This is a genomic window from Nocardia sp. NPDC004168, assembly GCF_040610355.1.
Taxonomy (GTDB): domain Bacteria; phylum Actinomycetota; class Actinomycetes; order Mycobacteriales; family Mycobacteriaceae; genus Nocardia; species Nocardia sichangensis.
On record NZ_JBEXME010000033.1, the window covers coordinates 1 to 53,216 of the forward strand.

41 protein-coding genes and 14 pseudogenes are annotated in these 53,216 nt (G+C 63.0%); 22 read left to right on the forward strand and 33 right to left on the reverse strand.

Going from position 1 to position 53,216, the window contains the following annotated elements; translation table 11 throughout:
- Window positions 1-114 precede the first annotated feature (114 nt).
- Window positions 115-432 (forward strand): annotated as a pseudogene (locus ABZW96_RS32970) (Tn3 family transposase); the annotation flags it as partial.
- A gap of 74 nt (window positions 433-506) precedes the next feature.
- On the forward strand, window positions 507-2,708 hold the full coding sequence (locus tag ABZW96_RS32975) for a hypothetical protein (RefSeq protein WP_355080166.1): 2,202 nt from the start codon (window positions 507-509) through the stop codon (window positions 2,706-2,708).
- A 96-nt stretch (window positions 2,709-2,804) separates the two neighbouring features.
- Here the strand turns inward: ABZW96_RS32975 and ABZW96_RS32980 are convergent, their stop codons facing one another.
- Window positions 2,805-3,734, reverse strand: a complete 930-nt coding sequence (locus tag ABZW96_RS32980; RefSeq protein WP_355080168.1) for a site-specific integrase — start codon at window positions 3,732-3,734, stop codon at window positions 2,805-2,807.
- 133 nt (window positions 3,735-3,867) lie between these two features.
- Here ABZW96_RS32980 and ABZW96_RS32985 point away from each other — a divergent pair, with 133 nt between their 5' ends.
- The 3 genes and pseudogenes from ABZW96_RS32985 to ABZW96_RS32995 form a co-directional block, all read left to right on the forward strand.
- Window positions 3,868-4,434, forward strand: a complete 567-nt coding sequence (locus ABZW96_RS32985) for a DNA-binding domain-containing protein (protein ID WP_355080169.1) — start codon at window positions 3,868-3,870, stop codon at window positions 4,432-4,434.
- On the forward strand, window positions 4,404-5,534 hold the full coding sequence (locus ABZW96_RS32990) for a Mu transposase C-terminal domain-containing protein (RefSeq protein WP_355080171.1): 1,131 nt from the start codon (window positions 4,404-4,406) through the stop codon (window positions 5,532-5,534). Before ABZW96_RS32985 ends, ABZW96_RS32990 begins: the two co-directional genes overlap by 31 nt.
- Window positions 5,528-5,650, forward strand: a pseudogene (locus tag ABZW96_RS32995) (transposase); the annotation flags it as partial. The gene ABZW96_RS32990 and the pseudogene ABZW96_RS32995, both read left to right, overlap by 7 nt.
- On the opposite strand, the pseudogene ABZW96_RS33000 reads toward ABZW96_RS32995, so the two are convergent.
- A pseudogene (locus ABZW96_RS33000) lies at window positions 5,642-5,785 on the reverse strand (IS256 family transposase); the annotation flags it as partial. The pseudogenes ABZW96_RS32995 and ABZW96_RS33000 sit on opposite strands and share 9 nt — an antisense overlap.
- Before the next feature lie 1,171 nt (window positions 5,786-6,956).
- On the opposite strand from ABZW96_RS33000, the gene ABZW96_RS33005 reads away from it, so the two are divergent.
- Together ABZW96_RS33005 and ABZW96_RS33010 are read left to right on the forward strand one after the other, a co-directional pair.
- On the forward strand, window positions 6,957-7,700 hold the full coding sequence (locus ABZW96_RS33005; RefSeq protein ID WP_355080173.1) for a hypothetical protein: 744 nt from the start codon (window positions 6,957-6,959) through the stop codon (window positions 7,698-7,700).
- A gap of 464 nt (window positions 7,701-8,164) precedes the next feature.
- On the forward strand, window positions 8,165-8,299 hold the full coding sequence (locus tag ABZW96_RS33010; RefSeq protein WP_355080174.1) for a hypothetical protein: 135 nt from the start codon (window positions 8,165-8,167) through the stop codon (window positions 8,297-8,299).
- A gap of 295 nt (window positions 8,300-8,594) precedes the next feature.
- Here ABZW96_RS33010 and ABZW96_RS33015 read toward each other — a convergent pair whose 3' ends face one another.
- From ABZW96_RS33015 to ABZW96_RS33035, 5 genes are all read right to left on the reverse strand, one after another.
- Window positions 8,595-9,287 (reverse strand): MspA family porin, encoded by a 693-nt coding sequence (locus tag ABZW96_RS33015; RefSeq protein WP_355080176.1) that lies wholly within the window; start codon window positions 9,285-9,287, stop codon window positions 8,595-8,597.
- Window positions 9,288-9,530: 243 nt separating this feature from the next.
- Entirely contained in the window at window positions 9,531-11,186 is a 1,656-nt protein-coding gene (locus ABZW96_RS33020) for an NAD(P)/FAD-dependent oxidoreductase (protein ID WP_355080178.1), read from the reverse strand.
- Window positions 11,158-11,859, reverse strand: coding sequence for an SDR family NAD(P)-dependent oxidoreductase (locus tag ABZW96_RS33025; RefSeq protein WP_355080180.1), 702 nt, complete (start codon window positions 11,857-11,859; stop codon window positions 11,158-11,160). Before ABZW96_RS33025 ends, ABZW96_RS33020 begins: the two co-directional genes overlap by 29 nt.
- Window positions 11,856-13,256, reverse strand: coding sequence for an aminotransferase class I/II-fold pyridoxal phosphate-dependent enzyme (locus ABZW96_RS33030; RefSeq protein WP_355080182.1), 1,401 nt, complete (start codon window positions 13,254-13,256; stop codon window positions 11,856-11,858). Before ABZW96_RS33030 ends, ABZW96_RS33025 begins: the two co-directional genes overlap by 4 nt.
- A 1-nt stretch (window position 13,257) precedes the next feature.
- Window positions 13,258-14,037: a DUF6875 domain-containing protein gene (locus ABZW96_RS33035; RefSeq protein WP_355080184.1), complete on the reverse strand. Its 780-nt coding sequence runs from the start codon at window positions 14,035-14,037 to the stop codon at window positions 13,258-13,260.
- 692 nt (window positions 14,038-14,729) lie between these two features.
- Here ABZW96_RS33035 and ABZW96_RS33040 point away from each other — a divergent pair.
- A complete protein-coding gene (locus ABZW96_RS33040) occupies window positions 14,730-16,766 on the forward strand; it encodes a hypothetical protein (RefSeq protein WP_355080186.1) in 2,037 nt (678 codons plus the stop codon).
- A gap of 177 nt (window positions 16,767-16,943) precedes the next feature.
- On the opposite strand, the pseudogene ABZW96_RS33045 reads toward ABZW96_RS33040, so the two are convergent.
- Window positions 16,944-17,859: pseudogene (locus ABZW96_RS33045) on the reverse strand (IS982 family transposase).
- Window positions 17,860-18,004: 145 nt separating this feature from the next.
- On the opposite strand from ABZW96_RS33045, the gene ABZW96_RS33050 reads away from it, so the two are divergent.
- Together ABZW96_RS33050 and ABZW96_RS33055 are read left to right on the forward strand one after the other, a co-directional pair.
- A complete protein-coding gene (locus ABZW96_RS33050) occupies window positions 18,005-18,499 on the forward strand; it encodes a hypothetical protein (protein ID WP_355080188.1) in 495 nt (164 codons plus the stop codon).
- A gap of 109 nt (window positions 18,500-18,608) precedes the next feature.
- Window positions 18,609-18,803, forward strand: a complete 195-nt coding sequence (locus ABZW96_RS33055; RefSeq protein WP_355080189.1) for a hypothetical protein — start codon at window positions 18,609-18,611, stop codon at window positions 18,801-18,803.
- A gap of 869 nt (window positions 18,804-19,672) precedes the next feature.
- Here ABZW96_RS33055 and ABZW96_RS33060 read toward each other — a convergent pair.
- The 6 genes and pseudogenes from ABZW96_RS33060 to ABZW96_RS33085 form a co-directional block, all read right to left on the reverse strand.
- Complete coding sequence (locus tag ABZW96_RS33060) at window positions 19,673-20,866, reverse strand: glycosyltransferase (RefSeq protein ID WP_355080191.1); 1,194 nt, start codon at window positions 20,864-20,866, stop codon at window positions 19,673-19,675.
- A 252-nt stretch (window positions 20,867-21,118) separates the two neighbouring features.
- Window positions 21,119-21,655 (reverse strand): transposase family protein, encoded by a 537-nt coding sequence (locus tag ABZW96_RS33065; RefSeq protein ID WP_355080193.1) that lies wholly within the window; start codon window positions 21,653-21,655, stop codon window positions 21,119-21,121.
- 21 nt (window positions 21,656-21,676) lie between these two features.
- Complete coding sequence (locus ABZW96_RS33070; RefSeq protein ID WP_355080195.1) at window positions 21,677-21,973, reverse strand: hypothetical protein; 297 nt, start codon at window positions 21,971-21,973, stop codon at window positions 21,677-21,679.
- A 418-nt stretch (window positions 21,974-22,391) separates the two neighbouring features.
- A pseudogene (locus ABZW96_RS33075) lies at window positions 22,392-22,609 on the reverse strand (MbtH family protein).
- Between the two features lie 35 nt (window positions 22,610-22,644).
- Window positions 22,645-23,400 carry an AMP-binding protein gene (locus ABZW96_RS33080; protein WP_355080196.1) on the reverse strand — a complete coding sequence of 252 codons (756 nt, stop codon included), beginning with the start codon at window positions 23,398-23,400 and terminating at the stop codon, window positions 22,645-22,647.
- A complete protein-coding gene (locus ABZW96_RS33085; protein ID WP_355080198.1) occupies window positions 23,401-23,679 on the reverse strand; it encodes a hypothetical protein in 279 nt (92 codons plus the stop codon).
- A gap of 1,085 nt (window positions 23,680-24,764) precedes the next feature.
- Between ABZW96_RS33085 and ABZW96_RS33090 the strand changes: the two genes are divergently transcribed.
- Entirely contained in the window at window positions 24,765-27,110 is a 2,346-nt protein-coding gene (locus tag ABZW96_RS33090; RefSeq protein WP_355080199.1) for a hypothetical protein, read from the forward strand.
- A gap of 193 nt (window positions 27,111-27,303) precedes the next feature.
- Here the strand turns inward: ABZW96_RS33090 and ABZW96_RS33095 are convergent, their stop codons facing one another.
- The 4 genes and pseudogenes from ABZW96_RS33095 to ABZW96_RS33110 form a co-directional block, all read right to left on the reverse strand.
- Window positions 27,304-27,765 (reverse strand): PaaI family thioesterase, encoded by a 462-nt coding sequence (locus ABZW96_RS33095; RefSeq protein WP_355080201.1) that lies wholly within the window; start codon window positions 27,763-27,765, stop codon window positions 27,304-27,306.
- A gap of 290 nt (window positions 27,766-28,055) precedes the next feature.
- Entirely contained in the window at window positions 28,056-28,382 is a 327-nt protein-coding gene (locus tag ABZW96_RS33100) for a hypothetical protein (RefSeq protein WP_355080202.1), read from the reverse strand.
- A 154-nt stretch (window positions 28,383-28,536) separates the two neighbouring features.
- A pseudogene (locus ABZW96_RS33105) lies at window positions 28,537-28,754 on the reverse strand (hypothetical protein); the annotation flags it as partial.
- A 579-nt stretch (window positions 28,755-29,333) separates the two neighbouring features.
- A complete protein-coding gene (locus ABZW96_RS33110; protein ID WP_355080204.1) occupies window positions 29,334-30,161 on the reverse strand; it encodes a glycosyltransferase family 2 protein in 828 nt (275 codons plus the stop codon).
- 333 nt (window positions 30,162-30,494) lie between these two features.
- Between ABZW96_RS33110 and ABZW96_RS33115 the strand changes: the two are divergent.
- The 3 genes and pseudogenes from ABZW96_RS33115 to ABZW96_RS33125 form a co-directional block, all read left to right on the forward strand.
- A pseudogene (locus tag ABZW96_RS33115) lies at window positions 30,495-31,268 on the forward strand (IS5 family transposase); the annotation flags it as partial.
- Between the two features lie 1,437 nt (window positions 31,269-32,705).
- The gene (locus tag ABZW96_RS33120; RefSeq protein ID WP_355080205.1) at window positions 32,706-32,900 is read left to right on the forward strand and encodes a hypothetical protein; all 195 of its coding nucleotides are present in this window, start codon (window positions 32,706-32,708) and stop codon (window positions 32,898-32,900) included.
- A 45-nt stretch (window positions 32,901-32,945) separates the two neighbouring features.
- Complete coding sequence (locus tag ABZW96_RS33125; RefSeq protein WP_355080207.1) at window positions 32,946-33,188, forward strand: hypothetical protein; 243 nt, start codon at window positions 32,946-32,948, stop codon at window positions 33,186-33,188.
- 623 nt (window positions 33,189-33,811) lie between these two features.
- On the opposite strand, the gene ABZW96_RS33130 is transcribed toward ABZW96_RS33125, so the two are convergent.
- The gene (locus ABZW96_RS33130; protein ID WP_355080209.1) at window positions 33,812-34,435 is read right to left on the reverse strand and encodes a DUF4254 domain-containing protein; all 624 of its coding nucleotides are present in this window, start codon (window positions 34,433-34,435) and stop codon (window positions 33,812-33,814) included.
- Between the two features lie 326 nt (window positions 34,436-34,761).
- On the opposite strand from ABZW96_RS33130, the gene ABZW96_RS33135 reads away from it, so the two are divergent.
- Together ABZW96_RS33135 and ABZW96_RS33140 are read left to right on the forward strand one after the other, a co-directional pair.
- Window positions 34,762-35,655: a dihydrodipicolinate synthase family protein gene (locus ABZW96_RS33135; protein ID WP_355080211.1), complete on the forward strand. Its 894-nt coding sequence runs from the start codon at window positions 34,762-34,764 to the stop codon at window positions 35,653-35,655.
- A gap of 202 nt (window positions 35,656-35,857) precedes the next feature.
- Window positions 35,858-36,568, forward strand: coding sequence for a hypothetical protein (locus ABZW96_RS33140; protein ID WP_355080212.1), 711 nt, complete (start codon window positions 35,858-35,860; stop codon window positions 36,566-36,568).
- Window positions 36,569-36,672: 104 nt separating this feature from the next.
- Here the strand turns inward: ABZW96_RS33140 and ABZW96_RS33145 are convergent, their stop codons facing one another.
- Both ABZW96_RS33145 and moaC (ABZW96_RS33150) read right to left on the reverse strand, forming a co-directional pair.
- Window positions 36,673-37,071 carry a molybdenum cofactor biosynthesis protein MoaE gene (locus tag ABZW96_RS33145; RefSeq protein ID WP_355080214.1) on the reverse strand — a complete coding sequence of 133 codons (399 nt, stop codon included), beginning with the start codon at window positions 37,069-37,071 and terminating at the stop codon, window positions 36,673-36,675.
- 101 nt (window positions 37,072-37,172) lie between these two features.
- Window positions 37,173-37,610, reverse strand: a pseudogene (gene moaC, locus ABZW96_RS33150) (cyclic pyranopterin monophosphate synthase MoaC); the annotation flags it as partial.
- 187 nt (window positions 37,611-37,797) lie between these two features.
- On the opposite strand from moaC (ABZW96_RS33150), the gene moaA reads away from it, so the two are divergent.
- Together moaA and ABZW96_RS33160 are read left to right on the forward strand one after the other, a co-directional pair.
- A complete protein-coding gene (gene moaA, locus ABZW96_RS33155; protein WP_355080216.1) occupies window positions 37,798-38,856 on the forward strand; it encodes a GTP 3',8-cyclase MoaA in 1,059 nt (352 codons plus the stop codon).
- Window positions 38,849-39,091, forward strand: coding sequence for a MoaD/ThiS family protein (locus ABZW96_RS33160; RefSeq protein WP_355080217.1), 243 nt, complete (start codon window positions 38,849-38,851; stop codon window positions 39,089-39,091). Before moaA ends, ABZW96_RS33160 begins: the two co-directional genes overlap by 8 nt.
- 147 nt (window positions 39,092-39,238) lie before the next feature.
- Here ABZW96_RS33160 and ABZW96_RS33165 read toward each other — a convergent pair whose 3' ends face one another.
- Both ABZW96_RS33165 and ABZW96_RS33170 read right to left on the reverse strand, forming a co-directional pair.
- Window positions 39,239-39,811: a TetR/AcrR family transcriptional regulator gene (locus tag ABZW96_RS33165; protein WP_355080219.1), complete on the reverse strand. Its 573-nt coding sequence runs from the start codon at window positions 39,809-39,811 to the stop codon at window positions 39,239-39,241.
- 208 nt (window positions 39,812-40,019) lie between these two features.
- Window positions 40,020-40,385 (reverse strand): group 1 truncated hemoglobin, encoded by a 366-nt coding sequence (locus tag ABZW96_RS33170; protein WP_355080220.1) that lies wholly within the window; start codon window positions 40,383-40,385, stop codon window positions 40,020-40,022.
- Window positions 40,386-40,884: 499 nt separating this feature from the next.
- On the opposite strand from ABZW96_RS33170, the pseudogene moaC (ABZW96_RS33175) reads away from it, so the two are divergent.
- A pseudogene (moaC, locus tag ABZW96_RS33175) lies at window positions 40,885-41,352 on the forward strand (cyclic pyranopterin monophosphate synthase MoaC); the annotation flags it as partial.
- 496 nt (window positions 41,353-41,848) lie between these two features.
- On the opposite strand, the gene ABZW96_RS33180 reads toward moaC (ABZW96_RS33175), so the two are convergent.
- The 4 genes and pseudogenes from ABZW96_RS33180 to ABZW96_RS33195 all read right to left on the reverse strand — a co-directional run bounded on the left by ABZW96_RS33180 (window position 41,849) and on the right by ABZW96_RS33195 (window position 45,569).
- Entirely contained in the window at window positions 41,849-42,850 is a 1,002-nt protein-coding gene (locus ABZW96_RS33180; protein ID WP_355080235.1) for a dihydrodipicolinate synthase family protein, read from the reverse strand.
- A gap of 335 nt (window positions 42,851-43,185) precedes the next feature.
- Window positions 43,186-43,681: pseudogene (locus tag ABZW96_RS33185) on the reverse strand (Mu transposase C-terminal domain-containing protein); the annotation flags it as partial.
- A gap of 496 nt (window positions 43,682-44,177) precedes the next feature.
- Window positions 44,178-45,011 (reverse strand): hypothetical protein, encoded by an 834-nt coding sequence (locus ABZW96_RS33190; protein WP_355080222.1) that lies wholly within the window; start codon window positions 45,009-45,011, stop codon window positions 44,178-44,180.
- Between the two features lie 138 nt (window positions 45,012-45,149).
- Window positions 45,150-45,569, reverse strand: a complete 420-nt coding sequence (locus ABZW96_RS33195; protein ID WP_355080224.1) for a hypothetical protein — start codon at window positions 45,567-45,569, stop codon at window positions 45,150-45,152.
- A gap of 619 nt (window positions 45,570-46,188) precedes the next feature.
- On the opposite strand from ABZW96_RS33195, the pseudogene ABZW96_RS33200 reads away from it, so the two are divergent.
- Window positions 46,189-47,441: pseudogene (locus tag ABZW96_RS33200) on the forward strand (IS701 family transposase).
- Between the two features lie 362 nt (window positions 47,442-47,803).
- On the opposite strand, the pseudogene ABZW96_RS33205 reads toward ABZW96_RS33200, so the two are convergent.
- From ABZW96_RS33205 to ABZW96_RS33215, 3 genes and pseudogenes are all read right to left on the reverse strand, one after another.
- Window positions 47,804-47,869: pseudogene (locus ABZW96_RS33205) on the reverse strand (hypothetical protein); the annotation flags it as partial.
- A 40-nt stretch (window positions 47,870-47,909) separates the two neighbouring features.
- Window positions 47,910-48,005, reverse strand: a complete 96-nt coding sequence (locus tag ABZW96_RS33210; RefSeq protein ID WP_355080226.1) for a hypothetical protein — start codon at window positions 48,003-48,005, stop codon at window positions 47,910-47,912.
- Between the two features lie 174 nt (window positions 48,006-48,179).
- The gene (locus ABZW96_RS33215; RefSeq protein WP_355080227.1) at window positions 48,180-48,686 is read right to left on the reverse strand and encodes a DUF4254 domain-containing protein; all 507 of its coding nucleotides are present in this window, start codon (window positions 48,684-48,686) and stop codon (window positions 48,180-48,182) included.
- 525 nt (window positions 48,687-49,211) lie between these two features.
- Here ABZW96_RS33215 and ABZW96_RS33220 point away from each other — a divergent pair.
- Window positions 49,212-49,961 carry a GntR family transcriptional regulator gene (locus ABZW96_RS33220; protein WP_355080229.1) on the forward strand — a complete coding sequence of 250 codons (750 nt, stop codon included), beginning with the start codon at window positions 49,212-49,214 and terminating at the stop codon, window positions 49,959-49,961.
- A 712-nt stretch (window positions 49,962-50,673) separates the two neighbouring features.
- Window positions 50,674-50,757, forward strand: a pseudogene (locus ABZW96_RS33225) (ATP-binding protein); the annotation flags it as partial.
- 61 nt (window positions 50,758-50,818) lie between these two features.
- Here ABZW96_RS33225 and ABZW96_RS33230 read toward each other — a convergent pair.
- The 3 genes and pseudogenes from ABZW96_RS33230 to ABZW96_RS33240 all read right to left on the reverse strand — a co-directional run.
- Window positions 50,819-51,289 (reverse strand): hypothetical protein, encoded by a 471-nt coding sequence (locus tag ABZW96_RS33230; RefSeq protein WP_355080231.1) that lies wholly within the window; start codon window positions 51,287-51,289, stop codon window positions 50,819-50,821.
- 39 nt (window positions 51,290-51,328) lie between these two features.
- The gene (locus tag ABZW96_RS33235; protein WP_355080233.1) at window positions 51,329-51,934 is read right to left on the reverse strand and encodes a hypothetical protein; all 606 of its coding nucleotides are present in this window, start codon (window positions 51,932-51,934) and stop codon (window positions 51,329-51,331) included.
- Window positions 51,935-52,238: 304 nt separating this feature from the next.
- A pseudogene (locus tag ABZW96_RS33240) lies at window positions 52,239-52,943 on the reverse strand (leucine zipper domain-containing protein); the annotation flags it as partial.
- Window positions 52,944-53,216 lie beyond the last annotated feature (273 nt).

Below are 53,216 nucleotides of genomic sequence, written 5' to 3' on the forward strand. Positions count from 1 at the left end.
GGACGCGCAACCAATACCTTCGGCAGGACCCACCTCAACCACACCTGAACCACCAAGACCAGCAACAAGATACATGATCTTTGAGGAACGCAGCATTAGTCCAACCTCACCGAGGGCCGCCACGACCTGGGGCGGCGAATCTTCCATGGTCGCAAGGGTGAAATCTATCGCGCCTACCACGACGGCATGGAAGACCAGCTCAATTCTCTCGGTCTCGTGCTGAACTGCGTCGTGTTGTGGAATTCCCGCTACACCGACCGTGCGCTGGACGCGCTGCGCACCCAGGACTATCCCGTCCGCGACGAGGACGCCGCCCGGCTCTCACCGTTCATGCGCGAGCACATCGGCCTGGATGGGCACTACGCCTTCCATTTGCCGGACTTCGGTGGCGGTCACCGGCCACTGCGTGATCCGGAAGCCTCAGAAGAGTAAATCCCGCTGTGGCTCCCAATCGAGTGACCAACTTGGTCGACTTCCCAACCCTGGGCAGTGGCTAGTTTGTCGGCATGGTTACAGACGCGCTGTGGGTCGGCTTGGAATCGGTGCCGTGGGCAGAACTGAGTCATGCCTATGGATCGGCCCAGGATGTGCCGGAGCTACTGCGCCGACTCCAGTCCGGCGCCGAAGACGAGGCAGCGGCGGCGTTGCAGGAGCTGTTCGGCAACATTTGGCATCAAGGCACGGTCTACTCCGCGACTGCGCATGCGGTACCGTTCCTGGCTCGATTGGCTGGGGCCGGTATTCAGACCCGCGGCGTCTTGGATCTCTTGGCAGAGATCGCCGCCAGCAACGATGAACGAGGGGTCGCCGAACCCGGTGCCGCTCGACACGCAGTCGCACAACAGTCGCCGTTACTGCGCCCTTTCGTGGACGACGCCGATGACCATCTACGTAGTACCGCCCTTTCCATCATGATCGGAACGCAACGCACCGATCTATTTCTGCCCCTGTTGCTCGAGCGGTGGGAGGTTGAGAGCGAGCCGTGGCTGCGGACCCACATCCTCACTACCGCAGGGAAGCTCGACGACCCGCTGGCACGCGAGTTGGTGATCGCGGCGTTGGGACCGGCCGAAGCCCCGCAGACCCGCCTGCGCGCGGCAGCAACCTGCATCGTGGCCGGCATGCCATGGGAAGGTGAGGTTTACGCAGCCGGAACCGCTTGGCTCGCCGATGACTTGATGCACGACACCATCGGGGAGCTGGACCATCACATCACCGACCTGATAAACGCCCTGGTCCATCACTGTGACATCGCCACCGCCGCGGACCTGATCGCCCTCGAGCTCACCAACACGGGCCCTTCTGCGGTGTTGATTCGACGCGGGGGCATGTCCAACGCCGAGCGCCTTTGTGTCGAATTCCGCAGCGCCGCACCAGCACTCATCCCTGTGCTGACCATCGTGGCGACAGAAGGCGTGGTGGAGGAGTACGTCGGACGCCGTGCAGTGAATCTGCTGTGCGCATTTGGCCCCGACGCCGTCCCAAGTCTAGCCGACACACTCGCCACACTTGCTGGACACTTGGAACGCCCGCGCGTCGCCGACGCAGCAGTGGCGTGCCTGGTGCAGTGGCGGGATCCACGGGCGCCCATCTTGCTGGCCCAGGAATTGGCAACACGATCGGCAGCCTTGTCACAGATGGCCGAGGCATGCGCGTCGTTCGAGTTGTCAGCACCCTTGCTCGACGCGATCCGGAACCGACTCTCACAACTGGCCGAACCACCTTCACCCCCTACCAACCACTACTCCCGTACCAGTCGACACAACGAGCTCATCAACCTGTTCCGGATACTTCGCACGTGGGCATCATGCGCCCACGCCGCCGGACCTGAAGTACTCAACCTCCTCTACAGCGGATCGCTGAGCCGTATTCAAGCGGTGGCCGCGCTCACCGCGTTCGCCGCGATGGGCGGCGAGCCGCAGTGGACTGCTAATCGGCTCACGCAGGTTGCCACCGAGGGAACAGGCTTCACCACCCTTGATGCAGCGACTGCCTTGCACGAGCTGACCGGACGCACCGAGGTTCTGCTGGCAGCCATCGAGAATGGGATCCGCAAGCGCTCTGTCGACCGAATGACGGCAGAGGCCGGCCTGTCGCTGGCTCCCTCCGAACGGCTGGTGAGCGTGTTGGCGAATGTGGTGTCTCAACCACCGTCACTGGATGCTCCCGCATACGAATTCAGCGAGCATGTGCAGATCGGGCGGTTGTGGGTGCATCACGGCGGCGAACCGGCAGCGGTTCTCCCCGTCCTGGATCGGGTGTTGCACCGAACCATTCGGACCGACCTCTGGACAGTGATCGACGCCACAAACTTGGCCGCACGAATCGGTTCAGCGGCCGAGGAACTACTGCCTGCGCTGGTTTCGCTGCTCGATTCCCCCCGACTCCGCCCAGCCGCAGTACGTGCGCTACTGAGTATTGCCCCGGCCCAGTACAACACCGAGAGAGCCAGAGCAGAACTGGTCGACATGATCGTGGGAGACCTACCGAACACCGACTCCCTCTACCAGCAACAGCCCATCGAGCTGTTCGAAGAGCTCGGCCCCTCGGTCCTAACCCCTCATGTCGTGGATGCGCTGCGGAAACTCGCCGTACAAGACCGCAGGATGGTGAGGGCCAGTTCAGCCCCTGAATCCGTTCAGAACGACGAACGTTTCCGCCGGAGCATCCTTGCGATCATCTCTGACCAGACGCTCTCCACGTCCTGATTCCCTTCGCCTCTGCGGACCCACGCCGATTCTCGGAGGGCCGCTGAACTGTCTGCCGAGCTCAAGCGTCCGCGGTTTGGTCAAATGAGGCACCCCTCAGCGGCTTCGCCGGGCGGCGGGATCGGTCTTGGCCTGCCATGCCATCAGCGATTCCGCCGAAGGTATCGCGTATTTGGCCAGCGACCGGACCGAGGAATGCCCACTCATGCGCATCAGCATCGGCGTGGACGCGCCGTCCTCGGCAGCGTGAGTGAGCTTCGAATGCCGCAGCTGATGCAGCGTGAACGGCCCGCGCGTGAACTCGGCGGTGTGGTTCTCGAACACCTCGAGGGCCCGCCGATACGACAACCGCGCCCGCCCGGTCCCGGGATCGATATCCGCCTTGGCCACAATGGGTTTGGCCTTGCGATTGGTCAGGAACACCGGGCCGGTGCGGCGGCCGGCCAGCAGGCGCGGCAACAGCCGGGCAGTGCCGCTCTGCCAGGCCACGATATCGATAGCCCCACCCTTGCGGACCACAGTCGCGCACCGATTCGGCCTGTCCAGATCCGGAACGTCCAGCGGCAGTATGTCTTCGACGCGGGCGGCGGTTTCGTAGAGCAGGTGCCACAGCACGCGCTCCCGCAGCGGCGCATCACCGGTCAGGATCGCGGTGATCTCCTCACGGGTCAGAGCCTTGGAACGATCCTGCGGCACTGTCCGCGATACCAACCGCGACAACGGATCCCCGACCAGCCACCCCTGCGCGCGCCAGTACTCGCACGCCGAGCGCAGCGCGGCCAAGCGGACATTGAACGTCTGCGAGGACTTGTCACCCCACGTGAAGGTGAACCAGCCGCCCACCCGCTCAGGCTCCAACATGCCCGTATCCGAATCGAATCCGAAAGCACAAACCAGCGCGTCGAGTGCGGTCGCGTAGCCGCGGCGGGTGTTGGCGACCGGGATCGTGTCCAGGAAAGCGCGGACCGCGTCGGCAAGCCGCACCCCGCCACGCAGCACCCGAACCGCCCCGAGGTCCGGTGTCAATGTTCGAACTCCTCTGCACCATTGTCCTGGGGGTCGGCTCTGTTTGCAGTGGACTTCGAACATCGGCGTGTCGCGAACTCGTCTGCACTAGTGTGCTTTTCGTTCGACGTCGTGTGCACGAGAGAGCATCGGTATGTCCGCCGATACGGCCAAGGCCGTGGACCGCGGTGTGGTCACCGCAGATGAGTCGCACTGGCAGTCGGCGGTGCACCGAGCGGAGGTGATCGGCCGCCTCGCGTACAACGATCGGGTGAGCGTTGCTGCCGCCGACAAAGCCGGAGCAGAGCTGGGCTTGAAACGTCGGCAGGTGTATACGCTGGTGAAACGGTGGCGAGCCGGGGACAGCCTGGCCTCGGATCTGCTGCCGGGCACCTCGAGCGGTGGGCGCGGTGGTGAGCGACTGCCCGATGAGGTGGAGGCGATCGTGCGGAGGGTGTTGCGGACGAGGTATTTGACGCGGCAGCGTCGTTCGGTGGCGGTGATCTGCCGGGAGATCACCCACGAGTGCCGGGCCAAGGGCCTGCGCCCGCCGTCCCGGTCGGCGGTGGTGCGGCGGATCGGCCGGTTGGATCAGGCGAAGGCGGTCACGGCGCGGGAAGGGGCCGACGCGGCCCGCGCTCGGCGGGCGGCGGGTGGTTCCACGCCACCGGTGCAGGGCTGCTGGAGCGGGTGCAGATCGATCACACCCCGGCGGATGTGATCGTGGTCGACGAGCTGCACCGGCTGCCGATCGGCCGGCCGTATGTGACCGCGGCGATCGACGAGGCCACGAAATGCGTTCCGGAACTGGTGATCACCCTGGAGACACCGTCGGCGACGTCGGTGGGCCTGTGTTTGGCGCAGATGGCGATCGACAAGCGGGCCTGGCTGGAGCGCCTCGGCGTGGATGCGGTGTGGCCGATGAGCGGCAAACCGGCCCGGCTGTATGTCGACAACGCCGTCGAGTTCAAGAGCGAGGCCCTGCGCCGTGGCTGCGATCAGCACGGCATCGGTATCGGCTACCGGCCGCTGGGTGCCCCGCACTATGGCGGCATCGTCGAACGCCTGGTGGGCACCATGATGCGGCTGACCCATGAGCTGCCGGGCACCACGTTCTCCAACCCGCGTGAGCGCGGCGACTATGACAGTGACGCGAAAGCCGTGCTCACGCTGACCGAACTGCAGCGGTGGATGGCGCTGGCGGTGGCCTGCTACCACGGCGAGCCGCACGACGGCCTGGGCGGGCGCACGCCGGCGGGGGTGTGGGCGGAGCTGGCCGCCGAGCAGGGAACCCCGCCGACGGTGACCAACGAAACCGCGTTCCTGGTCGATTTCCTGCCGGTAGAGCGGCGGTCGCTGACCCGCAGCGGGTTTCGTCTCGACCACGTCCAATACTATTGCGACGCGCTGAAGCCGCTGATCGCGCGGCGGGAGTTGCTCGGCAAGTTCGTGTTGCGGCGCGACCCGCGCGATATCTCCCGCATCTGGGCACTGCATCCGGACACCGGTGAATACCTCGAAGTGCCGTACCGGACGTGGTCACGCCCGGCGATCAGCGTGTGGGAGCAAACCGCCGCGGTGGCCCGTTTGCGGGAGCAGGGCCGGACCGAGGTCGACGAGAACGCGCTGTTCACGATGGTCGAGCAGATGCGCCACATCACCGACACCGCGACCGCGGCCAGCCGCAAGGCCCGCCGCGACGGCCAGCGCCGCCGCAACAACACCGCAGCGCGGCGGGGCGCGGATCCGGTTGTGCCGCCGCCACCCGACGATTCGGCGGCTGGGCCGGTGGCCCCGTTCGAGGTGATCGAGCAGTGGTGAGCGGCGATCCGGATCTGTCGCATCTGCATCCGTCGGCGCGCCCGATCGCGATGCTGCCGGGCCTGGAGCGGTTGCGGTACGTGCGTGGGGACCGGTGGATCGGCTACACCCGCGCAGCACATCGCATCTGCTTCGGCGCTCATCAGTGAGTGAACGACCGTCGACAGCATCTCACGCAGCAGGTCGGGGCTGGTTGCGGCGAGTTGCTCGGCGAACGACTTGCCCGGGTCGATAGGCTCGATCCTGGTCATCGCGTGAACTTTCCCTTCGTTGAGCTTGGCGGTTCAAGAAGGATCACGCGGTGACCGCCCACTCTCCGGCTACGATACGCTCACACGGTCGCTACGGAGTCGCTGATACACCACTCTGCTGGACGCAACCGCCCGCGACACCCCGTGTGACGAAGCGGCACATCTGTCCCACCCCTTGGGTTGGGTACCTCTCACCGGCAGAAGGCGACCGGCTCCGACCCAGCGGAAGCAGCCTGGGCGAAGCAGCAACGTGTCGGCAGAACTTGTTGGCGGCGGCCGGGTCATCCGCAGCTGTTGGCGGGCCCTCCGACTTCGGCCGCAGATGCCAGCGCCACCATTGCCTCGATCGGTGCCCGTCGCGCTGCATCGCCGACCACGGTGAGCCCCACTGAGGTCGTCCACGCCGCGATCCGCCTCAACGATCCCGGAGGCCGCCCCCGCATTACACACCAGACACCTGCCAAGCCTGTGCTACCGGGGCCCGTGCGGGTGCGGAAGTCGGTGACGGGCCCACCGGTCGCAGCCGTAATGACACTCGTCACCCTTTGACGACGGCATTCGGCTAGACGCCTTACCCCCTCCGCAGCGCAGCAACAGGTCATCCGCCCGGCCAGGAGCGATCCAGGCATTGATGTCGCCAGGAGCCACCACAACCCCGGCACCGAGTGGCGGGGTGCCGAAGATCCGACCACTTCTGCAATGCCCCATTGGAGATGGGACTCGGCCACAGCCAACCCTATGTCGCCCCTCTCGCCGGTCGACGGTCTCCAACCTCGGCCGTTCCTTGACGCAGGATCTCGGAACCTGATCGAGGTGTTCTATCGGATGACGAGTACCGTTGACCGGAAACTGCACGAAATTTGTTGTCGCGTAGAGATACTCGTCACGCGCGCCAAATTTGCATCGGGGAAGATGGTCGTGATGGGGTTCGCTCCGTCGCTTCGGCACCGTGTCATTGGCGAGTCAAGCGTTGGGATCACCGACACAACGATGCATCAGCGCGAAAGAAGCGGAAATGACCTTCGAAAGTATTGCGCCACAATATAAAACAAGTCCATCGGCTAGGACTCGATACTTCATGGACGCCCCGGCGGCGTCGGACGAGCGCACCCGTAAGAGCGATCTCCGTGCTCCAAATTTCCACTCCTGGGAACATTAATAGTATTACCACATGGAAACCTCCGATCTCTGGAAATGGAACAAATCAGCACAGTTCGGCCGGAAATTCTTCCGAGAACGCAACCCGAAGGAAAGTGGACTGCGCGTGGCCCTCATCGGGAACTGGGGTTACGTCTGGGCAGCAGTTTGCAGCCTGATCACCTTCACCTTGCTGTTCCAGCCGTGGCTCACCGCCTCCGGCCCCAACGGCAAAGCCGAAACCAACGCTTTCGGTCGCATCAACGCGACTACCCGATACCTGACCGTCTGGTCGTCGCTGAAACCAATGCCTACAGCTCAGATCACCGGCTTCTGGGCGCTCCTGACTACCGCCGCCATCATCATCTGCGTGCTCACCGTAGTCATAAATCTGCGGGCCCGCAACGAACTACTCGCACGCGTGGCAGCGATATCCTCAGTCGCAGTGGCGATCTTCACGGTCTGCACTCTGCTCTATATCAACAGCAAAGCGCCCGAACTCAAGGAAATGACCTCGCGTCGGTGGGATCTGGGCGGGCAACTCGGATCGGTGATGTCCTGGTTGCTCGGCAACGACAAACTTCCGGTACCCGGCATCAGCGAGACCCGTTACTCAACTTCCCAGCTCACCCTCACTGCGATACTTGCCTGCTTCACCTCTATCGGCTCAGCCTTGGCCGCCAGCATCCAGCAAATTCTCAAGGGCACAACCGAACCTTTCCGCCCTCCCCCATCCGACACCGACACCGACACCGACACCGACACCGATGGAACGTAGAGCTGGCCGGACCGTCGGAACAACGACTCTGACTCGCTTCCGGTGGCTGAGCGTGGTCGCCTGATGGCACGGTGCTTGGGTTGGTGAGGCGGAGGTTGCTGTCGGGCTGATGTTCTCGGGTTCGTCGGCGCTGGTGATCGACGAGTCGCCGAGCGGGCTGACAGCGAGTATCAGCCCGAAACTCCGCCGTAACGAGAACGACCCTCTGCTTCAAATCCTGACGATCCGACATAGGTAAGTGACCTCGGTAGATATCTGCCGGTCATTCCGCACTCCACCTTCATTGCGTGCGTGTGAGAGTCGCGCTTGACGACCACAGTTCTCCCCGCGATGGGAGGGTGCCATCCGAAGCCGGTGAGCGCTCCCTTGTCACTGGGCGTTACAGGCACCGCACGAAGGATCACCGTGTCGAAAGCCGCTGTCTCGCGTGATGCGATTCCGATCGTCGGTGCAGGCCCGGCGGTTTGACTCTCGCTCTCGAGTTGCTGCGCTGGGGTGTGCCGTGTCGTGTGATCGATAAAAGGTCTGATCCGGCCGCGACATCGAGATCGTTCACGGTCCTCGCTCGCACTGGTCGGCCGCCGTCGGTCTGGCGATAGGCGCGTCGTCGCCCATCGGTAGGTGCAGTTCCGGAACGACGCGAAGCGATCTCGCGTCGCCGGGCTGCCTCCATTCACCGTTCGGTCGTCGTCGTCGCGGTCCCCGATCTCGTCGGTGCCATCCTGACCTGAACCCATGAGGTCGGTCCACCGACTGTGTGAGTCTTGCCGCCCACGTTGTGAGCGGGAAGGCTCGATGCGATGACCACGAGGAAGAGGCACACCCCTGAGCAGGTCGTGCGCAAGTTGACCGAGGCCGATCGGCTGCTCGGTGAAGACAAGGCCGTCGCGGACGTCACAGCCAAATCGGATCACCGTAGACGGCGACCGAACTGTCCATTGTTGCTGTGGATATTGACGCAATCGCGAACGAGCGCAAACTAACGGCGCCGAGGCAAGCATCTATCTTGACTTCCACCTGGTCCATGGTTATCGAAGCATGCGCCCCCGCAAGAGCTTTTGTGCCGAAGGTGATACTGGTGATGGTTCCGGGCTTGACAGTGGTCGAAATACTCGGCAAGATCAGCGCGCTGCCTCCCACTGTAAAATCGGGCAAGGCACCCACGCTCACGCCGGCGTCAGGGCCGATCGCAGCGGATATTCCGAGAGAAAGCCCGCTGGAAACATCTGCCTGGCAGCCGATCTGGTAACCCAGCTGCAGCGTCCCCGAGTCCACTGCCTCCGCGCCCGCGCCGGTGATATCGGCCGCCGCGGACAACGATACGAACCCTTCGCGCGTGAAAGGCGTTGCAGCCAAATTCGGCACGCGTTGGACATCTTCCGCGGTCTTGCTGACCCGTAACTCCCAGCCGGCCTCGGTGCGTGCGATGCGCGACTTGTCCGCGACCGGATCAGCAGTCGCCGTCGCGACGTTAAGACTTGACGCCGCGGCGGCAGCGATGCCGAGAATCATCAACCCCGAGACCTTTGAAAAAGTCACGATCACCTGTTGCAGCGAAACGCCGCACGCGCCCTCTCGTGTCCGCACAGCCACTCCATCCTTTCCGAGTTGTCAAACAATCGACTGGGCGCAAACATCGGGTAGTCGTCGACGGGTGTCGAGACCGATCAGGGCCCCGAAACCTCCGCACCGGCAGGCAGCACGGCCGACAACATGCCGTTTCGTTCGCTGAGAATTATCAAGACTTTTTCAAAGCCTGCAGTTCGCTCGGTATGGGGGAAATACCTACAATCACCGAGTGGTACGTCCGACCTAACCATTGCCATCCCTCTATTCGGGGGCGCGACCCCACCAAGGTTGGATACCGAGATCGTCCGCGATGGCGCCTGCCGCGTTGTAACCGCACGCACCGCCGATGGACCCCCCGGGGTGAGTCGAAGCACCGCAGAGGTACAGATTGTCGAACGCCGTCCGGTAAGGGGGGTACTCGTGGAAAGGCCGGAACACGCCCAGCTGGTCCTGGGTCATCTCACCGTGGTTCCAATCGCCGTGACGCATGCTGGGCATGACTCGCTCGATGTCGATCGGGCTCGATATATATTCGCCGACAATCATTTCAGGCTCGAGCCCGCTGTCCAAGTATGGCCGCCAACGGTCCAGAACGAGCTGCGCGTAGTCGGCCTTGATCTGGTCCCATGCAGCCGATCCGCCGTCACGTAGGTCGTACGGTGCGATCTGTTCGCAGAAGCAAGCTTCGCCTCCACCGGGCACGAGACTGGAATCGAAGGCCGAGGGGTGGACAGTGAACAGGCCGGGAGATCGCGGTGGTAGACCTAACCGACAGTCGGATGCGTTGTCGTCGAGCACGTCGAGCGACTCGCAGAGCGACACGGCGAAGCAGTTCTGCAATCCGGGTTCCCTGTCGGCGGCCTTCCACCGAACCGGCTCTCGCAGGGCGAGGTACAGACAGAACATCGACATTCGGTCGTAACGCCAGCGTTTCACTGCGGGGCGGAATTCGATAGGCAGGTCTGCCTCGCCGACCAGATCCAGGAATGTGTGCTTCGGGTCGAGGTTGGAGACCGCGATTCCGTCGACAGGAATCCGCGTCGAGTCGTCGAGCACGACCGCAGTGATCCGATGGTCGCGGACCTCGATCTGCCGAACCGGGGAATCGACTCGGATCTTTCCACCATGTTCTACGACGAAACGCGCCATTGCTCGCGCGAGATTGTTGGAGCCGCCCTCGCAGATTGCCCATCCGTACGGTTTCAGCGAGCCGGCGAGCATGAGTGGATAGTTGGCGCCGAGACCGAAGACGTCGCCGGTACCTGCCAGTTGGGCTACCCAGAAACCCAGCCAGGTCTGCACCTCGGGCGACTCGAACAAATCTCGAGCCAGGTGGTTGGGTGTCGTGAGGAACTGGCGGACCAGGTCGAAGCCACCCGCGGCTTCGATCTCTGCCACTTCCGCCGAGGGCGACCCGGGCGGGGAGAACATACCGGGAATCAGCCGTGTCTCCAGCACATGCCGGTACACCTGCATGAGGTCGCGGAAGGTCTCGGCGTCACGTTTGGAGTACCGAGCGATGTTCCGCACTGTCGTGTCGAGATCTCGTGACAGCACCAGACCGTTCCCGTCCGGAAAGACATGCGCGAACTGATTGTTCGGCCAGATGTACCGGGCGCCGCGGCGATGCAACTCCAAGTCTCGATACACCGGACCCATGTGAATGATGCCGTGAAAGTTCGAATGGAAATTGTGCCGAAATCCCGGTGCCGTTACTTCTTCGGTGGCACAACCTCCGCCGACGACCTGACGAGCTTCTAGTACCAGCACCTTCCTCCCGGCCTTGGCGAGGTACGCCGCGCAGGTCAGACCATTGTGCCCGGCCCCGATCACGATGACATCGTATGACTCCATTGCAAGGCTTCCTTGTGTTGCGAAGGGCGGAATACTATATAAATCGATGTCCGCCGTCGACATTGATGAGTTGACCAGTGATGAACGAGGCTTCCGGACTCGCCAGATAGCTCACGCATGCGGCGACATCTTCCGGTTTGCCTCTACGTGGGATGGACTGTTCGGACACGATGTCGTCGAACAGCGCCCGTTCTTCGGGCGACGCCAGAACTCCGGGAGTCTCGATGAACCCGGGAGCCACCGAATTAACGGTGATCCCGTGTCTACCAGCGCCTTTCGCAAGCGATCGGGTGAACCCGATGATCCCGCCCTTTGACGCAGCATAGTGCGTCAGGTCAAAATCACCCACGAAAAAGGCCGACGACGACACATTGATGATCCGTCCGTAGCGGCGCTGCTTCATCCAGGGGTACACGGCCTTGCTGCAGACGAAGACCGAGTCGAGATTCGTCGCCAGTACCCGCCGCCAGGCACCGAAGTCGAGTTCATCGAACGCGGCGTGTGGGAAAATCCCGACGTTATTCACCAGGATGTCTATACGGCGGTGGCATCGGACAATTCTCGACACCGCAGCGGCGACGGCGTTCGGGTCGGTGACGTCCACAGCGGCTTCACACCCGATGTCGAACACCTCGACAGTCACTCCGTCGCGTGTCAGGCGGTCGGTCACCGCCTGCCCGATGCCCTGGCTACCTCCGGTGACGACAGCGACCGGACCCTTGTGCGCGGCGGTCATCGCGGGATTCGTCCCACTGTGCGGACGACGGGAGGCGCCATCGCGGCGATGCGCGCGACCAAGTCGTCCGCACACAGTTCTTGTTCCGGCTTCATCAGTGCACTACGCAGAATGCGTCCGCTTGGAGCATCGGGGTCGAGACGGTGACCGCGTCCGCCGAATCCGGCCGCTTCCACTCGAAGTGTGCTGAGGAATATGGCCTCTGTCGGGTCGGCGGACATACCGTCGGCGACCATCCGGCGGGAAGCGGCATCCACTTCCGACACAGAACTCGCAGCGCTGGGAAAATAGGTGACCACATCCAGGTCAGGTTGCTGGTAGAGCGTCAACGCCGACGATTCCTCCACCTGGCGCGTGAAGCGAAGAGCGGCGCGCCGAGTGGATGCGAGCAGCGCTCCCAAGCCGTCACGTCGCAGGGGAAGCAGCTGCAGGGTGGTCCAGAGAGCAGCGGCAGAGGCACCTGATCTGGAGCACTCCAAAGTGATCTCGCCCAGGTGCGGCAGCGCACCAGAGAACATACGCGTGTACGGCGAATCGTGCCGATAGTGCCGTGCCACCGCCGGATCTGCGAACAGCACCGCCCCGCAGCCGTACGGCTGCAGCCCATGCTTGTGAGGATCGACAACGATCGAATCACACGCACGGATCGCCCGCCATGGCGCGGGATCCCACTCGAGCGCCTCGTCGTCATCGTCCGCCAGCAGCGCGAAGAATCCGCCGTATGCCGCATCTACATGCAGTCGAGTACCGTAGCGCTCCTTCAGAGACAGCGCATCGGCGATGGGATCGATCGCGCCCACACCCGTAGTTCCAGCTGTGAGGACCACCGTGCCGACCGCACCCGTCCGGACGAGCTTTTCTACCGCCGCGAGATCAATGGCGCCGCGCGCGTCGGTCGGCACCCGGTAAGCGGTCATGCCGAGGAGGGCACACATTCGCTCGTGGGTGAAGTGGGCATCGGCGCTGAACGCCACACCTCGACCGGGCAGGGTTTGCCGGGCGACGAACAGTGCTTCCAAATTAGCGATGGTCCCACTGCTGGTCAGGTGACCGATATGGGCCGGTAGCGAAAACATCGCCGCCAGATCCCGCACCACCTCGTGTTCCATCTCTGTCGTCGCCGGACCACCCGCGAGATCGTGGTTGTTCTGATTGAGCAACATCGCCGCGACATACCCGGCAACCGCCGCCGGATGCGGCGCCCGGGTCATCTGGCCCACGTACCGCGGATGGAAGAACGGGGTGCTGCCGCGCAGCCGCTCGGACAGTTCATCGAAGACCCTGCCGAACCGCTCGTCGCTGACGATGGCATCCGGATGCGGCTGGTACCCGCCGAACGAAGCTTCCCACTCCGTTGCCGAATCAACCGCGCGTGCCAGCCATTCAATGATATTCACGTCACTGCGCCCCGCCCTGCGGGAGCTCGGAGGACATCCCGATGCCGCTGGTGCACTCGGCGGAACGTGATTCGGCCAAGTCCTCCGCGCTATGGATGCGGTGATCGGTAATCGCGCCGGCCGAATCGCCAACCGCACGAAACAGGGACTCGGCGATGGATCTGCGCAGTTTGACAGGAAGCGCATGACCGAACCGGGACAAGTATGCGAACAACCATTCACTCTTCCCCACCAGGAAGGGGTAGTCCGATGGCATCATGTTCCGTACCACCAACATGGGCAGCGGAGCGTCCAATGGTCGGAAATCGTGGTTCCACAGCCCAGGCTGCGGGCACCCCGGATAGAACTGGCCGAGCATCAGTCCATCGGCCACGAAACGGTCCTTACACAAGGAATGCATGGCGTCGACCCGGGTGTAGTCCGTCAAATCCCGAAACACCGCCAACAGGGCAGCTTGTGGCGCACCGGAGATCACCGGTCGCGTAAGAGATACGAAGAGGTCGAAAGTGTCGTCGATCACCGATTTCATCCGCTCCGTGGTCAACTCCACGTCTCCCGGTATGACAGCTGTCCACAAAGAGTGATGACCAACAGCCGGTTTGACAAAGGGGCACACCGGCCCATCACGGCCCAAATCACCGCTCGGACGCACCAGATATTCGTGGACCCATACCCGCAATGTCGCAATCGACGGCATTGCTTCATCCGAATCACGCGTTTTGTCGAACAGATCGAACCACTCGACGCGTGAGCGCGCGCCGACGAGAACCCGTACAGACATGACTTGCTCCTACTCGGCAAACCCGGACCTCCTCGCCGGTGCTCTGGAGTGGAACGGCCCGAACTGCAGCGCAGACGCTACTCAGCGGATCAAGCTGGCGACTTCCCAGCACTGGGCATCCGAGCAACCTCGCAGCGACACTCGGTAGAGCCCGCCTGCGCCGCAGCGGTCGATCGCTAGATCGCCGGACTCCCGTGAGCGGATACGTATCGCCTGCGGCTCGCATTTCATGCGGCCCCATTCCCCTGGTCAGCCTGACAGGACATGAACGGCGTCCATCGCCCAATGCGCGCCTCCGGCAGTAGTAGGGATTTCCCCCATACCGCGAGGGCAGGGCTCTTGGGAGGGTTATCTTGTGGTCCCTCCGCCCCACTATCGATACTCGCGCGGTTACCTGCTGGCGTGGCCCGCCGCGCGTGAAGCCGACCGAGCGGCTCCGCGCTGTCCGATCAACACGTACGACCGGATAGCAGAGCATTCGTCGACGGCTGCGACTGCGGCTGCGGTTGCGGTTGCGGTTGTAGCAGCATGAAAACGGTTCGCAGAGGAGTCGCGGCGCCAGGCAACGGGAGCGCGGAATGCTACTCCACCGGCGCCGTTTTCATTGGAACTCGGCGAGGTCCCCGCACTTATAGCCGAATTGCCGCGGTATCCGGCATATTTCGGTAACCCCGACAACAGAGGAGAGCCTGGTGAGCAGGGTAGACGATGTAGTCGCCAAGATCAGTGATGATATGGATTTCTGGTTGACGGGCGGCGTCGGATTCCGGGGCGACGAAGTCCAGAGCGCGTTGAACTTGTTGTCCGGACTGAATTCGACAGAGTTCAAAGAGGCTTTCGACAGACTCCTTATCAAACAGGGATCGGTGAAACAATGGGACCTGAGGAGACAGCTCGCTCAGGACGCCGGCGACCTCAAGAACGATCCAAAATATGCGGAAATCCTCCGAGCGCTCGAGAGTGGTGACCCAACGTGGTTCGTGAAGGCAAAGAAGGCAGCAGAGGATCAAGACGACAACCCGACCCACGGCTTCGAAAAGACTACGGACGAGATAAAGAAAAAGCACGCGTATTATGTCGATATCTATGAGCCCAAGTATGCCAGTGAGGCACTGAAAGAACTGATCGAGAGCGTCGAGTTCACCATGCAGTGCCAACTCGACACTCTCGGTTGCGGCAAGCCGAACGCCGCCCCCGACTTCACCGACTTGCTCGATGGCACGCAGGTCGCCACCGCGGACGGCTGGTCACAATTGAGAACCGAGCACAAGAGCCTAAAAGAGTCACTGGAAAAGGAGCAGGCCGAGTACCTCAGGATACACCAGGACATCACCGGTGCGACATTCGATTCTGCGGTCACGAACTCAGCTCTCTTCAAGAAACTCACAGACATCATCAAAGAACTCAACGAGAATCTCATGCATGGTCGCCCGAAAACTCTCTACCTCGACGGCGACAAGCTGAGCGAGAGCTCCGGGGGCCCACCGAACTGCGAAGTATACATCCTTTACTCCGAGCAGAACAAAGACCGGAGCAGCGACGATTTCGGAAAATTTGTCCTGACTCCGGAAGCGGAACAGCGATACTACGTCAAGTTGATCGACGCCGCGGTGGAAAAATGGGAGAAAGAATACGTGCAAGCGGTCAAGACTTTCCGGGAACTCGCCGAGAAGATAGACAAGGCGAAGCACAGAAAAGTCAACAACGACAACAGGAGTAACACGGACAACAGCGGCGGCGGGCAGGGCGGCTATCCGTATCCGATTCAGGGTGCTGTCACCCAGCCCACCGGATATCAGAACGAGGATTTCAGCTCTACGTACGACGATTTGCTCGGTGGATCCGCGAGTACTTCGGATACTTTCCCGGGTGCCGCTCTGGACGGCAATGTTGGCGACTCGCTGTCGAGCCTCGGCTCTGCTTCCCCTCTCTTCCCGGCCACACTGCAGGGCGGTGCCGGAACCGGGTCGGGCATGCCTTCCGTATCCGCCGGGCCAGCTGCTGGTGGTGGTGACAACGGCGCGAGTGCGTTGAGTCAAATGGCGATGATGAGCGCCCTGAGTGGGATGATGAATCAAGGGAACCGTCAGCCCAGCGACGACCGAGCCAATGAGACGGCCCACGCAGACCAAGATCGGCGTGAGAAACGGGAACGGCAACAGAACTACGACGCTCCCGCCGCCACTGCCAATTCCGCCGCTCAGACGACCCCGCCGGGGGTGACAGCTCCGACGGACCCGAGCACTCCACCACCGGTGACGCGACCAGGTGTAATGAACCCCATCCAAATCGGCGATTCGCTCGTGCAGGTGTCCCAGCCTGCGGTCGCGGAAGCTCTGCGGCAGCAGGCGCAGAACACCGCCATGAACGCAGAGGCCGCGTACGCAGGAACCGCGGGTGAGTCGATACCGGAACGCCACCCGTGGGCGTCGGTCGAGGATGTGGCGACCCTGAGGACGGGCGATGTCGTGCAGTGGGAAAAGCACAGTGCGTTGATTGTCAAGAACGAGAACGGTTTGAACGTCCTGGACAATGGTCTCCTTGTTCACTGGGATTCCAACAATCCGCCGCTGACCGAGAAGTACGGCCATTTCACCGGCTACCGTCACCCGACGGGTTTGGATGTCGATCCCGGCACCGCCGGCCCCGAAGCTGCGGCACCACCTCCGTCGACAGTGAGCGCCGCACCGCCTGCCAGCCCACCACCCGTTGGACCACAGCAGGTCTGAGCAGCCGAAAACTGTGAACCCGAAGCATGCCACCGTGGTCCACACAGGGGCATATCGACTGGTGGGCGATCCGTCAATGCGAAGAGTCGATTCTCGATCAGCGGCCGGTCGCGGCATCCCTGGCTAGATGAGTGATTCCAAGGTCGGGTGGGTTGTGGTGCTGCTTGCCTGACTTTGCTAGTGGTCGTAAGCGGTCAGCGACCGGTGTACGGGTGCGCCGGTTTTGTCGTTGTGCCAGATCGCGGCGGTGAGGGCCAGCAGGCGTTGTAGGACACGAACGGCGACGCCCGCTGGGGTGCGGCCGCCGTGCCGGTTCCAGGTCGAGCTGGGCTTTGAGGGTTTGGTTGATCGATTCGACGACCTGTCGCAACGGCTTGAACAGGCCGGCGCCGGCCCGTTCGGTCTCGCCTTTGCGGGCCGGGCGCAGCAGGCGCAGGCTCCGGTCGGCCAGATGGGTCTCGAACCCGGCGCCGAAGTAGTTCTTGTCCGCGATCAAGGTCTGATGCGGCCGGGTCGCCGTCAAGACGGGGTCGGCGTCGAGGATGCCGAGCAGGACCTCGCGTTCGTCGGCCTTGGCTCCGGCCAGGGCGAACCCGATCGGCACGCCACCGAGAGTGGCGATCAGATTTAGCCGCAGCCCCCAGAAGTAGCGTGAGTGCGCAGCGCAGTACCCGTATTCGGCCCATCCGGCCAGGTCGGAGCGTTTCACCGTTTCTCTCGACCGGCCGCATTCGACCGGGGTGGAATCGGCGACCCATACGTCATCGGTCCACAAGGTGGTGTCAGCGGCGAGCAAGCGGATCACGGTGCGGATCAGGCCGGCGGCGTTGTGCAGCCGCTTGTTGTAGCCGGGCTGCTGAGGCAGATACCGGAACAGGTGTCGCAGATGGGTGCGGGCATAACGTAGCCAGCGGGCTTCGGAGGTGAACCCGAGTAAGGCCTGCATCACCGCCAGGGTGACCAGCTCGGCGTCGGTCAACCGTGGGGCGAACCCGATCGGCGGTCGCCACGGCCGCAGATCCGGGCGGGCGGTCAACCGGTTGTCGGTAGTGACATACAGTGCAGTGGCGAGGGTGTCGATGTCATTGCTCACACCCTTGATCTACGGCACCCTCGCCCCGAAATCACGCCGGAACGCGCGCAAAACCCTTGCCCGGCAACATCTCTCATGATCAGCCTGGCTTCGCGATGCCGACTTTTGCAAGCAACCACCACAACCTGAGGCAATGAACATGCGCATGCACCCCAACTTTTACACCGTTGACCATCGGGGTCCCGGACGGCTGAGCATCATGGCCAAGCCACGCGGCGGAGAGTGGCTCGAAGACGAGATGACCGCTCTGAAGGCGTCCGGTGTCGACCGCTTGGTCTGCGCGCTCACCGCCGCTGAACTCTACGAGTGCGACCTCGGAGCCGAAGAGCGCACAGCACGCGAGGCGGGCCTGCAATTCGTTTCCATCCCGATCGTCGACCGCGGCGTCCCCGACCGGGCCAGCGTGCTGCCGACCCTCCAGCACCTCGCTGCGCAACTGAACGACGGCGCACACGTCCTCACCCACTGCCGCTTCGGCATCGGCCGCGCATCCCTGCTGGCCGCCGCGCTCCTCGTCATCAACGGCACCGACCCCGACACGGCATGGAACCGACTCGAACAAGCTCGTGGACTCACCGTCCCCGACACCCCCGAGCAACGCGAATGGACCAACACACTGTCGCGACGGCCCCTGTCCTGACTACCGACCGGAGATCCACCACACCCCTTGGAATCACCCATCTAGGGCACACCCGGCCATGCACATACGAATCGCGGCATGTTCGCTGTGCCACAAGGATCGTTGGCAGGTGGCCGTCAATCGGGCGGAGGTGATCGGTCGTCTCGCCGAGATGGAACGGATCAGCGCGGCCTCTGCGGACCAGGCCGCTGCCCGGTTGGGGTTGAAGCGCCGCCAGGTATATGAGCTTGGTGAAGCGCTGGCGGGCTGGTGCGGGTTTGGCGTCATCTCCAGCCGGGCAAGTCCAGCGGCGGCCGGGCGGTGAGCGGTGACCGGATGAGGTGGAGGCGATCGTCCGCACAGTGCTGTCGGCGCGGTACTCGAGTAGGCAGCGGCGATCGCTGGGGGTGATCTGCCGCGAGATCGACCGGGAATGCAGGATTCACCGACGCCCAGGCCATCGCCGCGGTCGCCCGCATCACCGGCGGCAACTTCCGACCGCTGCAGCGACTGTTCGCCCAGATCCACCACACCATGAGAATCAACGAACTCCACACAATCACCGCCGACGTCGTCAAACCCTCGTCATCGGCGACACCTGACCGTGCTCACCGGATTGCCACTCAACGGCCCGAGAACACCGCCACTTTCCGCCGCGGGTCACAGCGCTGAGGCGTACCCCAATTGGACATACAGTAGGCACGGCCACTGGATGGGTGCAACCGTTTCCCGCATGGGCGGCTCCGAGCGCGGTGCCGGCTCGGCGCTGTGTTCCCAGCGCTGAAACATTACCGACCGGTCGTCATGTTTATACTCTGCCCAGGTAGGGGGCAATCGTGTGGATGCAGCCGACCCGCAGTCGGGCTCAGCGGCTTGCCGGACCCCTTGGACAGCCCGACCGTGCGTTGGGCGTAGTCGCCGACATTCAGGCGGTCCATCGCCGCGCCCCAAGCTGCGCAGGTCTGCCGGGTCCACTGACCAGGCTAAATGATCTCGGAATGCTCAGCGGCTAGCCACCGACCGGGCTTCGCCATGGCACCACGGAAGATGCCGCGGGCCTTTGGGGTGAGAGTGGATGTCGCATACCAGTGCTCGACCCAATCCGCCCACTGCTGGTGTGCCCGAGAGGCAAAAACACCCCTGGCCCAGACAAATCCGAAACCAGTCCGCATCGGGACCTGCGTGGGTACTGCCTCAACTGATCGTGTCGATCAGTAGTTTCGCGGCCACTGTTGCCCCGTCCGCACGGATCGTGCCGGCCACTGCGCTCGCGCGCGCTCGAGTGGTAGACGTCAATGCGATGTCGAGAGCGGCGGACAACGACGCTGTGCTGGGGTCAGCGTCCTGGAATGCCGCGCCGATGCCGAGATCGGCCACCCGGCGCGCCCAATACGGCTGGTCCATCATCTGAGGCACCACCACCTGCGGCACGCCTGCCCGGGCGGCGGCTGTCGTCGTGCCCGCTCCACCGTGGTGGATGACGGCGGCGACCCGAGCGAAGAGCGCCTGATGGTTGGCCTCGCCGACGGCTATGCAGTCCTCGCGGTTGTCGATCAAAGCCAACTCGGCCCAACCACGAGAAAGCAGTACACGCCGGTCGTGAGCGCGGATCGCCTCGATCGCTGCCCTGGCTATTCCGGCGCGCATCGGCATACTGCCGAACCCGACGTACACCGGTGGTGTGCCCGCGTCCAAGAACGCCGACAACTCGGCAGGCAATGGGCGGTCGTCGGGGACGATCCAGGCACCGGTCTGCACGACGTCCAGACCCGGCGACTGCGACCATGGACCCAGAACCGGGTCCGCGGCCAGCCATGGGCTCTCGGTGATGACGTGGTCGCGTACATCCGCAACCGGCGGTAGCCCGAGCGCCATCCGGCCGGTGTTGAGCGCGTGGCCGAACTCTGCGTTCCAGCCGTGGGTGTCGATTTCCCACAGCAGCTGGTTGCCGATCGCCTCCGGTGCGGGTCGATCGCCCGGCAACGGCATCGGGGGATGATGGGGTGAAGGCAGGCTGGTTGGCTGGAAGCTCACAAACTGGTAGTGGATGCCCAGCTTCTGCGCGATTGACCGGGCCGCCATCTGCGTCACGCCGGTCGCCACCACCACGTCGCATCCCGCGGCCGCTGTGGAGATCGTGTCGAACTGCATCGCGGGCCAGTCGTTCACATACCGCAACAGCTCCGCCCGCGACGGCCTCCCGCCTCGCGAACCGGACTTCGACGGCCCCAGCGGCACCAGCGGCACCCCGAGGTCAGCGCAACGCGAGGCGATATCCGGCGGCGCGCACACCCCCGCTTGGGCTCCGAATTCCCGCAACCACAGCGCGAGCCCCAACATCGGCTCGATATCGCCGCGCGAACCGCTCGCCGTCAGCAACACCCGCACGTCATCACCGACGATCCGTCGCTGGATTCACACGGCTCCACTCGGTCCGAACGAGGTCAACGATGCCGCTCATACCGACTATCATCGAGCCGCAACAACTCGCCGCGACACCACGGCCGTCCCCACCCTTGGGAAAACGACCTGTGCATCACATCCGGTCGCTCTTGTGGTGATGCTCACCTCAACGGTTTCCGTAGTCTTGATCAGCATCCGCAGCGCGGATGACTTCAGCTCCAAGCGGGGCGAGCCCACTCACTGGCTGGCACCACCCGGAGGCCGAGAAGTCCCTTGCCGAGCGTCTGTGCGTCGCGACGGACCAGGAGGAAGACTTCCGTTCCTATGTAGCGAGGAAGTATGACACCCATACCGCGACGCCGACGATCGCTCCTTCGAAGGCCTCTCCTGCCCGGCCCGGCCGCCCAGCGCCAGCCCGATCCTGGTCAGCAGATCCGTAAGCGTTGTGCTGCGCCGCTGATACCGCCCGGCCAGACCATCGGGTTGCTCAGCGAAGATCTTGCGCGGGCAAACAGAGTTCAGACAGCCGAACTTCTTCACCTGCGACTGGATTCGCGCCTCCCGGCCGCCGACGCTGCGATCGGCCAACTGACGGACGTACTGGCTGTGCACCCGATCGGACTCGCTGCCGCACTGCGGGCACGCCCCGGTCACCGAGCTGGTCCGCGCCTCGAACCGGACCGTCGACCCCCGCACCTCCACCCCGTCGATACAGACCCTGGCCAGATGCGGGAACAACACCCGCAGCACCGACTCCACACCACTCGCTATCACCAGCAGCTTCTACAGCGAAAATCACAGCAGCACTCCGAGACCGCTGCACAAGATCACCGAAGTGCGCCAGAGTCTTCGATCTCTCAGTGTGTCGATCACATAGCCTATGCCGCCGTCGGTGTCGGCGGTGACGTAGGCGGTGTGGGTGGTCGGGTCGATTCCCACCTCACCCGAACGGCCACGCACTACCCACGCCAGCATAAACTCTGCCTTCACAGTCGGTAAAAACCAGGGCAAGTACGAGTCGACCTGGGCTCCCACACCGGCTATATCGCCAACAAGGGTGATGGCACAGTGTCGGTAATCGAAGCCGCTCACTCCCCCACCGTCACTGCCACCATCCCTGTCGGTCACAGCCTAGCGGCTATGGGATCGACTGGGCCTCCCACACCGCCTACGTCACCAATAGGGCTGCTGGCACCGTGTTCGTGATCGACGGCGTCACCCACGCGGTCACCGAGCCATCCACGTCGGTCCTCTCCCAACTGCAGTGAAGATCGCCCCGGCTATCCACACCGGCTATATCGTCAACAGCAACATCACCTCTGACGCTCCGAGTGCGCTGCCGCAGGCACAGTGTCGATAATTGACACGACCAGCCACTCTGTCGCCGCCACCGTTGGTGGCTGGGGCCATGGGTATTGTCGTCGGGCGCATCGTCGTGTTCCAGTTTCCGAAAGTGCGGCGGCGCGGCGGTCGGCAGGGATGTCGACCAGCGCGCCGCTCGCGCAGGTGGTCACCCCACGTCTGTGGACATCGCCTCGATGAGCGACTTGGGGCGCATATCCACCCAATGCGTCTCCACGTACTCCAGACAGGACTTGCGGCTGGCGGGGCCGTAGACCATGGACCAGCCGCCCGGGACAACGGCAAAGACCGGCCATAGGGAGTGTTGGCCTTCCGGTTGATCAAGACGTAGAACTTGGCGTCGTCGTCGTCGAACGGGTTAATCATCTCGTTTCCTGCCTGCGTATTGGGTGGGAATGCTGCTATCTATAAGAAGTGCTGGTGCCAAACGTTTCGGGCGCGGCACCGGCAGAAGCGGTCTCGTCTCTACTCCGCGTTCCGAAAATGATCTTCTCGCCAGCGGCGTCGGTCGATTCGTCCGGCGCCGTGAACCAATGGGTGACCTCGCCCTCGGTAAGGTCGGTTTCCAAGTCACCGGTCGGCACGACGGACGGGGCGCCCGCGGCGGCGGAGGTCAGGAACTCCAGCAGCGGGGGGCGGCCGGACAGCGCGATGGTGTACGTGGTCGACGCGTAGTCGATCTCGTGCTCCTCGCGCACACGTTCGGCCTCATCCAGTGCCTCGGACTGGGTGATTGCGACCACCCCGTCCGCCGTGGTGACGACGAACGCCGGGTGCTCCTCGCCGAGCAGGGCGGACCCGGTCGGCGTACGAAACCGGGTGCGCAGCCGCATCGGCGATGTCCTGCTGCACGTGGGCGTCGTCGAGTGCCAGCCAGCGAATGCCGCTGTCGAGCACCGGCACGAGCTGATGCCGAACCCGGCGCCCACCACGGTCAGCTCCTCGGCGGTGAGGTCACCCGCGAACAGGCATGCCGCACCGGCCTTCTGCACCGCCCAAGCCGCAACGACCGCATACACCGAACGCGGCAGCGTCACCGCGACCACGTCGCCGGGTCCGGCGCCGCGGTCGATGAGCACCCGCGCGAGCTGCGAGAAGCGCCGATCCAGCGTGTGGAAGGCGACCTCGTCCTCGCCGGCCAGCAGCGCCTCAAGCATCTATACCTCCTCGTCGGAGTACAGGACGACCGACGCGCCGACGGTCCCGGCGGCGACCAGGCCGGTCACGACGGCGGAGGATCTCGGTTCGCCGCGGTAGGGAATCTCGGACTCGTAGGTGAGTTCGTCCCGGTCGCGCAATTGAGCGGCGGCAGTGGCGAGATCGTCGTAGTTGAGCGTCTGCTCCCCGACGAACGCTGCGTCGGTGCCGTGCAACGGGCGGGTGCGGTCGGCGTAGGTGACTGGGCGTGGTGATTCAGCGGCGATTTCGGCGACCACGGTGGGATCGTCGAGAGACAGCCAATCGATGGAGTCGGCCGAAGGTGAACCGCCGACGGTAAGGCCGATCTTGATCTCAACGTCGCCGGGCAGCCCCGTGTCGAGGGGGACGACGGCGGCGCTGTTGCTTGAGTGAGGGCGGGCGCACTTCGCCGACCGGGATGCCCGCTTCGGCTCCGTAGGAGGATGTTTCCTCGACCGCAGCGAACGTGCTGCCCTCGGCGCGCCGTTGGATCGCGGATCCTCGCGACGGGTTGATCCCTCCTGATCGACGCCGAGAGAATCCCGCACCGAGGAAGTCTCCGATCCTCCGACCGTCGATCGTCGGACGACGAAATCTGGAGTTTGGTGCTTCTGAACCAATCGAGCCCCGGACCGGTCTGCGCCGGTCCGGGGCTCGTTCGGGGGTATTCGCGCCTCTCCACCGATCGCTCAGTAGTTTGACGACACGAATGTACCTCGTTGGGCGGCATATAAGCGAATCGGCCGTATCCGCGGGCCCGCACCAGCCCGCATCGCGCCAACGCGGACTCCAATCCAATCGGTGTGCGATGAGATCCCCTGTGCGCTTGTGTCGCAGAGGCTCATTCGCAATGGCTCGCGATCGGATCGGTTCAATGCGAGTCTATGTGCGCCGCGTGCGGCATCAGGCGGGGTCGCTCCTCCCCTACCTTGAATTGACGCGTCCTCGACAGGACACCGACTCGTTGTCGACCACGTGGACGTGGATGCGAACCGACGCAGGACCGTGGGGAGCCGTCACATAATCTCCTGAGTCCGAGACATGCTGACGCATATCGGGACTTGGCCTTCGCTGCTCAATCAGGTTGCACCACAGTTCATTAGGATCGCTGGAACGTAGGGATTTCCCCCATGCCGACCGTACCGGGGGCATGAAAGATTGTCGACGGCGCAGCAGCCGTCCCTTAGTAGTCGTTGCGCGCTACGAGGAATCTGAACTGCCGCTTTGCCGGATTGGACACAACGATGAATCTCGACACTCTCTGCGGCGCTGATCGGTTCGGTGCTCGCTTCGTCGTTCGAACCATCACCACGCTGCGCCCGACAACACGGGTGGCGGTAGCGTGAATCCTCACCCTACCGTCTGCTCATCATCTCGATGTCTGCGGTGTCTGGTGAGAAACTCTACTGATCAGCGCATCCGCCACACGTCAACATCGAACGAGTGGCGGGCACCGTTGACTTCGTGGGATCTGTCTGCAGCATTGGCATCTTGGAGGGCGTGCGCTCTCACCACCGAGAGCTGGCGTCGAATCACCACGGTCATCTTCGTGTTGTTCACATTGCTGGTCTTTCCAGGGATCGTCGGCGCGGTTGCATACGCGCACACCGGAGGATCGTCGGCGAACGATGGATTGCGATGGATGAATATTCGTGATTCGTTCGGTGTACCCCTGTCGAGCTATTCGTTCGTCACCGACCGGGGCGGCCCCCTGAATCCGGGCGCTACCATCCTGTGGGCGATTCTCGGGCTGGAGTTCATCGGCTACATCACTATCGTAACCTCGGCGATCTGGCTGATCGGCTACGCGCTGAGCTTCCGCTGGATGGATTGGTTCGCGGCGGCCTTACGAGGCGTGGCGGATGCACTGACCGGGCAGATCGCGACGCCGATCATGCTGGTGACAGCAGCGGCTGTCGGCGCCTTCTTCGTCGCCTGGTTCATCGTGCGCGGATACCACGCCAAGGCCGCGGTGCAGGTCGTGACGATGATCGCGGTCGCAGCGCTCGGGCCGGTATACTTGGCCGAGCCTCTCTCGGAAGTGCTGTCCTCGCACGGCTTGCTGGCCCAGGGCCGCGATCTGGGCATTTCAGTGGCCGCGGGGTTGAACGGGCACAATAGTCCGAATCCCTCCCAATTGATCCCGGCGATGCAGGAAACGCTCGCCGATAATTTCGCACGGCTTCCCGTGCAGATGTGGAACTTCGGGCACGTGGTGGACGAGAGCCCGTCGTGCCGCGCCGCCTGGTCGGCAGGCATCCGGGCCGGCGACGACGACCGGATACGCAACGGCCTGAAAACGTGCGGCGACGCGGCCGCGCACGCCAAGACCACCGATCCGAGCATGGGCCAGGTGGGCACCGGCTTACTGCTGCTGCTGTGCGGTGGGATCCTGCTGGTGTTCGCAGCATATCTGGGCATCAAGGTCATGAAGGCGGCGATGGACGCGATCTACCACTGGTTCATGGCACTCTTCGGTTTCGCAGCAGGTGGATTCGTGTACGGGCCGACGCAGACGTTCTTGGTGCGCAATATCGTCGACGGCTTCGTCGCCGCGGCGCGAATGGCCGCCTACACCATCTTCATCGGCGTCTATGTCCTGTTCCTCGGCAACCTTTTTCAGCAGGCCCGAGGGGAAGTCATCGCGGTGATCATCGTCGCGGGCGCCATCGAGGTGATCGCGATATCCCAGCTACGTAAACTCCATCTGAGCCTGAGCAGGGGCAACGATTGGGTGGCAAGTCGCTTCGCGTCGGCGATCCAGGGACCCGCACGCTCGGGCGGTGGTGGCGGCCCAGCACTGGGGATGGGCGGAGCGCAGTCCAAATCCTCGATGCCCGCCGCTGCGCTGATCACCGGATTGTCCGCGCTCAACACTGTCAACATGTCCCCGGCCACCGCATGGCTGGCCGCGGCGACTCCGAACCCGTTCAGTCCGATGTCGCGCCGGAAGAAGCGGAAGGAGCTGGACAGCTTCGTCACCTCGCCGATGATGCGGCAGATGCACGAGTACAACGACTTCGCTCGGTCGAACTGGCGATTCAAAGCGGCCGGGAGGTTGCAGGGCGTGGAAGGTGGAATCACCTCGGCTCTCGGTGTCGCGAATGTTCTCGATGGTCTGGGCGACAGTAAAGTTCCGGATTCGATGATCGCCCCGATTCTGCGGGCGATGCATGCCACGGATCAGCAGGTGGTCGACGCCCAGCGGGCGCTGGCGGTCCAGAAAGCCAGCATGTCGCAGAATCCGTTCGGCTTCGCACCACTGCAGAAGGCCATCGCCGCGGCCTCAGCCGTGGAGAATCACGTGGGCATCGCCGCGCACCCGGCATTCGCGGCGCAGGCTGTCATCGCGGCCGACAACCTCGTACGCCACTCCACCGCGCCGATGAACCCGATACCCAACGACCATCCCCTCGTCCGACGGTTGTTCGAGCCGACGGCACCGACCGGAATCTCCCTGGTCGACGACGAGCATCGGCTGCGGGCCGAGATCAACGCTGACGATTGGCGCAATGCCGGACGAGACGTGCGCCAGCATATCGGCCGCCGCCTCGCAGTGGAGCACCAAGCGGCCGCGCAAACGTACTTCGGCGACCAAAATGACACGAATCGTCAGGCACTGATGCGATCGACAAGGCGGCTTTCGAATCTCGACGGAGTCACATCAGACGTGGGGCCAGTTCCGTGAGATCCGTAGGAGAATGTTCCGCAACGTACCCTGAGCGCACCACGAGATGCCGCTCGGCCGATCCGCACTGTGGCATATCGTGATGGATTCGGCATGAAACGGCTGCCGATCCTTCTCACTTTGTGCGCGCTGCAAGCAGCAAAGGAAACTTGCGATCTCGTGCACCCACCCGGGGGCGGAGGAGCGCTCGATTTCACTGCTGCGGATGCAGTATGTGGATAGTAGCGGTGCCGTTCGCGATCAATTGACCGGTGGCATCGGTAATCCGGCTCTCAGCGACGGCTGTACGCCGTCCGACGTGCATCCCGTTGGCCTCGCAGGTCAGCCGCGAGCCGTCGAGCATCACCAGCCGAATGAAGTTCACCTGCAATTCCAGCGTCGTATACGCCATGCCGTCGCCGAGTTTCGTGAAGACCGCGCTGCCCATCGCCGTGTCCATCAGGGTCGCCAGCACACCGCCGTGCACGGTGAACATGCCAGTGGTTGTGGCGAGGCTCGGGTCGAGGTGGTACCGGGTGTAGCCCTCATCCGCCACTTCCAGTCGAATGCCCAGCGACGCGCCGACGCCGAAATTATCACGTAAGCCGCGCTCGGAGGCCGCAGTCAGTCGGATTTTTGCCAAGCTGGGCGTCTCGTCCCGCGCCGGTGTGGCCACCGCGATGAACCGTCTCACTGGATTCTGACGACAACCTGTACCCAGGTTGCCGGTGTACAAGCCGTCCCTGTGTTTTTCGCCAGTGCGTTCGACTCGCTGTGGTTTCAGCTGAGTCGGCCTTTCGCGCGGGCCTTGGCCATGCCTTCGCGGCGACCATCCCCGGCGGCACCGAGAGTTCTTACGCCAGTGTCGCTTACCTGCTCGTGTTCGTCGTGCCCGGCCCATGAGAGTCGTCGATTTGCCCGTTCTACCGGCAGCAGCAGACGGGTCCTGATGCAAGTCTCCGAAGGTCATCGTTGGGTTCCCGGCTGGGGTCGGCGTCGCTTCTGCGGGCTGGTGATCCTCGGGTGCTCGGCGTCGTGCAGCTCCCGTTGCAGCGTGGCCACGGCGATGTCGAGGGCTCGTTCGCCGCGCTCCCGAGCCGCAGCGACGAACTCGCTGGCCTTGCTGATCTGGCTCAGCAGCGTGCGGCGGCGCTGCTGGTCGTCGGCGATACTGGTGCGCACTTCGTGCTTCAGGTCCTCTACACGCCGGCCGATCTCGTCGACGACCACCACCGGGGCCGTGCGATCGAGCCGTTCCAGCACTGCGAGGACACCCGCGATTCTTTCTTCCAAACCGGGCATTTTCATCCCCCTGGATCCAGGTAGCCAGTTCAGTCCTGACCTGACCTGACCTGACCTGACCTGACCTGAGAAGGGTAGTTGGTCGCCAACGCTGAGAAATGCCCAACGCATCGAAACTCATTCTGTCAGAGATGGATACAACTCTCTAGGTCGCCCTGCCCTGGGGGCCGGGTCCAAGCGGGGTGATCCGGCCTTCGAAGGTGATCGCGAATGCGTTGAGGGCGGACTTCCCCCTCATCGCCCATCGCGCCTTGCCGCGTCCGGTGGGGTCGAGGTATCGGGTCATCAGATAGAGGCATTTCAAGCGGCATGTTCGCTGGGGAAGTAACCTCGGGCGCGGATCGCACCCCGGCAGTATTGTGCCCGAACCCGTCCCCTGACAACCGACAGCTCGAGAGGAATCACCAGCTTCGCGAACGCCCGCGAGATGCCTTTCGACAGTCTTGGGACTGATGCACAGCTTCCGCCGCGATCTGCAGGAAAGCCGCCGGGGTGTTTGCTAGAAGGGGGACTGGACGGCGCAAAATAGGACGAAGTTCGGGTAGTCGTTGGTGGTTGGACAGGTGTATTCCAGCACCGATTACAGGCCAGTTCGGACACCGTTCCGCTGCCCGGCACGATGTGGCGTACAGACGAATCCCGACACCGAACCCAAGAACTCGGTTGGGGCATCCGACCCGACGGCCCCGACCTCGTGGTGCGGTGTTACCTGCACGGGTGTCGAAATTCGTCGGTATCGATTCGCACGAATCGGTCCTGTGTCGAGATCCGTCGGGACCCGGTGTCGCAGATGACCTATAGAGCCACTGCTGGTCGGCGGCGCCGGTCGGCCGCGGGGCCGAGGAGGCTCGGGAGGTCACGCATGGCTTGGGACGAGAGTTCGAAATAGCGGATCGGGGGTAGTGTGCATCCCGCTGGGATCACCATTACTCTCGTTTGATTTTATGAGTCGCCGACTGCGGAGATACGCTCGGCGCCGGGACGGAAGCTGAACCGTCGCCGGTCGAAGTCCCAGAATCGGTAGATCGGCCACTGCACAGTATGGGCCAACCAGGCGCCCACGATGGTGGCCCGATGCACTGGCCGCACTACGAACCCGTGATCTCGGATGGTACGCAAACCCATCAGCTGGAACTGCCACCAGCGACGTGGACTGGTACGCCGACGACGCGAGGAAGTCTGCGCACGCATATTCGTCAGCTGGTCGATCCGAAGCCCGCGCTTGACCAGACACAGTGCCAGGTCCAGGTCCTCGGCGACATCGGAGCGTACCTGCGTATGCTCCCGGACCTGTAACCACGCGTCACGACGCACAGCCATATTCGGCCCGTACATGTTGCCTACCTGGCCACCCAGCTTGCCGAAACGCAACAGCACCGCTTGACCGAACTTCAGGAAGAAGCCGACCGGCGAATCATGATAGGTGCACAACCCCGTCACTGCGGCGCTCTCGGGGTGTGCGGTCAAGAACTCGCGTATCGTGGAACCCCAATCGTCGGCGACGAGGGTGTCCGCATCGGTACGGGCAATGAACTCGCCCCGAGCCTTGTCGAATCCGGCGTTTCGCGCGGCCGGGATGCCTCGCACAGGCTCGTGGATCAGCTCCACCTTCGGATGAGCAGCGGCGAAACCTCGGACTATGCCGGGGGTGCCATCATCGCTGCCGTTGTCAACGACGATCACCTCGTCGACAGCCTCCTGCGCGATCAGCTGTATCAGGGCGTGTTCGATCACCGCGGCTTCGTTGAGCACAGGGACGACGACCGACAAAATCGTAGAGGAATCCAGATCTGTCTGCTTTCATTTGGATATATTCAGGTCGGAGCAGCGCGCCAACTTCCTCCCGATATCTCAGGACTCGTTCTCACGAACATCCACACCATCAGCACGATGTGATCGCGGCGAGCGGCCTCCGCTGACCTTCGGAACGTCGCTATTGACGAACTTCAGTCACGGACCGGCTCAAGATTGCACCGCGTCACCCGATTTTGGTATGAGGGAAATCCCTACGGTACGAGCCCGGGCTGACCGCCTGGTCCTATGAGCTCCTGACAGGTTCGTCCGGGTGGCGTTGACTCCTGTTGCAGTGCAGTATGTTTCGTCGTGGCGGCACCGTGGGTCGTGGATGACGAGTTGTGGGCAGTGATCGAACCGCTACTGCCGGTGCGGGCGCCGGGTACGCCGGGGCCGGCGCGGATGGACGACCGGCTGGTGTTGCAGGGGATCTTGTTCGTGCTGTTCACCGGGATCGGGTGGGAAGACCTGCCCCAGGAACTCGGATTCGGGTCCGGCATGACCTGTTGGCGGCGAGTGCGGGACTGGCAAGCGTCCGGGGTGTTCGAGGCGATGCACCAGGCGATGCTCGCCCACGCCAACAGCGCCGGGTTGATCGATTTCGACCGGGTCATCGCCGACGCCTCGCACGTGCGGGCGAAAATTAGGGGCGCCGCGACCGGTCCGAGCCCGGTCGACCGCCGTAAGACCGGCTCGAAACACCACATCCTTCCCTGCGGGAACGGGCTACCTCTCGCGGTCGCGCTGTCGGGTGCCAATGTCAACGACCACCTGATGCTGCCGGAGTTGCTCGACCGGGTCCGGCCGCTGCGCGGCAGAACGGGTCGGCCTCGCCACCGGATCAAGGCACTGATCGCGGACAAGGGCTACGACTATCCGCGCGTGTATGCCGAACTGCGGCAACGTCGTATCACCGGCTACATCCCCCGTCGCGGCACCCACGACAAGGTGACAGGGCGATGGATCGTCGAACAATCCCTTGCCCTGCTGCACCAGTACCGCCGCCTGGCCACCCGCTGGGAACGACGCACCGACATCCACCAAGGACTCCTCGACCTCGCCGCCGCCCTTATCTGCTGGCGAAGACTCCGCAACCGAACCAGGAGCTCTGAGCACCACAACCCGACTGCCGACACTAACGTAGAAGATCCACTCGAGCGCTGCGGCATCGCCGAGCGTGGCGTGATCTCAGAAAACCTGGCGCGTCAGTGAATGACAGGCTGTGGGCCTGCGTGTCGATTCGCGTGAACTGGATCGCGAACTCTCCCGATCAAGCGACTCGACAGCTTTGCCAACCTCACGACTCTCCTACACCTTCGCCTCGAACAACATGGGGAGATGCCTATCATCTTGCCGGCCATCTGACCGCAAATGTCCGCGGACATCAGCCGACGGCGATGGTGGATCCGCCCGTCGGCCGATACTCAGCAGTTCGGATCGCCTCTACGGAGCGCCATAGCGTTGTGAGTCCGGATTGTCGCTCCGGGGCGGATCTCGATCGCCATGTCCAGATCCCACTTCCGAGTCGGGCACGCCACGCGCGTGAGGGCTGTCGGCACTACACCTCCAGGCAGGGAGCCGGAGTGGGCGGCTCCACCGCTCGCCGGAGCTTTGCGGCACAAATTCCGAGAGCAGGCTTCGATCGGTGAACGAGGAGCCGAGGGAGGTCACGCCACCGTCATCGGTAACAGCTGATCATCAGATGTATGTATCGGACCAATCCGGCCGATGCCGAACCGGTCATTCGATCGCCTGTGCGAAAGGTCGGTCCAGGGAGTCGATTCGGCCAGACATCTGCGGCCCGAACCGCAGCGCGGATCCAACCGACAGCCTGTCGGAACAGCCAACTGGACGCCCCGTCGCGGCCGATTCCGACAGGCATGCGGCCTCGAGGTCGGCCGCAACCCAATGGAAAGCATTCGCGGGTCCTACCGAAGTTCGTCCGTCCCACGCGCATCAACTCACGGGTACCGAAGTAGGGAAATGCCTCATTACGCACGCCCACGCTCATACGGAAACCTTGTGTGTGGATGACAACGACGTCATCTGGACACCTGCCCCCGACAACGGCGTCGGGTGGTCGACAACGAGGTCGGCCCCTAGTCAGGCAGGCCCCCGACAAGCACCCAACTCACGAGAGAAGTAACCGACCAGCACCAACGACCTCTTCGTGACCGGTGACAACCGTTCAGCCTGATCTTTACGAGCGAGTCGCACGCCACCGCGGGCCGCCAAGGGCCTTCTGATCCGACCTTTGGTGTCGCAGGTGCGTTCTGTTGGATTGGACAACCACCGCACACAGCGGGACAAGACTCCTCGTGATCACCGCCCCCGAATCGGCGCCGGCACGGCGGCTCGGGGGCGGCCCCACTTCTGCTGATGCCGCCGGCGATCCGGAGCGTGCCTGCGACTTCGAACCCGATTCCACAGGAGCCAACCGGCGACAATGCTGTGTTGTATCGAAACCGCGCCGGACGATCGCCTACCCGTAGTCGCACGAAGCCGGAGGAACCGAACACCATGTACACCAACCTCTTCAGCGGGCTCGACTTGGTCGTCGCCCTCGACATACGCAACGTCGATGCGCACCTGAGCGGCGCCGTCGAGGGCTGCGTCGCGTGCGCTACCGTCTCCGGCCCGCCTAGCGCCTGCCCAGCCGCCCGGGCTGCCGAGCTTCGCCGCACCACCAAGCGCACGCCGCGCCGAACCCGTTGAACCGATCGAGAATCATCACCGGGTTCAGCAGACAGCAAGTCTCCAATGCCTGGCAGCCCGATTCTGGTGAACCACCGCGCCCGGACGCGCGCGGCACCGAGAAAGACGCGCAAACCCGCCAGCCTTCAAGGCCACATCGGCAAGCTGATCCACCAGCTACAGCGGCTCGAAACAGACACGCACACCGCCGTGATCGACCAGATCCGTTGGCGCATCGAACGGCTCGAAGACGAGTTCCCGACCTACCCTCTCGAGCTGTTCGCCCCCACCGGCGTGCCCACGTGCTGATCGCCCAGGCCCTCTGCGAAAAAGAGAATCGGTGAGCTCGTAGATCAGTGGGCTCGGCCGCGGTGAGCGCGAGCCTCGACGGGCTCTACCGAAAGATGTCCTGACGGGCCGAGAAAACCGTCGGCTGCAATGGCACAAGTTCCCAGATCACGAGCGGCATCGGGAACAAAACGACGAATTCGCGGTCGGGCTTCCTAGATGTTCAGTTCGCCGTCGTCCGAATGCATTCTACGGACTTCGTTCAAACTCTTTCGGGACGTCGAAGCGGATGCCGTAGTCGAATTCAACCCCGCTGACAGTCCGGCACGATTCCATCGCAGATTCCGTCGCACTCGGGTTCGCACTCATCGGCGAGACCCTGATCCGAGCAGGATGGGCGGGGGCATCGTGCCGGAATCCCCGTCCATGCGAACCGCGGCCGCATACGTCCGCAGAGTAAGGACTGCGCGGTAACTGATGATCGCGACCGCAGCATGGAGCGATCTTGGTCGCAACACCGATGACCTGATACCATTCTCAACCCAGCGCTATGTAATGACAATACTCGATCGGCATGTTCGGGTCTCCGGAGACAGCGACACTCCGTCACCAGCTGTCTGCACGCTCTGACGACCCGATACGAGCTATTGCACGCTGGCGAACGTCGGCAGGCGCCTGCGGCCGGTCAGCACCTCCGTAATCAAGTCGGTATAGGCGTCCAAGAGTTCGGCGAGGCGGCACCACGCCGCATGCACCGTTGGATCTCCAGGCCGAAGGTTGGCCAGTGTCTTGTCGGCCTCTACAGACGCGGCGGCGATTCGAGCTACTACCGATCCGAGCGTTTCGGTATGCAGGACAGCACCATTGCGATGCTGAGGAACATGCCGTTCCATCCACGAATCGATATGATGCACAACATCTACGCGACGCTCTTTGGCACAGTGCCGCTCCGGCTCGGCATCCGTGCGCTCGTACAGCTCTGCAAGTTCGCTAGCCCATCGCGCCATCGGATGATCGACCTCGCCGTTGCGACGGATCGCATGGACCAGTTCGCCAGCGGACGGCAGCACGTCACCCGACACCGCACCGCCGCGGGCCGGCGCACCGAATATTCTGAACTCCTGACGCTTTCGGAGAGAGGTGGTGCCGCTTTCCCGATCGCGCTCCTCGGATGTACTGCGACGCTCTGATCCAGGCGGCGGAGACAGCTGCGGATGCGGCAACCGTGTATTGCGGATGTGTCGGCCGACTACGTTCACACCGAACATGGAAACCTCCTCACAGACGGCCTCCGATAACGTACAGCTCGGAACCGCCCGGTATTCCAAGCATGGACTATTGCCAGCTATGGTAAATCTATAAACCCGTATCCTGTCGACACTATCGTAGGACTTTCCCCCATAGCCACTCCGTGGAAAGCGCGCCAAGATCGAGTCATCACCAACCCGCCGTGCGGAGATTGCTCGATACAGCCGAACCGCGACCATCGAGCCCTGCCCCACAGGGGCGAGGGCTGTAGTCATGTGCCCCGGCGAGGAGCAGGAACGCCGCACGCCAAATGCCCGTTCGCGGTACTCGAAAGGATGTCAACCTATTGAGCCAAGTTGGGGACGCCCATAGGATTTCGGGCATCACCGCACAGCTGGTGACCCCGTTTGCCGCCGACGCCACAATCGACACCGGCCCCATGCTTAGCATGATCGACAGGATTATCGGCGCAGGCGTGGATGCGATCGAACTACTCGGATCCGTCAGCGAGAGCCCGTATCTCGAACCAGCTGAATGGTGCCGGATAGCAGCGACCTGCACGGAGCACGTCGCGGGTCGAGTGCCTGTCGTCGTCGACGTCTCTCATGTCACCACGGCCAGCACAGTCCGGCGAGTACGTTTCGCCCAGCAGGCTGGCGTCACCGCGATCATGGTCACCCCCATCGCCTGCTGGCGCTTGAATGAAGGTGAGCTCCTGCGGCACTTCGCCACCGTCGCTGAATCCGCCGACGTTCCTGTGATGGTCGGCAACGATCCCCTCGCCACGGGCATCGATCTAACGCCAGACTTCCTCATAGACCTCGTCTTCGAAGTCGAAAACATCACCATGATCAAGGAAGCCGGTACCAGCCATCAGCGGATGCATCAATTCGCCGAACTCGCCGGGACCGCGGTTTCACTGTTCAGTGGCAATGATATGCAGTTACTCCACGCCTACCGCGCGGGCGCCACCGGGTGGTGCACCGCCGCACCAAATCTCGTCCCGGAGTCGGCGGTCCGCCTGTGGCGTCTTCTCGAATCCAACAGCCTGTATGCCGCCGTCAATCTCTTCTATCGCCTGATACCATTGTTCACCACCATTGCCGGGCATGCGAAGCCTGCCACCATCAAGTCGGGGCTGCGAACATTGGGCATCGATGCGGGCGACCCCAGGCTGCCGCAACAACCGCTCAGCAAAATGGCCGGTACAGAATTAGCAGAACTGATCACCGGGATGTGAATCCCGGTTCGCACAGCACTTACCACAGATCCGCAGAAACCGCAATCTCGCTCGACGAACCCTCTGTTACCTCGTGGACCCGCAGGGGCCTCGCAGGCAGCCGTCGGTAGCTCGCAAACGATGCGAGAACGACACCCGCATAGCATCCGGTTCACCAATGATGAGAAGCCGAGGCTGAATCCAACCGCAATAATCTGTATTCATGTTCAGGGCAGAGGAATTTTATGCGCTGCGCGCAGGGATCGCCCCCCGCATAGGGGCCGAGTCCGACAGCTCCACTAGTCATTTCGAGTTGCGACCACACCTTCTCGGACGATTGCGAGTGACCGGGTGCCGGATCGCTGCACGCAGTCCGCGCGAGCTCCGCGTAAATATCGGCGGGCGGGTGCCACGCGAAGTCTGGCACGATTCGATCACGGTATTCGGTCGGGTACCCACCGGCTTGCACGAAGTTTGGCTCACTCTAGCCGCACCTTCAGGTGAACAGCTCGGCTTTCCAGCCTATTTGAGTGTTCTCTTCGATGATTCGCCGAGAGCAACGATCGAACCCTGGATCGCCGAGGGTGGCGCGGCCTCACACGGGCAGCCGGCGGATAGTTTCGTCTACGTCGACAACTGCCTGTTCGGACTTATGGATGCGGACGCAGCCGACGACGCAGACGCGGACGAGGTAGTTGCGGCAGTGGGCGAACACCTCGTCCACACGCAGACTCCGGCGTGTGTCGCACCGCTCTCCGACCCGGAACTCGGCGACTACGTGGTCGTCTGCCGGGTGAGGAATGGGATCTACCCCGTCTTAGCAACGCGAAACACGCGTCGGGAAGTCACCGGCCTGCACATAGATTTCGCGATTGTGGGTCCACGAAGCCGGAAGGATTGGTGGAAGGCACGGCACATACACGCACATCCGTGACCGCCGATGCCGAGCCGACTTTCAGAGGCCCTGGCCGGACAGGTGCTGCGCGGCGCCACCTGCGGTCGATCGACCAGTCCGTTCAGGTCGGGCCCGCAACGGATTCACTCACATGCGTACACCCATTGCGACAAGCCCCCGGCCAGTAGTTGCCGCTTCCAGATCGGTACGTCGAATTTTATCCGCTCGACCAAGTCCGCGCACGTCGCGAAAGCCTCGGCTCGGTGGGCGGCGGCAACGGCTACCACGACGGCGAGATCGCCGATGGTGAGATCGCCGATGCGATGCACTGCGGCGACAGGTAATCCGCTGGACCCGGCGACATCGGCGCAGACGGCATGCAAAAACCGCTCGGCCTCGGGATGCGCGGAATACTCGAGGGCCGCAACACGGTGTCCACGATCATGGTCGCGCACCTTCCCGACGAAGACCGCTACCGCACCGAAATTCGGTCCAGCGACGGCCGATTCGACACTCCAAGGATCGAGAACAGAATCGCTCATACGCGCAAGTCGAACGCCCGACTTCGCCGTCGGCACAGCTTCGTGGTTCTGATCAGCTGAATGTATTTCTGACTGTGTCACTTTATTCCGAACTCCCGGTCGTCCTTCTCGATTATCCGCACGCCACAGAGAGCTGCCGACGGGTCGACCGCCTTCACCATGTCGTGCAGTGTCACTCCGGCGATGGCCGCCGCCGTCAGTGCCTCCATCTCGACTCCGGTGGACCCAACATTCCGAACAGATGTCCGGATCGTGATCTCGGTATCGGTGAAGCCGAAATCTATCCTAACCGAGGACAAAGCCACCTGATGGCAGAGCGGTATCAGTTCAGAAGCCTTCTTGGCCCCAGCAATTCCGGCGATACGAGCCGTGGACAGCACATCCGCTTTTGGTAAATTGTCGGCTCGAACCAGCGACACAACCTGCGCGGTGGTTTGCAAACGACCGACAGCGACCGCAACACGCACGGTGTCGTTCTCACTGCTCGGTTCGGCCATCCCCGCGGCACCTTCCCGGTCGACGTAAGACAAGTCGGCCATACACGTCAGCATATCCGCGTACCCGACCCGAGAAATCGAGCACACTTCCCAACGACGGCAATATTCCGATGCGCCGCTCTCCCGGCTGTCAGCCGAGTGGCCGACAGGCAAAACGCGGCTTATCGAAAATTCCCAACAGTGGGGAGCATTCAATTGCAGGCTACTGGCCAGCGAAGATAATTACTACATGAGTCCGGTCGAGCTGGGGATACCCGCTACCAGAGCTGGCCGCCCCTCCATCGACGGGCGCCCCGATACGCCATATCTCGCGGACCGCTTCGGTCGAATAGCACGAGACCTGCGCGTGTCCATTACCGAGAAATGTTCTCTGCGTTGCACGTACTGCATGCCAGAGGAAGGCCTACCGCCGATTCCGAAGGGTGAGCTGCTATCCGTCGACGAGATCGTCCGGCTCGTCGCGTTGGCTGTGCACGAGCTCGGGGTACACGAGGTGCGTTTCACAGGTGGCGAGCCTTTGATGCGGCGCGATCTCGAGCAGATAATCGGCGGCTGTCACAACGCTGTTCCCGAAACGCCTCTGGCAATGACGACCAACGGCGTCGGATTGGAGCATCGCGCACGTGGCCTGGCCGCGGCCGGGCTCAGCCGCATCAACGTTTCCCTCGATACCCTTGACCGCGATGGTTTCGCAAAACTGACACGCCGGGACCGGCTGGACTCGGCCCTCGCGGGAATACGTGCTGCGCGTGCGGCCGGTCTGACTCCGGTCAAAGTGAACGCAGTACTCATGCGCACCACCCTCGCCGGCGCTCCCGACCTCCTGAACTGGTGCCTCAACGAAGGATGCGAACTTCGATTCATCGAAGAGATGCCACTGGACGCCGACCGCGAATGGGTACGAAGGAACATGGTTTCCGCCGCCGAGTTGCTCGACATCCTGGGCGGCCGGTTCACCCTCACCCGTTCGGGTCGCCCGGATCCCGCGTCGCCCGCCGAGCTATGGCTGGTCGACGGTGGGCCTGCGACGGTCGGCGTCATCGCGACCGTCACCCGCAATTTCTGTAGTACCTGTGATCGCACTCGGCTCACAGCAGAGGGAAGGGTGCGATCCTGCCTGTTCAGCGACCAAGAATACGACTTACGCCAGCTACTGCGATCCGGCGCAGGCGACGCCGAGATTGCCGCAGTCTGGCGAGGTGCGATGTGGAACAAATGGGCGGGGCACCGTATCAACGCTGACGATTTCGTCCCGCCACAGCGCACGATGGGAGCCATCGGTGGTTGAAGTCCGTTATTTCGCCTCGATCGCCGAAGTAGTCGGCAAGGATCGCGAGCTGGTCGACCTGCCCGCCGGATCCACCCTGGCCGACCTGCGGAAGCTACTGTTCGACGCATATGGAGAGAAACTTGACAAGTTATTGTCGGTTTGCGCATATGTCGTCGGTGACGAGCTGACCCGTGACCTGGAAACCGGCGTTACTCCCCGCGTCGATGTCTTGCCGCCGTTTGCGGGAGGGTAAGACAGACAGTCCCCCCGGCCGAGTCGCACCACATACAGCGAGTTGTGTGGCAAGAAGGGGGCTCGGCCGACACTGAACGAGCGCTGGACAGAGAACCGCCACTACCGCTCGGATTGCAAAATCGACTTTTGCGCTGACAACCTCGACCTACGTACCTCGGGCTCCACGCAGCACTATCCCGATCTGACGCCGGATAGTAGCCAGCTGGAGATCAGTGCTGTCGACTTTCTGGGCGGCCAAGCCGATGGCGACGGTCAGAAGGAAATCCGCGGTAGCCTCAGCTCGCGACGGGTGACAACTGGTTACGTTGGTCAGCAACTCGGACAAGGCCTCGCGCAGGCGTTCTCGTCTCTCACTCGTGTCGATCGCGTACGGGTGATCAACGGTCGCGACCTCATTGTAGAGCCGCACCCAGCCAGTTCGCGTCGTACCAACATATGTCCAGATCGCAAGCGTGTCGATGAGATGGTCGATATCCCGCGGCTGATGGCGCCGCACCCTGTCAACGGCTCGATGACACATGTCCTCCGCGACATCCGTGGCGAGAAGGCGCTTGATCGGATACAGCCGTTGAACGGTTTTTCGGGGGAAACCGGCGCGATCGGCAACCATATCGATCGTTGTCTGCTGCAACCCCCCATCGAGAAAGAGTTCCGTTGCGGCGTCCAGCACCCGCCGACGATCGGAACGTGAACGGCGTACGCGCATCGTGGATGCCATCAGGGTATCTACCTATCTGGTTCAGGTTTCGCAATCCTGCATAGACGCAACTGCACTGAAGCGTCCGAACACGTTTCGCGCACGGTTGTATTTCAATGGACATCGGATCAACTCTTTCGCAACAGGCATTATCCCGTAAGTGAGCATTCCGCCCTGGGCGCCGCCGGAACTTCGCTGCGGTCCGATCGATCGGCTAGACGTCAACAGGTCAAGCTGGTGAATCACCGACGATATCCGGCGCCAAACTCGACACCGCACCCATGATCTCTTCCACGATCATGCTGGGCAGACCTGCCCCCGCAAGCGAATCCGCCAGCCGAGCGGCCACGAGTTCGAAGTGACGCATGGTTATTCCTTTGCCTTGGTGAACACGGCGCAACGGAGCGCCTACGTAGGGATCGGGGCCGCCGAGCACCGCAGCGAAGAACTCCGCTTGCCGCCCTTGGAGCCGGGACATATTGGTGCCGGTGAAGAATCCAGCCAACTCGTCGTCTGCGAGGACACGACGATAGAAGTCTGCGACGATGGCCTCGATGGCCTCGGCTCCGCCGATCCGGTCGTAAATAGTGCTCATTGCAAAATCCCTTTATCGGTACACGAGTCCGCCGCGGTGGCATTGAAAGAACGAAGGTTCGATGGCGCTGTATCGCAACACTTCTCAGTGCCAACCATCACAAGCCTTTGCGAGATAACTCCGCCTGCTCGGCGAACGCTGGTGACCGACCCGCTCGACGCACCGCCCGCACGGACAACTTTTCATTGGCACCATCAACAACCGCATCAGGCCGACCGATCATGGCATCGACCTTGTGCATAGGCGCGTAGAGCAAGCTGCTATGAAGCCGCTTGCCACTGCACTGAAACCTGCCGCGGGGCCTCTCGGGCGAACAGTAGTCATCCACAATTCGACCCTGCCATGCCCGCGAGGGGGACGATATGGGGGAAATGCCTACGCTCACCGGCTCTCGGTACCCACGCTTGAGCGCCGAGCCATAAGCTAACGCCGCGAGTATCCACAGCTGGGAAGGTCTCAGTACCAGCATTTCTCGCGTGAGCGTGCAAGTCTGGAGCGCATGAGCGAGTTATCGCATGTAGATGGGGACGGTCGCGCCCGTATGGTCGATGTGAGTGCCAAAACCGACACCGCACGGACCGCGGTCGCAGCAAGTGAGTTCCGGACCACCTCAGAAGCCGTCGCGCTGCTGAGCGCCGGGAATGCACGGTCATCTGAAATTCTCGCGACAGCGCGGATTGCCGGCATCATGGCTGCGAAGCGCACTGCGGAGTTGATTCCACTCTGTCACCAAATGGCCCTGTCGGCAGTGACGGTGGAGTTCGATTTTCGTGAGACCGTGGTCGCGATAGAAGCGACAGCGAAGACGCGCGGTCCCACGGGAGTGGAGATGGAGGCGCTCACAGCTGTCACGGTGGCGGGACTGAATTTGAGTTACATGCTGAAAGCCATCGACCCCGCAGCAACTCTGGATACCGTCCGACTACTCACAAAGAACGGGGGGAAGTCCGGCAACTGGGTCCGGAACGATCCTGCCGCGGTGTCGAAGGTGCCGCACTCCAGCCTTATTCAACTGCACCATGCCGGTTCGAGAGCCTTACCGCTGCATGACAACTCAGCGGAATGACCCCGCGAGCGTGTAGTAACTGCGGCAAAGTGGAGGCCCGATGTTCGTGACGTGTCGGAAGTACCTGCCGATCAGCGCTATTCCGGCACCGCATCGGTGCGTATGCTCCGCCTCAGTATCCTGCATCCCGGACACTGACCACAGTCCCGCAAGCTGCGCGCATTCTGCAAACTCGATCCTGCACATATGCCTCGCCCATGAGCGGGACATCTATGAAGTAGGTCTGGCTGGTGAAGCTCAGAATTTTGACCAAGACAATCCTGCCTCGGGCAGCATGCCGATTTCACGACCACCGACCGGTGCCGATCGTGGAGCCTCGGGTGCTCGTCTGGGCCGCCGACCGGTGTATAGCGGCCGAAGTCCTGTAGCGGGAGCACAGCCTGCCCGCGTGCTTCCACTACTCATGGCCGTCGAGCACTGACGCGTCATCGCAAAGCCTGCCACTTGAGCATTCGCATGTCTTGATTCCGATTTGGCGCGAACTGTGGTCAATTGGAGTGTTCGTTTGTGTGTGGCCGATGAGTTGGGCCAGTTGGATGCTGGTGCTGTGGTCGAGTGGTAGTTGGGGCAGTCTTGGGTCGCCGACGTCGAGGCCGAGGGTGCGTAGGCCGGATTTGATGGTGGCGGGGGCGCCGTATTCATCGATCGTGGCCAGTAGCGGTGCGAGGTGGTCGAACAGTTCGGCGGCGGCCAGGACGTGTCCGGTATTCAGTAGCTGCCAGACGCGCACGATCTGTTCGGGTAGCAGGCAGACTGCGGCAGTAGACCATCCGGCGGCGCCGGCGTTGGCGGCATGCAGGGTGTGGAGGTCGCTGCCGTTGAATACGGTCACTGCGCCGCCGCTGAGTTCGCTGATGCGGCCGATTCGACCGATCAGGCCGCTGGACTCCTCGACCATCGTGATGGTCTCGACGTCCGCGGCGAGGTCGGTGAGGAATTCGGGAGGCATGTCGACGCCAGTGATTGCTGGGTCGTTACCGATCATCATCGGCAAGCCGACGAATTCGGCGATGGTCGCGAAGTGCAGTCTCAGTTCGTTGCCGCTGAGCCGCCAGCACGACACCGGCTTCACCATGATCGCGGTCGCGTTGAGTCGCTCGGCGAATCGGGCACGTTCGATAACGCCCGCAGTGGTGACATCGGAGACATCGACGATGCAGGACACCCGCCCATCGATGTGCTCGAGGCATATCGCCGCGGCGCGGCGCCATTCGGTCCGGCCGAGATAAGCGCTCTCGCCACTGTCACCGAACGGCATGAAGGCATCGACACCCGCGTCGATCATCCGGTTCACGAGCCTGCGCAGCGTGGCGGCGTCGACGCCGAAGTCGGGCGCGAACGGGGTCACCAACCGCGCTACGATCCCCGAGATCGCTTTGTGCGCCAGTCTCTCACCCATGCAGATCACGTCCGTTCGGCCACGTCGGATGATTCCCGCGCGGTACACGCATCCTCATCCCGGAGCGCTGCGGCGCGTTACACCAGCCACACTCCCACGCCCCCCACACCAGCGGCATGGGGGAAATGCCTACGCATCAATCCAACAACCCAGCGCTGTTGCGTTGGATGCCCGGTACACCACCGCGCAAGGCTCATCGCGTGGCATCGAGCGGCACTCCCTACCGGTGTAGCCGATCCACCGGTCCCCACGCACGTACCGCAACCGCTGCGGGCCCGGCAGCATCGCGATCGGGCGCGCCGAGGAATGCAGATGCGACAGGTCCCGTTCGTCGATCACCACTGCTCGATCTCCTCGAACGGCGCCACCGGCGCGGCCGCCGAATCGGCGGGCGGTGATGGCAGGACCGGGATCCGCGCCCTTGCGGGGCCGGGTGTTGTTGTTGCGGCGCTGTTTGTCGCGGCGGGCCTTGCGGCTGGCCGCGGTGGCGGTGTCGGTGATGTGGCGCATCTGTTCGACCATCGCGAACAGCGCGTTCTCGTCGACTTCGGCGCGGCCTTGCTCGCGCAGCCGGGCCACCGCTGCGGTCTGCTCCCACACGCTGATCGCCGGACGTGACCACGTCCGGTACGGCACCTCGAGGTATTCACCGGTGTCCGGGTGTAGGGCCCAGATGCGGGAGATGTCGCGCGGGTCGCGCCGCAGTACGAACTTGCCGAGCAGCTCCCGGCGCGCGATCAGCGGCTTCAGCGCGTCGCAATAGTATTGGACGTGGTCGAGCCGGAAACCGCTGCGGGTCAGCGACCGCCGCTCCACCGGCAGGAAATCGACTCATCTGCGGTGACCACGGCGCGGTCCACGGCTTTGGCCGTATCCTCGGACATACCGATGCTCTCTCGTGCACACGACTTCGAACGAAAAGCACGGTAGTGCAGACGAGTTCGCGACACGCCGATGTTCGAAGTCCACTGCAAACAGAGCCGAACCCCCAGGACAATGGTGCAAAGGAGTTCGAACATTGACATTCCTGTCGGTTTCCGAAGTCGACTTCAGTGATGTTCGAAGTCATGTTCAGGGTGCGAGTTCCCGCGAGATTGTCAGTGGTTTGAACTGGGGTTTTCTCAGTACATGTCAGTAGATTTTCCCGCTCGATGTCAGTAGGGTCGATCGCGACGACCTGGCCACCATCACCCCTACATTCAGCACACCATCCGCCGCCGGGGTGACCTCGTGCTCAACCTCACCCCACCCGAGCAAGCGCCCGCGACCCGGCTGGATGCTGGATCTGGAGCCGCGGGCGCTTGTCGTCTGGCGTACTGACCTTGCCCTAGTCCCGGGTGACGGTGCGATCGAACAACACCCAGTCGGCGGACATCATGTCGGCGGGTATGGCGCCTTTCGACACGCGCACACGTAGCTGCTCGCCCGTCGCCTCGGCAGCCAGCGATCCGCCCCACTTCTTCAGATCCTTGTGCTGCGAGGCCACCTGCACCGCGTCGGCCACCACCGAACGCACCCGATCCGCATCGAACCCCGGAGTCAGCGCGGCCAACTGCTCAGGCAGCGAGTCGGCTACCTCACCGAGACGCTTGCGATCCCCCAATAACCGCATCGACCACGAGGGATCCGTCCCGTTCCCCGGATCCCTCCACTCGAACTCGCCGAACTTCTCACCACCCCCAGGCCTCGGGCAATATTCCTTCCCCCCACGGGGTATCCGAAGCGATTCGACCGACCCGCTGACCACGGAGCCGGCGGCACTGCGCTGCGTCGTCAAATCCAGGCGGACCCCGTCTTTGCCCGAGGCTTTCAGACCGTAGTTCACCGGCAGCGCGGCGACGCCGACGGCGGCGCGGTCGCTCAGCAGCCCCGCCACCGTTTCATGGACCTGCTGTGCGGACATGCCCGGCGAGAACACCGCCGACGACCTCGGCGACGGGTCGACCGGCTCATGCCCACCTGCTGGTGGCCCTCCGAGACTGGACTGCTCGATCTGGCGTCGACCTTGCAGGTCTTGTTCGGGCATCGTCTTGCGCGCGAACTCCTCCAGAGTCTCAGCAGTCTGCCGAATCCGCTTTTCCGCCGCATGGGCGGCGTCGGGGATGACGTCCCTGGACAGTGGTTCGACCACACGCTTACGGAACCATTTGCCGAGCACCACGAGACCACACCTCACTCGGAAAACTGCTGGACCATAGGATCATTTGTCTTGACAGCGCGGCACATGACGGTGACTTGGGGAGTCGGCCTCTTCGGAGCGCCGCGCCGTCGGTCGGTGCACTCGCGCGGGCACCGGTCGTTACATGAGCGCATAGAGTGACAGCGTGATGACGATGCTGCTGAGGACTGCGCTGGCGACTTCCACGGCGAGGTAGCCGCCGGAATAGGTTTCCTGCATCCACAGCGCCCACACCGGCGCGCAGACGCGTAATGCCGCGAAGAGGATGGCCAGTGTCAGCGCCCCGGTCAGTCCGTTCATCGGAAGTAGCGGATGCAACCACGCGTATCCGATGGTCATGATGTAGGCCTCGAGCTGCGTACCCAGGAAATGCGCGGTGAACCTGCGCAGACCCGGGCGGTTGCTCTGTCCGGCGACGTTGGTTCTCTGGTGGTGGGTGTGGATACGCGCCACCCACGGGTTCGAGTAGAGGACCGCCATTGCGGCAGTGCTGACCAATCCCGCGACCAAGCCCCACACGACAATCTTTATGGCGAGCATCTTCCCCGTTCCGATGGTTCATCACGCGACCGCGCATAGCTGCGGTGACACCAGCCACACTCCCACGCCCCCCACACCAGCGGCATGGGGGAAATGCCTACGCATCAATCCAACAACCCAGCCGCTGTTGCGTTGGATGCCCGGTACACCACCGCGCAAGGCTTATCGCGTGGCATCGAGCGGCACTCCCTACCCCGGCGGACCAACGATCCGGCTTGCCAGTTCCGGTGCGGCGGCTCACCCTTGTGGCCATACCCGCGCGAAAGAATATGTCGACCAGGTCACTTTGTGCAGTTGCCCGACCTTGAGTTTTGTCGCGGCCTCGCAACCCAAGAATCGGGCGACCAGCCAGTTGACTGGAAGCTCGGCTGATCTTGCGCCCATGATCGGCGTTCCAGCCAACGAAGGCAGTGCCGCGGTGAGATCAGGCTGGCCATTGCGGGCCGGCGTCGGCGAGCATTAGTACTCCAGCAGTAGATCGTGACCAGGGCGTGGCTACCAGGGAGTAGAGCGGCCACCACGTGATCATGTCGGATTTGTGTTTACCCCAACGGATTTCGTGGTGGCCGCCAGCTACAGCGTAGCGGCCGACCGGTGGCAGGCGCATTTCGATGACCTGATGGCTCGTGTCGCGGGACGGTTCACGCGGGTCGAGTCCCGCCGCACCGCACGTAGGATGGTGGCGGGGTTGGCCTCCGAGCTGCCGAACAAGAACTGTTGGACCCTGTCTGAGCAGGCAGGCGACGACACACCCGACGCGATGCAGAATCTGCTGTCACGGGCGAGCTGGGACACCGAAGGGGTGGGTGCGGACCTGCGCGGCTACGTAGAGGAACACCTCGGTGGGACCGAAGCGATTTTGGTGGTGGACGAAACGGCTACCTCAAGAAGGGAACCCACACCGTAGGCACGCAACGGCAATACACCGGCACCGCCGGAAGGATCGAGAACTCCCAGGTGGCGGTGCATTTAACCTATATCACCGACATGGGCCACACGTTCATCGACCGAGCCCTGTACCTGCCGAAATCCTGGACCGAGGACACGCAGCGGTGCACTGCGGCCGGAATCCCGGACGACACGACGTTCGCGACCAAACCCGCCTTGGCCACACGAATGATCACCGAAGCCCTCGACGCGGGCGTGCCCGCCCGATGGGTCACCGGAGACGAGGTCTACGGCGCCGACCCGGCCCTGCGCAAGGAGCTGGAGACGCGCGAGGTCGCATACGTGCTGGCCATCGGCCGTGATCGACGCCTCGACACAGCGACCGGCCCGGCCCGCCCTGACACACTCGCCGCTGAACTGCCCAAACACGCGTGGCAACGACTATCCGCCGGTGACGGCGCGAAAGGCCCCCGCGTCTACGACTGGGCGTGGATCGACGTCAACACGGACACCGCCGCCACCGGGTGTCGATGGTTGCTGCTCCGCCGCAACCCCAACAGCGGTGAACTGGCCTACTACCGCTGCTACGCGCCGCACCCCGTGCCGCTGTCGGCGTTGGTCGCGGTGGCGGGGCGACGCTGGGTGGTGGAAGAGGATTTACAATCCGGCAAAGGGTTGGCCGGGCTCGACGAACACCAGGGCCGCCGCTGGACCTCCTGGCACCGCTGGACAATGCTATCCATGCTCGCCCTGGCGTTGCTGACCGTCCTCACCGCCCGCGAACGAGCCGCCCAGCCCGCACCCGAAGGGCTGATCCCCTTGACCCGCAACGAGATTCGACATCTCTTCGTCACATTCCTTATTCGACCGATCCTCGACATCGGCCTCAAGTTGCGCCGATCGATCTGGCGACGACGGCACCAACAACGCGCCAAAACCAGTCACTACCGGCGGCGATCCGAACAGGCGCGAGTTGCTCGATAGGGAGATTGACATGACCCGGGACTTCCACGAGGCAATGCGGCTCATGCGACGCCACGACCCGCAGAGCCGGGAGGACGGGTTCCACCTACTGCTACCCAAGGCCGCCGATCACCTCGACGAACTCAGAGAGCAGTTCGAACACGAGCACGACGATCACGGATTGCGATGCTGGCTGCTCGAACTGATCGGGGAAACTCGATCTCCGGCGGCCTTGCCGACACTCGACGCCCAACTCAACAGCTCCGAGGAGTCGCTACGAGACTGGGCTGTAGTCGGATTGACCAAACTCGACACCCACGAAGCCCGGACCCTGCTCTGGAAAGCCCGAGCCAACGGCACCATTACACAACCAAAACCACGATCTACTGCCGGAGTACTAGTTCTTCGACGCAGCCTTCGCCCCATTGTAGGTATGCACGCAGCACTACCTCGGTATCCGAACGGGTCCGGAAATTGTGACCAAGCGCACTAAAGCCTGCGCCTCAATTCCGGGAAATTGTATACTTCACCGCTGTATGTCAGGGCGACTGCGCAGTTTCCAATGGTCTCCACCATTGGTCGCATGCCACCGGCACGATCGACGATAGATAAACGAGTGTGCCCAAAAGCGGCATTGCTTTCACCCAGAAGTTGAAGTCATATCGTCCCAGAGTGAGGCATAGCAGCGAGGGCATACGACTGGAGTCGTCTATCAAAGATCGAGAACGACATTCGTCAGCGCGGTCGTATTCCTGCCGTTCAATAGTTAGATGGCAAGCGCTTCAGTCCAACGGAGAGCAGGTTGGCGAGGTCCCCGTAAGCAGCGGCTTCGATATAGAGTTCAGCGTGGACGGCCCGGGCCACGCGGACGGGCTCGTTAGCCAGAGCGATGTAGGACCGCACCGTCAGCAACGCCAGTCTGTCGACGACACGTCCCACAGTTTCCACGTGTATCGGCGCCGTTGGTTTTGCCGCCGGTACAACGAGTTCGACCCACTCATCGATCGAAGCGACCAGCTGGTCGCGACGGACGCAGACGACCGTATCGATAAGTACGGCCCAATCCATGATTCGCCCGAGTTCGTGGTACCTATTTCTTTCGATTATGTCATCAACGCCGAGAAATAAATTGGTATGCGACTCATAGAGAACTGCCAGTTCACGCGCCGAATCAAGAAGAAGGTTGCCCGGAAGCGGGAATCCGCGACATGCCGCCAGTACCGCCTCCTTACTCGGCAGGTACTTGCCATCGTGCACACTACTCACCGCCGACTCTCCGGGGCGACGCCGGGGGAACCGCGAAAACCAGACGACAAGCTGGCACCGAGCGACCACCTCGCGGAGGCGACATAATCGAACCGCGCACCGGTAATCGGGAGTTTCAACACAACATGACGATCTCACGACCACACCGCACGGGATATGGGGCAAATGCCTACGGCTGGCGTTCCTGGCAGCCTCTGCTGCGCTTCGTTCGGGAAGAGCGACGCACCATATACCCGTCCGACCCTTCCGAATCGAGTGGCACGCGAATTTCATCGATCCGGAAGGGTCAGCCTGCGGTGCGTCACAGCTCCTGCCGGGCCCAGTGCAACACCAACAGCAGCCTCGTTCCGCAGCCCAGTACGCGCCACGAGGCTCATTACCAGCGCCCAGCGGGGCACCAGCCACCTCGTGGACTCAGACAGCTGATGACCAGCTGTCTAGAGATTAGCTGAGATCGGCGCCGAGAGCAACAGCGACAGCCAACTGATGACCCGTTCTTGGGGTGACTGCCGTACACTTGCCAACGTGCTCCCCGATGTGCCCACAGCCGGAAAGCCGATGCAAGCCGAACTTACTCCGATCCGCAAGCGGGGCCTGGTCGACGAGGTGGTGCAAAGGCTCGAACACGGCATTCGGAGCGGGGCTTTCGAAGTCGGGTCTAAACTGCCCGCCGAACCCCAGTTGCAAGCCCAGCTCGGTGTCGGTCGGACTACCGTGCGTGAGGCCGTCAAGGTTCTCGCTCACGCGGGATTGCTTGAAGTCAAGCAGGGTGACGGCACCTATGTTCGAGCGGCTGCTTCCACTTCCCACGAACTCGTCGAGCGATTGAGCCGAGCCCACACGCGAGATGTCCTCGCTGTGCGACGGGCACTGGACTTCGAGACAGCTCGATTATCCACGCTCGCACGGAGTGACGACGATATCAGCCGTATGAGTGAGCTCATCGCAGGTCTACACGAGATTCTCGCCGCACCGGATCTCGGTTCGCGCAAGTTCGCCGAAGTCGACGCACAACTACAACTCGCCATCGCAACGAGTACGCACAACCCGCTCTTGGTCGACCTCTCCACGTCGTTCGCGATCGCTATGCGACGCGTTAGCGAACAACTGGCCGCGATCCCGGGAGCGATCGAGATGTGTACAGCACTCCGTGAACGCACGTTCCACGCGATCAGAGATCGCGACAGACTGAGCGCGCAGGAGTCGATGACCCAGTATCTGGATTGGGCCGCTTCGAAGCTCTCCGAATTGGAACTCGGCTCGGCGGCGACGTGAAGGCGAACTTTCTTCGCCTGCTGCGTAGAGGGCCGGACGTCTACTTGGTGCTATACCCACAGGTTCACCGGGTGGCCCGAATCGCTCCTGGACGCCTGGGTGTGCCTGGCATGATCGCCGACACGTTCGAAGCGAAGCTGGATGTGCTCTCGCGGATGGCGGCCGAGCACACGGCCTTGCCATTCCCTCGGGCTTCCGCAGCCTGGACATCGAAACCCAGGACATGGTGATGCTCGATGCGGACGCCTACGCCTACGCCACGAGCGTCCTCGAGGGACCTCTCACCGAACGACACCGCGCATGCCTCACGCGGCTGACGGCAGTATTCGACAACGTCCTCTTGGCGATCGAAGACGAGTACGCGATCAAGCACTACATGCATGTACTGCGACATGGCCGTGCTGGCCGCCGAGGTCGAAAGCCTGAGTGCGAAATAGCCCCTGACCGTGAGCAGTCGGCGGCACAGTCCCCGAGGCGGTTGGATATGCGGTGATGTCCGTCCGATCGTCGGGGTGTGGTGGCCAAGCCTGTCCGTGTGCGCAGGTTGACCGGCCAGGAGGGGCAGGAGCGCAGCAGATCGTGCGCCGGCGCAGCACCAGTTCGGTGAGGTTCCGGAGCGCGACGACGCTGTTGGCCTCGGTCAACGGGTAACGGGTGCCGGTCATCGCCAACCGGTGCAGGCCGACGAGGGCACCGTCCGTGACGTGATCCAGCAGCGAACCTGTTCTTCCAACTGGTCTCCAGCCGCTACGAACACGCCTCGCTGATCCTGACCTCGAACCTGCCGTTCTCCAAAGCGCACTTGTTCGCGCGAACATGTGCGTAGTGACTCCGAAATATCACTGGTTCGGCCGGGCTCAGGTGGGTTCGCTGTGTCGATTCGTGTGCCAGGCTGTCCGGAGGGCTTCAAGTTCGGAGCGAGGGAAGTGTTGCGTCCATTTGCCGCGGTATCCGCTCTCGCCGTACTTCGTTGCTACCTCGTCGAAGCAGCGGATTACTGACCGTCCGAGGGTTTCGATGGTCTGCCAGCTTGACCATATCTCGATGCCGGCGTTGTCGTGTTTGCGACCGTCGGGCAGCTCGAGCACGCGAATCCATACGGCGTTGCCTTCACGATAGAAGATCCAACGGAAGGCTGTGGGTTCCGCCTCGAACTGTGCCCGTGTTTCTTTCTCGCCAAGTACGACTCGCGCTACAGCGGTCAGAAGGTCCTCGGGAGCGTCGGTGATGCATGAGGCGGTGACCTCGACTTGTGCTTGCTGGCCTGTGACGACGACGTCGGCCCACCCGGTGCCGTTGAGGTTCCACGTCAGCGACATATCGGCCATGGCCGCCCTTTCTGGAGTTTCGTGGTTTTCTGGAGCACGTTATGGATTCGGCAGCCGAGTCGAGTCGACATGGTCTGCCAGGTAGATCATCGTCGCCTCTGGTGTCATCCCGAAAGCGGCGGCCACAAGTTTCGGGTCCATCATGTTGACCAGGCCGATCAGCCGGGTGCTGCGGATCATGCGCGGCCCGAACCCGCACGCGTCGAGGACGTGGCTGAGATAGGCGACCGATGCCGGTGAGCGTCCGGCTTTGGTTCCCTTGGTGACAATGACGTGCGGGTTTGCGGTTCCCCATGAGTCGCGATGGGCGAGACAGCGCCCCAATACCGCCCAGCTCGCAGGATCCATCGGGACCGGATGAGGTCGATCGCCGAGTCGGACGGTCCTGTGCCGCAGGTCGATGTCATCGCAGCGCAGCAACCGAGCCTCGCGGCTGGAGCCGCCGTGCAGGAGCGCGAGGATGCCGACCAGAGCCACATGCGGTGCACGGCCCGGAGCGGTCGTCCACCGACGGAACAGTCCGCGCTGCTGTTCGAGTGTGAGCGTGCGTCCGGACCACACGAATCTGCCCTGTTCGTCGGCCAGACTGGCCTGATGCGCCACACGACAGGCGACATCGATACCCAGCCATGTTCCCAACGACACGACCCCATTTCTCTCGGTGGCTTCCGGAGTCCGGCGTGAACACCCCTGCCGCGGGGTCGATGCCGTACCAGACATTCACCAACAGGGATCGTGGCGACGGGGGTGATGCTGACCGTCACCGCGTCGCCGGGTTCCTAACAGGACGCACCTCACCCGGCGATGCCCCTGCAAGCCCCACGATCAACAGGCAAGAGGCACAACCCCGATCGGTGAACCAGTGGTGGCATGCAGGCGCCGGAGACCCGAATTCTCACCCAGCCGGCCGCGCCGGGCGAGGGCTTCGAGCCCGTCACCAAGTTTGAATGTCGGTGACGATCCGCTCGATCCGGGTGATGCCGTGAGCGGCGAAAAACGCCCTGGCTCGGAATACGAAACCGATCGCGGTGATGGCTTTCTCGTCCGGCAGGGCCTCGGTGTAGGCCAAGCGGGAGTAGCCGTCGACCGCAGTGTGCAGGAACGAGTATCCGGGCCGGCAGCGCTTGGCCGCGGCCCGGGCGGCCAGGTCCTGGGTCGAACCTCGGCCGTGGACGCGCCAGCCGCCACCGTCGGGGATCCGGCCCACTTTCTTGATGTCGACATGCACCATATGCCCCGGTCGGCGGGCGATGATGCGGCGCGGCGCCCGGATCGGTTCGCCGTTCGAGTCCAGGAAGCGACGCCGGTTCAGCCCGAGCTGGGCCAAGTGACGGCCGACGGTCCGCACCGATACGGCGGTGCCCTCGGCGGCGAGTTCCAGCGCGATCCTGCGTGCCGACCACTTCCTGGTCCTGCGCAGCTGCTCGATTCGGTTGACCAGTTCCAGTGGGATCGTTGTCGGCGACCGGTGCGGCGCCGAGGATCGATCGAGCAGGCCGAGCTCGCCGAACCGGCGGAACCTGTTGACCCACTTCGAGGCACATTGCCGTGAGATGCCCATCTCAGCGGCGACATGAGAGATCGGGCGGGTTTGGCAGCGGTGCACGAGCCGGTGGCGGCCCTCTACAGTGAGCGGGGCATTACGGTGAGACACGGCGGTTCTTTCGTTCTATGGCTGATGTGTGAGTTGGCGCTTCACATTCTGCCGCCGAAAGAACCGCCCCTTTCAGCCCACCCCGCACCCCGTGCCACCAACGTCACGACCCGCAACGACTAGATCTACCCCTCATCGGGCATGTAGCGACGCGCTCTAGAGCTCTCCCTTGGAAGGTTGCGGTTGTGGTTCATTGCTGCGGCTACGCCGGCGCGGGTGGATGTGCCGAGTTTGGCGAAGACTCGTGCGAGGTGTTTTTCGACTGTTTTGGGG

Coding starts and splice junctions, on each gene's coding strand:
- ABZW96_RS32985 (WP_355080169.1), top strand. CDS start 3,868: ATGTCCGCCGATACGGCCAAGGCCGTGGACCGCGGTGTGGTCACCGCA.
- ABZW96_RS33080 (WP_355080196.1), bottom strand. CDS start 23,400: ATGCTTGAGGCGCTGCTGGCCGGCGAGGACGAGGTCGCCTTCCACACG.
- ABZW96_RS33170 (WP_355080220.1), bottom strand. CDS start 40,385: ATGAGCACTATTTACGACCGGATCGGCGGAGCCGAGGCCATCGAGGCC.
- ABZW96_RS33130 (WP_355080209.1), bottom strand. CDS start 34,435: ATGTTCGGTGTGAACGTAGTCGGCCGACACATCCGCAATACACGGTTG.
- ABZW96_RS33005 (WP_355080173.1), top strand. CDS start 6,957: ATGGAAACCTCCGATCTCTGGAAATGGAACAAATCAGCACAGTTCGGC.
- ABZW96_RS33180 (WP_355080235.1), bottom strand. CDS start 42,850: ATGGGTGAGAGACTGGCGCACAAAGCGATCTCGGGGATCGTAGCGCGG.
- ABZW96_RS32975 (WP_355080166.1), top strand. CDS start 507: ATGGTTACAGACGCGCTGTGGGTCGGCTTGGAATCGGTGCCGTGGGCA.
- ABZW96_RS33035 (WP_355080184.1), bottom strand. CDS start 14,037: ATGTCTGTACGGGTTCTCGTCGGCGCGCGCTCACGCGTCGAGTGGTTC.
- moaA (WP_355080216.1), top strand. CDS start 37,798: ATGAGTCCGGTCGAGCTGGGGATACCCGCTACCAGAGCTGGCCGCCCC.
- ABZW96_RS33120 (WP_355080205.1), top strand. CDS start 32,706: ATGTACACCAACCTCTTCAGCGGGCTCGACTTGGTCGTCGCCCTCGAC.
- ABZW96_RS33210 (WP_355080226.1), bottom strand. CDS start 48,005: ATGCGACCAATGGTGGAGACCATTGGAAACTGCGCAGTCGCCCTGACA.
- ABZW96_RS33145 (WP_355080214.1), bottom strand. CDS start 37,071: ATGAGCGATTCTGTTCTCGATCCTTGGAGTGTCGAATCGGCCGTCGCT.
- ABZW96_RS33050 (WP_355080188.1), top strand. CDS start 18,005: ATGCACCCCAACTTTTACACCGTTGACCATCGGGGTCCCGGACGGCTG.
- ABZW96_RS33165 (WP_355080219.1), bottom strand. CDS start 39,811: ATGGCATCCACGATGCGCGTACGCCGTTCACGTTCCGATCGTCGGCGG.
- ABZW96_RS33025 (WP_355080180.1), bottom strand. CDS start 11,859: ATGACCGCCGCGCACAAGGGTCCGGTCGCTGTCGTCACCGGAGGTAGC.
- ABZW96_RS33020 (WP_355080178.1), bottom strand. CDS start 11,186: ATGTCGACGGCGGACATCGATTTATATAGTATTCCGCCCTTCGCAACA.
- ABZW96_RS33140 (WP_355080212.1), top strand. CDS start 35,858: ATGTTCAGGGCAGAGGAATTTTATGCGCTGCGCGCAGGGATCGCCCCC.
- ABZW96_RS33195 (WP_355080224.1), bottom strand. CDS start 45,569: ATGCTCGCCATAAAGATTGTCGTGTGGGGCTTGGTCGCGGGATTGGTC.
- ABZW96_RS33125 (WP_355080207.1), top strand. CDS start 32,946: ATGCCTGGCAGCCCGATTCTGGTGAACCACCGCGCCCGGACGCGCGCG.
- ABZW96_RS33230 (WP_355080231.1), bottom strand. CDS start 51,289: ATGGCCGATATGTCGCTGACGTGGAACCTCAACGGCACCGGGTGGGCC.